This is a genomic window from Streptomyces sp. NPDC002734, assembly GCF_040295685.1.
Lineage (GTDB): Bacteria > Actinomycetota > Actinomycetes > Streptomycetales > Streptomycetaceae > Streptomyces.
This window is the reverse complement of the sequence record NZ_JBEOVU010000001.1, coordinates 1-57671: the sequence shown is the minus strand read 5'-3', so window position 1 is coordinate 57671 and position 57671 is coordinate 1. Positions and strand designations below refer to the sequence as shown.

General features: G+C 73.2%; 49 protein-coding genes and 1 riboswitch. Of the genes, 37 read left to right on the top strand and 12 right to left on the bottom strand.

The window, feature by feature from the left end; translation table 11 throughout:
- The first annotated feature begins 20 nt into the window (after positions 1 to 20).
- Positions 21 to 671 carry a phosphoribosylglycinamide formyltransferase gene (gene purN, locus ABT026_RS00245; protein WP_351110527.1) on the top strand — a complete coding sequence of 217 codons (651 nt, stop codon included), beginning with the start codon at positions 21 to 23 and terminating at the stop codon, positions 669 to 671.
- On the top strand, positions 668 to 2248 hold the full coding sequence (purH, locus tag ABT026_RS00240; RefSeq protein WP_351110525.1) for a bifunctional phosphoribosylaminoimidazolecarboxamide formyltransferase/IMP cyclohydrolase: 1581 nt from the start codon (positions 668 to 670) through the stop codon (positions 2246 to 2248). Before purN ends, purH begins: the two co-directional genes overlap by 4 nt.
- Before the next feature lie 90 nt (positions 2249 to 2338).
- Here purH and ABT026_RS00235 read toward each other — a convergent pair whose 3' ends face one another.
- Positions 2339 to 3049, bottom strand: coding sequence for an RDD family protein (locus ABT026_RS00235; protein WP_351110523.1), 711 nt, complete (start codon positions 3047 to 3049; stop codon positions 2339 to 2341).
- A 272-nt stretch (positions 3050 to 3321) separates the two neighbouring features.
- Here ABT026_RS00235 and ABT026_RS00230 point away from each other — a divergent pair, with 272 nt between their 5' ends.
- The 19 genes from ABT026_RS00230 (at position 3322) to ABT026_RS00140 (ending at position 27784) form a co-directional block, all read left to right on the top strand.
- Positions 3322 to 4176, top strand: a complete 855-nt coding sequence (locus ABT026_RS00230) for a bifunctional methylenetetrahydrofolate dehydrogenase/methenyltetrahydrofolate cyclohydrolase (protein ID WP_351110521.1) — start codon at positions 3322 to 3324, stop codon at positions 4174 to 4176.
- A gap of 157 nt (positions 4177 to 4333) precedes the next feature.
- Positions 4334 to 4972: a DUF3017 domain-containing protein gene (locus ABT026_RS00225; RefSeq protein ID WP_351110519.1), complete on the top strand. Its 639-nt coding sequence runs from the start codon at positions 4334 to 4336 to the stop codon at positions 4970 to 4972.
- Positions 4973 to 5188: 216 nt separating this feature from the next.
- Positions 5189 to 6361, top strand: a complete 1173-nt coding sequence (locus ABT026_RS00220; protein ID WP_351110517.1) for a DUF2690 domain-containing protein — start codon at positions 5189 to 5191, stop codon at positions 6359 to 6361.
- A 395-nt stretch (positions 6362 to 6756) separates the two neighbouring features.
- Positions 6757 to 7746 (top strand): malate dehydrogenase, encoded by a 990-nt coding sequence (locus tag ABT026_RS00215; RefSeq protein WP_351110515.1) that lies wholly within the window; start codon positions 6757 to 6759, stop codon positions 7744 to 7746.
- Positions 7747 to 8160: 414 nt separating this feature from the next.
- Positions 8161 to 9855: an AbeC-like domain-containing protein gene (locus ABT026_RS00210; RefSeq protein WP_351110513.1), complete on the top strand. Its 1695-nt coding sequence runs from the start codon at positions 8161 to 8163 to the stop codon at positions 9853 to 9855.
- Entirely contained in the window at positions 9845 to 10210 is a 366-nt protein-coding gene (locus tag ABT026_RS00205) for a hypothetical protein (RefSeq protein WP_351110511.1), read from the top strand. Before ABT026_RS00210 ends, ABT026_RS00205 begins: the two co-directional genes overlap by 11 nt.
- Positions 10207 to 11346: a serine/threonine kinase C-terminal domain-containing protein gene (locus tag ABT026_RS00200; RefSeq protein WP_351110509.1), complete on the top strand. Its 1140-nt coding sequence runs from the start codon at positions 10207 to 10209 to the stop codon at positions 11344 to 11346. Before ABT026_RS00205 ends, ABT026_RS00200 begins: the two co-directional genes overlap by 4 nt.
- Before the next feature lie 237 nt (positions 11347 to 11583).
- Entirely contained in the window at positions 11584 to 12954 is a 1371-nt protein-coding gene (locus ABT026_RS00195) for a thioester domain-containing protein (protein WP_351110507.1), read from the top strand.
- Between the two features lie 331 nt (positions 12955 to 13285).
- Entirely contained in the window at positions 13286 to 14818 is a 1533-nt protein-coding gene (locus tag ABT026_RS00190; RefSeq protein ID WP_351110505.1) for an aldehyde dehydrogenase family protein, read from the top strand.
- Positions 14819 to 14915: 97 nt separating this feature from the next.
- On the top strand, positions 14916 to 16481 hold the full coding sequence (locus ABT026_RS00185; protein ID WP_351110503.1) for a GMC family oxidoreductase: 1566 nt from the start codon (positions 14916 to 14918) through the stop codon (positions 16479 to 16481).
- Between the two features lie 152 nt (positions 16482 to 16633).
- Positions 16634 to 17704, top strand: coding sequence for a quaternary amine ABC transporter ATP-binding protein (locus ABT026_RS00180; protein ID WP_351110995.1), 1071 nt, complete (start codon positions 16634 to 16636; stop codon positions 17702 to 17704).
- A 94-nt stretch (positions 17705 to 17798) separates the two neighbouring features.
- Positions 17799 to 19904 carry an ABC transporter permease gene (locus tag ABT026_RS00175; protein ID WP_351110501.1) on the top strand — a complete coding sequence of 702 codons (2106 nt, stop codon included), beginning with the start codon at positions 17799 to 17801 and terminating at the stop codon, positions 19902 to 19904.
- A gap of 79 nt (positions 19905 to 19983) precedes the next feature.
- On the top strand, positions 19984 to 20961 hold the full coding sequence (locus ABT026_RS00170; RefSeq protein ID WP_351110499.1) for an ABC transporter substrate-binding protein: 978 nt from the start codon (positions 19984 to 19986) through the stop codon (positions 20959 to 20961).
- A gap of 358 nt (positions 20962 to 21319) precedes the next feature.
- Complete coding sequence (locus ABT026_RS00165; RefSeq protein WP_351110497.1) at positions 21320 to 21625, top strand: hypothetical protein; 306 nt, start codon at positions 21320 to 21322, stop codon at positions 21623 to 21625.
- Between the two features lie 9 nt (positions 21626 to 21634).
- On the top strand, positions 21635 to 22819 hold the full coding sequence (locus ABT026_RS00160; RefSeq protein WP_351110495.1) for a glutathionylspermidine synthase family protein: 1185 nt from the start codon (positions 21635 to 21637) through the stop codon (positions 22817 to 22819).
- 132 nt (positions 22820 to 22951) lie between these two features.
- Positions 22952 to 24211 (top strand): acyltransferase family protein, encoded by a 1260-nt coding sequence (locus tag ABT026_RS00155; protein ID WP_351110493.1) that lies wholly within the window; start codon positions 22952 to 22954, stop codon positions 24209 to 24211.
- Between the two features lie 60 nt (positions 24212 to 24271).
- Positions 24272 to 24362, top strand: a riboswitch (ZMP/ZTP riboswitch).
- 25 nt (positions 24363 to 24387) lie between these two features.
- Positions 24388 to 25830: a glycine hydroxymethyltransferase gene (locus tag ABT026_RS00150; protein ID WP_351110491.1), complete on the top strand. Its 1443-nt coding sequence runs from the start codon at positions 24388 to 24390 to the stop codon at positions 25828 to 25830.
- 136 nt (positions 25831 to 25966) lie between these two features.
- Positions 25967 to 26980: a tryptophan--tRNA ligase gene (trpS, locus tag ABT026_RS00145; protein ID WP_351110490.1), complete on the top strand. Its 1014-nt coding sequence runs from the start codon at positions 25967 to 25969 to the stop codon at positions 26978 to 26980.
- Positions 26981 to 27211: 231 nt separating this feature from the next.
- Positions 27212 to 27784 carry a 2'-5' RNA ligase family protein gene (locus ABT026_RS00140; RefSeq protein ID WP_351110488.1) on the top strand — a complete coding sequence of 191 codons (573 nt, stop codon included), beginning with the start codon at positions 27212 to 27214 and terminating at the stop codon, positions 27782 to 27784.
- 85 nt (positions 27785 to 27869) lie between these two features.
- On the opposite strand, the gene dprE2 is transcribed toward ABT026_RS00140, so the two are convergent.
- The gene (gene dprE2, locus ABT026_RS00135; RefSeq protein WP_351110486.1) at positions 27870 to 28631 is read right to left on the bottom strand and encodes a decaprenylphospho-beta-D-erythro-pentofuranosid-2-ulose 2-reductase; all 762 of its coding nucleotides are present in this window, start codon (positions 28629 to 28631) and stop codon (positions 27870 to 27872) included.
- 36 nt (positions 28632 to 28667) lie between these two features.
- Positions 28668 to 30059, bottom strand: coding sequence for a decaprenylphosphoryl-beta-D-ribose oxidase (dprE1, locus tag ABT026_RS00130; RefSeq protein WP_351110484.1), 1392 nt, complete (start codon positions 30057 to 30059; stop codon positions 28668 to 28670).
- A gap of 140 nt (positions 30060 to 30199) precedes the next feature.
- Between dprE1 and ABT026_RS00125 the strand changes: the two genes are divergently transcribed.
- The 4 genes from ABT026_RS00125 to ABT026_RS00110 are packed head-to-tail and all read left to right on the top strand — an operon-like array spanning position 30200 to position 33195.
- A complete protein-coding gene (locus tag ABT026_RS00125; RefSeq protein WP_351110482.1) occupies positions 30200 to 30808 on the top strand; it encodes a phosphatase PAP2 family protein in 609 nt (202 codons plus the stop codon).
- Between the two features lie 25 nt (positions 30809 to 30833).
- Complete coding sequence (locus tag ABT026_RS00120; RefSeq protein WP_502967877.1) at positions 30834 to 31781, top strand: decaprenyl-phosphate phosphoribosyltransferase; 948 nt, start codon at positions 30834 to 30836, stop codon at positions 31779 to 31781.
- A complete protein-coding gene (locus ABT026_RS00115; protein WP_351110480.1) occupies positions 31778 to 32296 on the top strand; it encodes a GtrA family protein in 519 nt (172 codons plus the stop codon). Before ABT026_RS00120 ends, ABT026_RS00115 begins: the two co-directional genes overlap by 4 nt.
- Complete coding sequence (locus ABT026_RS00110; RefSeq protein ID WP_351110478.1) at positions 32284 to 33195, top strand: YihY/virulence factor BrkB family protein; 912 nt, start codon at positions 32284 to 32286, stop codon at positions 33193 to 33195. The genes ABT026_RS00115 and ABT026_RS00110 overlap by 13 nt, the downstream gene beginning before the upstream one ends.
- Positions 33196 to 33213: 18 nt before the next feature.
- Here the strand turns inward: ABT026_RS00110 and ABT026_RS00105 are convergent, their stop codons facing one another.
- Positions 33214 to 34974, bottom strand: coding sequence for a D-alanyl-D-alanine carboxypeptidase family protein (locus tag ABT026_RS00105; RefSeq protein WP_351110476.1), 1761 nt, complete (start codon positions 34972 to 34974; stop codon positions 33214 to 33216).
- Positions 34975 to 35113: 139 nt separating this feature from the next.
- Here ABT026_RS00105 and ABT026_RS00100 point away from each other — a divergent pair, with 139 nt between their 5' ends.
- The 3 genes from ABT026_RS00100 to ABT026_RS00090 all read left to right on the top strand — a co-directional run bounded on the left by ABT026_RS00100 (position 35114) and on the right by ABT026_RS00090 (position 38609).
- Complete coding sequence (locus ABT026_RS00100) at positions 35114 to 35356, top strand: SCO4848 family membrane protein (protein WP_108955046.1); 243 nt, start codon at positions 35114 to 35116, stop codon at positions 35354 to 35356.
- 64 nt (positions 35357 to 35420) lie between these two features.
- The gene (locus tag ABT026_RS00095) at positions 35421 to 36902 is read left to right on the top strand and encodes a metallophosphoesterase (RefSeq protein WP_351110473.1); all 1482 of its coding nucleotides are present in this window, start codon (positions 35421 to 35423) and stop codon (positions 36900 to 36902) included.
- Positions 36903 to 37055: 153 nt separating this feature from the next.
- Positions 37056 to 38609 (top strand): ABC transporter substrate-binding protein, encoded by a 1554-nt coding sequence (locus ABT026_RS00090; RefSeq protein ID WP_351110471.1) that lies wholly within the window; start codon positions 37056 to 37058, stop codon positions 38607 to 38609.
- A 108-nt stretch (positions 38610 to 38717) separates the two neighbouring features.
- Here ABT026_RS00090 and ABT026_RS00085 read toward each other — a convergent pair whose 3' ends face one another.
- Genes ABT026_RS00085 through ABT026_RS00075 form a run of 3 tightly spaced genes read right to left on the bottom strand, consistent with a single transcriptional unit; the run spans position 38718 to position 40571 of the window.
- The gene (locus ABT026_RS00085; RefSeq protein ID WP_502967866.1) at positions 38718 to 39626 is read right to left on the bottom strand and encodes a TetR family transcriptional regulator; all 909 of its coding nucleotides are present in this window, start codon (positions 39624 to 39626) and stop codon (positions 38718 to 38720) included.
- Between the two features lie 22 nt (positions 39627 to 39648).
- Complete coding sequence (locus ABT026_RS00080; RefSeq protein WP_351110469.1) at positions 39649 to 40161, bottom strand: thiol-disulfide oxidoreductase DCC family protein; 513 nt, start codon at positions 40159 to 40161, stop codon at positions 39649 to 39651.
- Positions 40158 to 40571 carry a hypothetical protein gene (locus ABT026_RS00075; RefSeq protein ID WP_351110467.1) on the bottom strand — a complete coding sequence of 138 codons (414 nt, stop codon included), beginning with the start codon at positions 40569 to 40571 and terminating at the stop codon, positions 40158 to 40160. Before ABT026_RS00075 ends, ABT026_RS00080 begins: the two co-directional genes overlap by 4 nt.
- A 112-nt stretch (positions 40572 to 40683) precedes the next feature.
- On the opposite strand from ABT026_RS00075, the gene ABT026_RS00070 reads away from it, so the two are divergent.
- Entirely contained in the window at positions 40684 to 41148 is a 465-nt protein-coding gene (locus tag ABT026_RS00070; protein ID WP_351110465.1) for an NUDIX domain-containing protein, read from the top strand.
- A 31-nt stretch (positions 41149 to 41179) separates the two neighbouring features.
- Here the strand turns inward: ABT026_RS00070 and ABT026_RS00065 are convergent, their stop codons facing one another.
- From ABT026_RS00065 to ABT026_RS00050, 4 genes are all read right to left on the bottom strand, one after another.
- Positions 41180 to 42316: a hypothetical protein gene (locus tag ABT026_RS00065; RefSeq protein WP_351110463.1), complete on the bottom strand. Its 1137-nt coding sequence runs from the start codon at positions 42314 to 42316 to the stop codon at positions 41180 to 41182.
- The gene (locus ABT026_RS00060; RefSeq protein ID WP_351110461.1) at positions 42316 to 43053 is read right to left on the bottom strand and encodes an RNA polymerase sigma factor; all 738 of its coding nucleotides are present in this window, start codon (positions 43051 to 43053) and stop codon (positions 42316 to 42318) included. The genes ABT026_RS00065 and ABT026_RS00060 overlap by 1 nt, the downstream gene beginning before the upstream one ends.
- A 256-nt stretch (positions 43054 to 43309) precedes the next feature.
- A complete protein-coding gene (locus tag ABT026_RS00055) occupies positions 43310 to 44098 on the bottom strand; it encodes a DUF4328 domain-containing protein (RefSeq protein ID WP_351110459.1) in 789 nt (262 codons plus the stop codon).
- A 168-nt stretch (positions 44099 to 44266) separates the two neighbouring features.
- Complete coding sequence (locus ABT026_RS00050) at positions 44267 to 45841, bottom strand: beta-N-acetylhexosaminidase (RefSeq protein WP_351110457.1); 1575 nt, start codon at positions 45839 to 45841, stop codon at positions 44267 to 44269.
- A gap of 299 nt (positions 45842 to 46140) precedes the next feature.
- Here ABT026_RS00050 and ABT026_RS00045 point away from each other — a divergent pair, with 299 nt between their 5' ends.
- The 5 genes from ABT026_RS00045 (at position 46141) to ABT026_RS00025 (ending at position 50393) form a co-directional block, all read left to right on the top strand.
- A complete protein-coding gene (locus ABT026_RS00045; RefSeq protein WP_502967876.1) occupies positions 46141 to 46821 on the top strand; it encodes a 2-oxo-4-hydroxy-4-carboxy-5-ureidoimidazoline decarboxylase in 681 nt (226 codons plus the stop codon).
- A gap of 137 nt (positions 46822 to 46958) precedes the next feature.
- Positions 46959 to 47339 (top strand): succinate dehydrogenase, cytochrome b556 subunit, encoded by a 381-nt coding sequence (gene sdhC / locus ABT026_RS00040; protein ID WP_108954701.1) that lies wholly within the window; start codon positions 46959 to 46961, stop codon positions 47337 to 47339.
- A gap of 8 nt (positions 47340 to 47347) precedes the next feature.
- Entirely contained in the window at positions 47348 to 47845 is a 498-nt protein-coding gene (sdhD, locus tag ABT026_RS00035) for a succinate dehydrogenase, hydrophobic membrane anchor protein (protein ID WP_351110454.1), read from the top strand.
- Positions 47846 to 47865: 20 nt separating this feature from the next.
- Positions 47866 to 49620, top strand: coding sequence for a succinate dehydrogenase flavoprotein subunit (gene sdhA / locus ABT026_RS00030; RefSeq protein WP_351110452.1), 1755 nt, complete (start codon positions 47866 to 47868; stop codon positions 49618 to 49620).
- On the top strand, positions 49620 to 50393 hold the full coding sequence (locus tag ABT026_RS00025; RefSeq protein ID WP_351110450.1) for a succinate dehydrogenase iron-sulfur subunit: 774 nt from the start codon (positions 49620 to 49622) through the stop codon (positions 50391 to 50393). The genes sdhA and ABT026_RS00025 overlap by 1 nt, the downstream gene beginning before the upstream one ends.
- A gap of 278 nt (positions 50394 to 50671) precedes the next feature.
- On the opposite strand, the gene ABT026_RS00020 is transcribed toward ABT026_RS00025, so the two are convergent.
- Positions 50672 to 51547 carry a L,D-transpeptidase family protein gene (locus ABT026_RS00020; protein WP_351110448.1) on the bottom strand — a complete coding sequence of 292 codons (876 nt, stop codon included), beginning with the start codon at positions 51545 to 51547 and terminating at the stop codon, positions 50672 to 50674.
- 273 nt (positions 51548 to 51820) lie between these two features.
- Between ABT026_RS00020 and ABT026_RS00015 the strand changes: the two genes are divergently transcribed.
- From ABT026_RS00015 to ABT026_RS00005, 3 genes are all read left to right on the top strand, one after another.
- Positions 51821 to 53401, top strand: a complete 1581-nt coding sequence (locus ABT026_RS00015; RefSeq protein WP_351110446.1) for an acyl-CoA mutase large subunit family protein — start codon at positions 51821 to 51823, stop codon at positions 53399 to 53401.
- 315 nt (positions 53402 to 53716) lie between these two features.
- Complete coding sequence (locus tag ABT026_RS00010; RefSeq protein WP_351110444.1) at positions 53717 to 55201, top strand: glycosyltransferase family 29 protein; 1485 nt, start codon at positions 53717 to 53719, stop codon at positions 55199 to 55201.
- Positions 55198 to 57570 carry a glycosyltransferase gene (locus ABT026_RS00005; RefSeq protein WP_351110442.1) on the top strand — a complete coding sequence of 791 codons (2373 nt, stop codon included), beginning with the start codon at positions 55198 to 55200 and terminating at the stop codon, positions 57568 to 57570. Before ABT026_RS00010 ends, ABT026_RS00005 begins: the two co-directional genes overlap by 4 nt.
- Positions 57571 to 57671: the final 101 nt, after the last annotated feature.

The following is a 57671-nucleotide window of genomic DNA, read 5'->3' as shown; positions in this document are numbered from 1 at the left end:
TCCCGAGAAAGGCCCCCGCCGTGGCCGCCGCCCAGCCGCCCGCGCCCGAGTCCACCGGCGTCAAGCGCCTCGTCGTGCTGGTGTCCGGATCCGGTACGAACCTCCAGGCACTCCTCGACGCGATCGAGGAGACCGGCACCGAGGAGTACGGCGCCGAGATCGTCGCCGTCGGCGCCGACCGTGACGGGATCGAGGGACTGGCCCGTGCCGAGCGCGCCGGGCTGCCGACCTTCGTCGTCCGGGTGAAGGACCACGCCACCCGCGACGAGTGGGACGCGGCGCTCGCCGGGGCCGTCGCGGCCCACCGGCCCGACCTCGTGGTCTCGGCCGGCTTCATGAAGATCGTGGGCAAGGAGTTCCTGGCCCGTTTCGGCGGGCGGTTCGTCAACACGCACCCTGCCCTGCTGCCCAGTTTTCCCGGAGCCCATGGCGTGCGCGACGCGCTCGCGTACGGCGCCAAGGTCACCGGATGCACCGTCCACTTCGTCGACGACGGCGTCGACACCGGCCCGATCATCGCCCAGGGCGTGGTCGAGATCCGGGACGAGGACGACGAAGGCGCTCTGCACGAGCGCATCAAGGAAGTCGAGCGAAGGCTGCTCGTCGATGTCGTGGGGCGTATCGCCCGCAACGGCCACCGCATTGAGGGACGAAAGGTAGTTATCCCGTGACCGCCGACAGCACTGTCACGACCCAGCGGCCCATCCGTCGCGCACTGGTCAGCGTCTACGACAAGACCGGTCTCGAGGAGCTCGCCCAGGGCCTCCACGAGGCGGGCGTCGAGCTGGTCTCCACCGGCTCCACCGCCGGCCGGATCGCCGCCGCAGGCGTCCCCGTCACCAAGGTCGAGGAGCTCACCGGCTTCCCGGAGTGCCTGGACGGGCGCGTGAAGACGCTGCACCCGAAGGTCCACGCCGGCATCCTGGCCGACCTGCGGCTGGAGAGCCACCGTCAGCAGCTGGACGAGCTGGGCGTCGCCCCGTTCGACCTGGTGGTCGTCAACCTCTACCCGTTCCGCGAGACCGTCGCCTCGGGCGCCTCGGCCGACGAGTGCGTCGAGCAGATCGACATCGGCGGCCCCTCCATGGTGCGCGCCGCCGCCAAGAACCACCCCTCGGTCGCCGTGGTCACCAGCCCGGCCCGCTACGCCGACGTGCTCTCCGCGGTGAAGGGCGGCGGGTTCGACCTGGCCGCGCGCAAGCGGCTGGCCGCCGAGGCGTTCCAGCACACCGCCTCCTACGACGTGGCCGTCGCCTCCTGGTTCGCCTCCGACTACGCCCCGGCGGACGCCGACTCGCAGTTCCCGGACTTCCTGGGCGCGACCTGGCAGCGCAGCCACACCCTGCGCTACGGCGAGAACCCGCACCAGCCCGCCGCCCTCTACCTCTCCGAGGGCGCCGAGGGCGGCCTGGCCGGCGCGGAGCAGCTGCACGGCAAGGAGATGTCGTACAACAACTACACGGACACGGATGCCGCGCGCCGTGCCGCGTACGACCACGACGAGCCCTGCGTCGCGATCATCAAGCACGCCAACCCCTGCGGCATCGCGGTGGGCGCCGACGTCGCCGAGGCGCACCGCAAGGCGCACGCCTGCGACCCGCTCTCCGCGTTCGGCGGCGTCATCGCGGTCAACCGGCCGGTCTCGAAGGAGATGGCCGAGCAGGTCGCCGAGATCTTCACCGAGGTCGTCGTCGCGCCGGACTACGAGGACGGCGCCGTCGAGATCCTCGCCCGGAAGAAGAACATCCGCGTGCTGCGGGCTCCTGAGGCCCCGTCCGCGCCGGTCGAGGTGAAGCCGATCGACGGCGGCGCGCTGCTGCAGGTCACCGACCGGCTCCAGGCCGACGGCGACGACCCGGCCAACTGGACCCTGGCCACCGGCGAGGCGCTGTCCGAGGCGGAGCTCGCCGAGCTGGCGTTCGCCTGGAAGGCCTGCCGCGCGGTGAAGTCCAACGCGATCCTGCTCGCCAAGGACGGCGCCTCGGTCGGCGTCGGCATGGGCCAGGTCAACCGCGTCGACTCCGCCAAGCTGGCCGTCGAGCGGGCCGGCGAGGAGCGCGCGCGTGGCTCCTACGCCGCTTCCGACGCCTTCTTCCCGTTCCCCGACGGGCTGGAGATCCTCACCGCGGCGGGCGTCAAGGCCGTGGTGCAGCCGGGCGGTTCGGTCCGTGACGAGCTGGTGGTGGAGGCCGCGCAGAAGGCGGGCGTCACCATGTACTTCACCGGTACCCGGCACTTCTTCCACTGACGGATCCACCGGCCGCCGCGAGGCGGAACGAACGACGGCGGCGCACCCCGGAGCTCCGGGGTGCGCCGCCGTCGTACGGGCGGGGATCCGTCAGTGCTTGCCGAGGACCATGGTCGACGCGGCCTTGTCGTGCCAGCCCTGCTGGCGGCCGGAGTTGTCCCAGAAGGGGGACAGGTACACCAGCAGCTGGCCGATGCCGCAGAGGAAGGCGCCGACCGTCGGGATGATCCAGCGGATGAAGGAGGAGCCCAGGCCGGGCTTCTGGCCGGTGTCGGCCTTCACCACGCGCAGGCCGAGCGCCAGCTTGCCGACGGTGGCGCCGACCAGACCGATCATCAGCCACTCGTAGAGCAGGGTGAAGATGACGAAGAAGCCCATGACCGCGAAGATCGGGCCCATCATGTCGCTCGCGGCATCGTCGATGCAGGACTGGTAGGACGGCGTGCCCATGAGGCTCTCGCACTCCGAGAGCGAGTCGCTCGCGCCCAGGACCCCGACGCCCAGCAGGATGCCGTAGATGACGCCGATGATCACGCCGTCGATCAGACGGGCCAGGAAGCGCATGCCCATCGACGCGGGCGGGGGACCCTGCTGGTAGCCGCCCTGGCCGCCCGCCGGGTAGCCGTAGCCGGACTGCGGCGGGATGCCGGGCTGCTGACCCTGCTGCGGGTAGCCGTACCCGGGCTGCGGCTGCTGCGGCTGGCCGTACGGGCTGCCCGCCGGCTGCTGGGGCTGGCCGTAGGGGCCGCCCGACGGCTGCTGCGGCGCGCCGTAGGGGTTGTTGGGATCGCCATAGCTCATGGGTGTTGCCTTTCTCCGGGTACTCGACGCTCGACAGGGCGACGACGGGCGAACGTCTGCGGAGGAAGGTGCACGTGGCGGTGGCCCCCCGGTACTGCCCGCTGCACTGCCGTTTCATCGTTCTGCACCCGTTCTGTGCTGTCCACCCGCAGGCGTGACCTGTTGCGGAAGCGCAACCTGGGGATGACGGGGGGCCGGCGGGCCGGCGGCGCGCCCCGGCCGGCCGTGGACCTGTTTTGAACAGGGCCGGGTCCATCCGGGAGGATGGAGGCATGAGCGCCCAGATTCTCGATGGCAAGGCCACCGCGGCCGAGATCAAGTCCGAGCTTGCCGCCCGTGTGGCGAAGCTGAAGGAGAAGGGCGTCACGCCCGGTCTCGGCACCCTGCTGGTGGGGGACGACCCCGGCAGCCACAAGTACGTCGCCGGCAAGCACCGTGACTGTGCCCAGGTCGGCATCGCGTCCATCCAGCGCGAGCTGCCCGCCACGGCCACCCAGGAGGAGATCGAGGCGGTCGTCCGCGAGCTGAACGAGGACCCGGACTGCACGGGCTACATCGTCCAGCTCCCGCTGCCCAAGGGCATCGACGAGAACCGCATCCTCGAGCTGATGGACCCGGACAAGGACGCCGACGGCCTCCACCCGATGAACCTGGGCCGCCTGGTGCTCAACGAGCCCGCCCCGCTGCCCTGCACCCCCAACGGCATCCTCACGCTGCTGCGCCGCTACGGCGTGGAGACCAAGGGCGCCGAGGTGGTCGTGGTCGGCCGCGGCGTCACCATCGGCCGTCCGATGCCGCTGCTGCTGACCCGCCGCTCGGAGAACGCCACGGTCACCCAGTGCCACACCGGCACCAAGGACCTGGCCGCCCACCTCCGGCGCGCGGACATCGTCGTCGCGGCGGCCGGTTCGCCGCACCTGATCCGCGCCGAGGACATCAAGCCCGGCGCGGCGGTGCTGGACGTCGGCGTGTCGCGCAACGACGAGGGCAAGATCGTCGGCGACGTCCACCCGGACGTGGCCGAGGTGGCCGGCTTCCTGTCCCCCAACCCGGGCGGCGTGGGCCCCATGACCCGGGCGCTGCTGCTGGTCAACGTGGTCGAGGCGGCGGAGCGCCGTGCCGGCTGAGTCGCGGGGCGGGCACGGGGCGACGGACGCGGACCGAGTGCCGGACGGTTCGCCCTCCCCGGACACCCGGCAGACGCGGGACACCCCGAGGGCTTCGGCCTCGACCGCGGCCTCCGCGGGGGCGCCTGGCGCCCCGGCGGCGCCTGACGCCGCGAAGGTGTCCGACGCCACCGAAGCCGCGGACGCCACCGAAGCCGCGGACGCCGCGGAGGCGCGGGACTCCGGCGCCGCGGAGGCGCGGGGCTCCGGGGATGTCCCCGACGCCGCCGAGCCGGGGGAGTCCGCCGAGGCCTCCGACGGCGCCGGGCCGCGGGACGACGCCGAAGGGCCCCGTGCAGGGGACCCCGCCGGGCCTCCCGTGGTGCGGGACGCGGTCAGCGCGCCCGACGCGCAGGGGCGTCCGCGGCGGGTCACCCGCCGGTTCCCGCTGTTCACCCGGGACACGGCGCGACCCGAGGGCGGCGGCCGCGCCGCGCCCAAGGACGCGCCGGCGCCGGCCCGGCAGTGGCCGATCCTGCTGGTCAGCACGGTGGCCGCGATCGGGCTGCTGATCACCGCCTTCGGCCTGTTCCGGGCCGGGACCGTGGTGATCGGCTGCGGGCTCCTGCTGGGCGCGGCGCTGCGCTGGACGGTGCCGAACGTCGGCATCCTGGCGGTGCGTTCGCGGTTCACCGACGTGGTGACGTACGGGCTGCTGGGCGTCGTCATCGTGCTGCTCGCGCTGATGGTCGAGCCGGAGGGGCTGGAGATTCCCTTCCTGAAGGACCTGCTGCACTTCACCGTCGACGAGGGCTGACCGCGGGGGGCCGCCCGCCCGGCTCCCCGCCCCTCGCGCCCCTCGCGCCCCTCCGCTCCCGCCCCACCCCGCGCGCTCCCGCGCGCCGGTGCCGGGTACGGGAGGTGTTCTCCCACAACGCCTCGTATCGGGCTAACGTGGTCGGGACGTCCGGAAATGCCGTGTGCGGGGGAGGCACGCGGCAGGGGGCCGGACGCTCGGGCAGAGGGGGGAACCATGCCGCGTTGGAAGGCGTTGCCGGAGGAGCTCGATCCCGAGGTCAGGGAGCTCACGGCCGCGTTGCGCATGCTGGTGGACCGCGGCGGACCGGGTATCGCGGCGGTCGCCGACAGCACCGGGTACAGCAGGACGTCCTGGGAGCGCTACCTCAACGGACGGCTGCTGCCGCCGAAGGGTGCGGTGATCGCCCTCGCCGAGGTCACCGGCGTCAACCCGCTGCACCTCACCACGCTGTGGGAACTGGCGGAGCGGTCGTGGAGCCGCGCGGAGATGCGGCACGACCTGACCATCGAGGCGATGCGGATCGCCCAGGCCCGCGAGGGGCTGGACCAGTTCGCGGGCCCGGCCGCGCGGCCTCCCGCGACCGCCTCCGCCGGCCCGGTCACCACGCCGGACTCCGCCGCCGCCCCGCCGTCCACGGGGGCCCCCGCGCCGAGCGCCGCCTCGCACGAGCTGTACGACGCCCCGGGCGCCGCGGCGCCCGACCTCCCGGGCGCCGCGGCCGCCCAGGCGCGGACGTCCACCCCGGCATCCGCGGGCACCCCGGCAGCCGTGGGCACCACCACCCCCGTCGCCGAGGCGCCGCCCCCGCCCGCGCCCGCGCCCACGTCCACCGCCGGTGCCGGCACCGGAACCGGAACCGGCGACACGGGTGCCCCCCGCGCTCCCGGCCGGGCGAACCGCGCGGTGACCTTCCTCGCCGGGACGGTCGGCGCGCTGCTGATCGTCGGGGCGGCGGTCTTCCTCACCCAGGCGGACCCCGAGGACGAGGCCAGGGCAGCCGATCACGGGAGCTCGTCCGCCCCGGCCGGCGGGGAGGCGTCGCTGCCCGACGGGGTGCGGTGCCAGGGTGCGGGATGCGCGGGTGAGGACCCGGAGGCCATGGGCTGCGGCGGGCAGCGTGCGACGACCGGCCGGAGCATCACGGTGGGCGCCGCCGTGCTGGAGGTGCGGTTCAGCGAGGTGTGCGGCGCGGCCTGGGCCCGCGTCACGGGCGCCGCGACGGGGGACGCCGTGACGATCGGCGCCGAGGGCGCCCGCGCCCGGGAGCGGAGGACGGAGGTCGGCCAGGATCCGGACGCGTACACGCCGATGGTGGCGGTGCGGCGCGCACAGGACGCGAAGGCCTGCATCACCCCCGCCAAGGGGCGTACCGCGTGCACGGGTTGACCCGTTCGGCTCACGTCGGCGCGCCGCGCGCATAACCTCGTCCGGTGGGGGAAGGCAAGCCAGATCCCCCCACGGGATGCGTGCCCGGCGAGGCGGCGCCTCGCGGATCGCCCTCGCGCCGGGCACGTACGGCCCGTGGTGCGCCCGCGCGGAGCATCGCACCGCCGGACGGCCTGTGGTCCGGGCCACAGTCACCCGTCCATAACGGGGCGGCGGAGGCGCGATAGCCTGACGCCCGGATCTCTTGACGCCAAGAGATCGATCATTTGTATGGTCGATCGATCATCATGGTGGGCAGCCGGGCCGACCGTCCGGGAGCCGCCTCGCGACAGGCGCCGGGGATCCCGCACCCCGGGGCGGACCGCCCCACCGCCTGCTGTCCTACGGAGAACGCCATGACCCGCACTCCCGTGAACGTCACCGTCACCGGCGCGGCCGGCCAGATCGGTTACGCCCTGCTCTTCCGCATCGCCTCCGGCCAGCTGCTCGGCGCGGACGTGCCGGTCAAGCTGCGCCTGCTGGAGATCACCCCCGCGCTCAAGGCCGCCGAGGGCACCGCCATGGAGCTCGACGACTGCGCCTTCCCGCTGCTCCAGGGCATCGAGATCACCGACGACCCGAACGTCGCCTTCGACGGCTCCAACGTCGCCCTGCTGGTCGGCGCCCGCCCGCGCACCAAGGGCATGGAGCGCGGTGACCTCCTCGAGGCCAACGGCGGCATCTTCAAGCCGCAGGGCAAGGCCATCAACGACAACGCGGCCGACGACATCCGCGTCCTGGTGGTCGGCAACCCGGCCAACACCAACGCCCTGATCGCCCAGGCCTCGGCCCCGGACGTCCCGGCCGAGCGCTTCACCGCGATGACCCGCCTGGACCACAACCGCGCGCTGACCCAGCTGGCGAAGAAGACCGGCACCTCGGTCTCCGACATCAAGCGCCTGACCATCTGGGGCAACCACTCCGCCACCCAGTACTCCGACATCTACCACGCCACCATCGGCGGCAAGAGCGCCGTCGAGGTCGTGAACGACGAGAAGTGGCTGGCCGAGGAGTTCATCCCGACCGTCGCCAAGCGCGGCGCCGCGATCATCGAGGCCCGTGGCGCGTCCTCCGCCGCCTCCGCGGCCAACGCCGCCATCGACCACGTCCACACCTGGGTCAACGGCACCGAGGAGGGCAACTGGACCTCCATGGCGATCCCGTCGGACGGCTCCTACGGCGTCCCGGAGGGCCTGATCTCCTCCTTCCCGGTCACCTGCAAGGACGGCAAGTACGAGATCGTCCAGGGCCTGGACATCAACGAGTTCTCCCGCGCGAAGATCGACGCCTCCGTCGCCGAGCTCTCCGAGGAGCGCGAGGCCGTGCGTTCCCTCGGCCTCATCTGAGCCCGAGCCACGCGGAGCAGCATTCCCCGACCCCCTCGCGGAGCACTCCCCGACCGCCCCGGCCGCCCTTCACGGGCCGCCGGGGCGGTCGTGCGTCCGGTGACCGGTCCTGATCGCTGCGTGACCTTTCCCGGTTGCACCTGTCACTCCCGTCGCCTAGATTTCACGCCTCAACTGCCGTGCGCTTCAACTACCGCGCGTGGCAAGCGTGTTCGCGTATCGGGGGATCCGCTTGACCGTCCCGTCAGTCCCGCAGCAGCCCACCGGGCCGGGCCTTCCTCAGCAGCCCTCCGACACGGGCCTTCCGCAGCCCCCTCCCGAACCCGTGACGCCGGTCGCGGTGCCGCCCACGCGAGCGAGGCCGGACGGCTGCTGTGCGCGGGCGCCTACCTGGACTCCCGCTACCGCGACCGGGTGATCGAGGAGCTGTGGCTCAACGAACAGCGGGTGGCCGCGCCCTCGCTCGGGTTCGACGCCGCCCGGGTGCTGGCACACGCCCTGCGTGCCCGCCGCGTCGAGCTGGCCTGGGCGCTGGGCATCACCGCCCTGTGGGCCCTGGGCATGCTCGCCACCCAGGGCATGCTCGTCGTCTTCCTCGTCCCCAGCGTGCTGCTGGCCCTGGCCGCCCGGCTGCGCGGCGAGGACCGGACCGCGCCGCTGTACCGGCGGATCCCGGCGTTCTGGATGCGCTGGTGGGGACGGCTGCTCCTGGTCCTGTTCGGCTGGAACACCCTCGGCGCGGCGTTCGGCCTCGGTGAGGAGGACAGCGGACCGGGCTACGGCGACTCCTCGTACGGGGAGTCCGGTTACGGCGGCTACGGCTACGGCTCCACGGACGCCCCGGTCGACTTCGACGGCGTGGCCGGGTTCCTCACCGGCACCGGCTCGTCGTCCGGCACCGCGGCGCAGGCCTGGCTGCTGATCGTCGTCTTCGCCGGCCTCGCGCTGTGCGCGGCGGCCCAGCGCGGCCGGTTCGCGCGCGCGGTGACCAACGAGCTCTCGCCCGCCCGGTTCCCCGACGCGGCCACCGACCCCGCCGAGCTCCCGCAAGGGCCGCGGTTCCAGCGGCTGATGGGCCGCATCCGGCGCGAACAGCACCAGAACCTGGTCATGTACAACGTGGCCCGGCCGTTCTGCGGCGCGGGCACGCCGGTCGACACCTGGATCCTCGCCGTCGAACTGCGCCCGGCCGACCGGACGAGCAAGCCCGCGCCGATCAGCAACCGGGTGGTGCTCGACCGGGTGCGGCCGCTGCTGGAGGAGCTGCGCAGGCCGCCGCAGGGCGGGCGTCCCGGCCGTGACCGGCTGCGCGGCCTGGAGGTCGACGAGTGCGTCTTCCTCCCTGCCGAAGGGCTGCGCCGCCGGGACGACGCGCCCTACGGCGACGCCTCGCTCGCCGAGCACATCGAAGGATCCGTGGAGGAGGGCGCCGAACGGCGGCGCCACTTCCTGCGGATCCGGGTCGGCGGCTGGGAGGAGGAACTGGTCGTCACCGTCTTCGTGCGGGTGCACACCCAGGGCAAGATCCTCATGCTCGAGGTCGCCCCGCACGTCCTCGCGCCGGTGCGCCAGGACTTCCAGGACGTCGACCGCGCCGCGCACCGGCTGCTGTCGAGCAACCTGTTGGCGAAGGCGGCCTGGGCGATGGCACGGGTGCCGAGCTCCCTGGTCCGTTCGCTGATCGTCGTGGGCAAGTACCTCGCCGACAGCTGGGCGCTGGCGACCGGGGGCAACGCGGCCGCCCTCGCCGAGGGGCCCGCGCGCTCGGTGCGGGAGCTGGGCGCCGCGGACGACGGTTCGCTCTTCCAGCGGATGGACGCCGCGCGGTACCTGAAGGCCGTGCAGGACCGGGTGGCCCACGGCGTGCGGCAGGCCCTGGCGGACGGCGGTTACCAGACCGACGAGTTCGTCCAGCAGATCGTCAACGTCAGCAACGGGGGCGTGCACATCGACAGCGTCGAGGGCAGCACCTTCGCCGTCGGCGAGCACGCCACCGCGTCCTCCACCACCTCGGCCGGCGCCCCCGCCTCCGCCTCCGCCTCGACCAGCGCCCCCGCCGTCTCCGGCGGGAAGGCGGCGCAGAAGGGATCCCAGGGTCATGAGCAGTGACGAGCCCACCGTCCGGTTCGGCAAGGTCACCAGAAGCACCTTCGCCGTCGGCAGCCACGCCCACGCCGAGTCCCACCACCACGCGGCGGGCCGCGAGGAGGTCCAGGACCAGGAACTCCTGGAGGCGCTGCGGGAGCTGAGGGCCGAGCTGACCGGCCGTCCCCAGTCGCCGGCGGTCACCGGGATCAACGAGGCCATCGACGAGGCCGAGGACGAGATCACCCGCACCGGCCGGGCCGGTGAGGGCCGCCGGGCCCGGCTGCGCGAGCGCCTGGAGTCGGCCGAGGGCATCACCAGCTGGATCTCGGCCGCCGCCACGGTGGCCGCGATGCTGGGGGTGGGCGGGGCGTCATGAGACCCGCAGGGACAGGCGCCGCGCAGCGCTGGAACGAGGACGCGCAACGGTGGGAGTACCCCGGCGACGGCGCGGGCCGGGCGACGGTGTCGTCCCCGCCGCTCCCCTCGCCCCACCCGTCTCCGCCGTCGACGTCTCCCCTGTCGACGACGACGCTGCTGCCGAAGCCGCCCACGCCGCCGGTGCCGCCCGCGCCACCGGCCGACGGGAACGCACCCGCGCACCCTGGCGCCCCGCCCGTGGCGCCCGGCGCGCCGGTCGCCTTCACGCGGACGCCGCCGACGCCGGCCGCCCCGCCGGACGCGCCCGGCCCGCCGTTGCCGCTGCCCTCCGCCTTCTCGCCGACCGTCGTCCTGCCGGGTCCGCCCGGCGACGGCACGCCCCATCCGCCCGCTCACGGCATGCCGGGCGCGCCCGGCGACGGGGCTCCCGGCGTCGGCGCGCCGCCCGGCGGCCGCCGGCGGATGCTGCGGGTGGCCGTCCCGGTCCTGGTCGTCGGCGCGCTGGCCGGGGCGGCGCTCGGATGGCACCTGGTCCGTGACGACGAGGCCGCCCCCGCCGCCGGGTCCGCGCGGGCGACCGGCGCGGCCGCGGAGCCGGGGAGCACCGACGGCACCGCCGCCGCACCCGAACCGGCCGCCACGCCGGAGGAGTCTCCCTCCCCGGAGGCGAGCGGGGCGCCCGACGGCTACCGCCTCGTGGAGGACCCGGCCGGCTTCGCCCTGGCGGTGCCCGAGGACTGGACGCGCGACGAGCGGGACAGCGGCGTCTTCTACACGCCGGGGAACGACGGCTCCCTGATCCAGGTCTTCGAGGTGACCGAGCCCGGGATCACGCCGCGGAGGTCGCTGGAGGCGGCCTCGGAGCACCTGGACGCCCAGCCCGGCTACCAGGAGATCTCCCTCGAGGGGACGGGCCGCCCCGAGGGCGCCTCGGACGCCGTGGGGACGGACGCCGCGGAGCTGGTCTACGCGTACGACAGCGAGGAACTCGGCTTCCGCAAGCAGGTCGTGGACTGCGTCTTCACCGCCGGGGACGGGACGATGTACGCCGTGCTGGTCGCCGGCCCGGCCGACGAGTGGCCGGTGCAGGAGGAGCAACTCGCGGTCGCCCTGGCGCACTTCGCAGTGGACTGAACCGGGCCGTACCGTGCGCAACTCGGACAACGGGCGGTCACGGCAGGGATTTTGCGTCCCGTAGGAACCACAGGTTCCGACGTGTGATTATCATGTGGCACTCGGCCGCGTTCGCGGCCGCTCACAAGCACCCCCATGTTGCGGGGAGTTGCAGATTTCGCGGGCTGGTGTGCGCCTTCCGTCAGTCTCTCGTTGCCCCGACGCGACGTGACGCCGCCATGCCCGGAGGGGAAACGTATGTTCCGTGTACGGAGACGTGCCACCGCGCGGCTGTCCGCCGCGATCCTCGTCGCAGGCCTGAGTGTCGGCGGCTCCCTGGCCACGGCCGGCCTCGCCGCCGCCGACGGCCAGACCACCGCCGGCGGCACGCTGGCGACGCTGAAGCCCGGCCTCTCGTTCAGCGGTGGCGCCACCATCGACGGCAAGAACGTCAGCGCCGGCCTGTTCACCATGGACGTGCAGGGTGGTGGCACGCTGCAGAGCTACTGCATCGACGCCCACACGCCCACCAAGACCAACGCGCAGTACCAGGAAGTCGCCTGGGCCCAGTCCTCGCTGCACGCCAACCAGGACGCGGGCAAGATCCACTGGATCCTGAAGAACTCCTTCCCGCAGGTCGGTGACGTGGCCGCGCTGGCCAAGTCCGCCGGCATCACGGGCGAGTTCACCAAGAACGACGCCGCCGTCGGCACCCAGGTCGCCATCTGGCGCTACTCGGACCACGTCAAGGCGGAGGCCAAGGACGCCGAGGCCGAGCAGCTGGCCGACTACCTGGAGAAGGCCGCCCAGTCCCTCCAGGAGCCCGGCGTCTCGCTGTCGCTCAGCTCCAACGCCGTGGCGGGCCAGGCCGGCGACAAGCTCGGCCCGGTCACCGTGGACACCAACGCGGGCAGCGCGGCCGTCAAGGTCGAGGGCGCCGGCGTCAAGGTCGTCGACGCCTCGGGCAACGCGATCACCAGCGCGTCCGACGGCACCGAGCTCTACGTCGACGTCCCGAAGGGCACCGCGGCCGGTACCGCGCAGGTGACCGTCGAGGGCTCCGCGCAGCTCTCGGTCGGCCGCGCCTTCACCGGCGTGGGCGTGAAGACCCAGACGCAGATCCTCGCGGGCTCCTCGGAGAACAAGGTCGCGTCCTCCTTCACCGCCTCCTGGGACGACAAGCAGACCGTGGGCGCCGTGCTCGCGGCCGAGGCCGTGAAGAACTGCGCCAAGGGCGGCGTCGACGTCAAGGTCACCAACACCGGTGACGAGGCGGGCGAGGTCTCCATCGGCGGCGAGAAGCACACCGTCGAGGCCGGCAAGGACGTCACCGTCACCGTTCCGGTGAAGGAGGACGCCGAGTACAGCATCGCCGTCACCGGCCCGAACGGTCTCGACCAGACCTTCACCGGTGTCCTGGACTGCCAGACCGCCAGCGAGGGCGGCTCCGCCAGCCCGGAGCCCTCGGCCGCGCCGAGCCCGGCCGGCGACAAGGGCGACTCCGCCGACAGCAACCTGGCCGAGACCGGCAGCAACAGCGCCACCCCGGTGATCGCCGGTGTCGCCGTCGCGCTGGTGGTCGTCGGTGGCGTCACCATGCTGGTGCTGCGCAAGCGCAAGACCGCCTGACCCACGGGCCGGGTGACCCGGCTCCGCCGGGGTGAGCGCAGGTCCTGACCAGCGAGCGTTCACAGCGACCACATGAAGGGGCGGTTCCCCGCAACAGGGAACCGCCCCTTTCGCGTGCCCGGAGAACCCTGCCCCCCACCCCCGGTTTGTCATGCACACCTAATAATTGCCACGGGTATGCCCGGAATGCCCACCGGATTCGGTGACTCATTCCACTTTCCCCCGCCGTTTCGCATGCGCCCCCGCCGCCCGGGCAGGCGCAGCCGGTCTCCAGGAGTCACACCGTGGTGACTCGGCGGCATGGCATAGCAACGGAAGGCAACAACGCACCATGGACGGCAGAATCGAAGGCCAGGAACAGGAACGTCGCACCATTCACGCGGGGGGAGAATGGCGCGACGCGATCACGGGGGCGATGCGGGAAGTCCTCGACCCGGCGGACGGCGAGCCCTTCGCCCAGGTAGCCGAGGGCGACGAGAAGGACGTGGACGTCGCGGTGGAGGCCGCGCGCCGCGCGTTCGACGGCGGACAGGGCGCCTGGCCGCGCACCCCGGCACGTGAGCGCGCCGACGTGCTCCGGCGCACCGCGGACCTGCTGCGGCGCGACCGCGAGGAACTCGGCCGGCTCGAGGCCCGGGACGCGGGCAAGACGCTCGAGGAAGGCCGCGTCGACATCGACTGCGTGGCCGACGCGTTCCGCTACTTCGCGGACCTGGTCGCCGCCGAGGCTCCCGGCCGGGTGGTCGACGCGGGCAGCGACGAGATCCACAGCGTGGTCGTGCACGAGCCGGTCGGCGTCTGCGCACTGATCACGCCCTGGAACTACCCGCTGCTCCAGGCCTCCTGGAAGATCGCCCCCGCCCTGGCGGCGGGCAACACCTTCGTGGTCAAGCCCAGTGAGATCACCCCGCTCTCCACCGTCGCGCTGATCCGTCTGCTCACCGAGGCCGGACTGCCCGCCGGGGTCGCCAACATCGTCACCGGCCCCGGCCACACCGTGGGCGCCCGGCTCTCCGAGCACCCGGACGTCGCCCTGGTCTCCTTCACCGGCGGAACGGTCAGCGGGACCAAGGTGGCGCGGGCCGCCGCGGAGACCGCCAAGAAGGTCGCGCTGGAACTCGGCGGCAAGAACCCGAACGTGGTCTTCGCCGACGCCTGCGCCACCGAGGAGGGCTTCGACACGGCCGTCGACCAGGCCCTCAACGCCGCGTTCATCCACAGCGGCCAGGTCTGTTCGGCCGGCGGCCGGCTGATCGTCGAGGAGACGGTCAAGGAGCGCTTCGTCGCCGAACTGGCCGCCCGCGCCGCACGGATCAGGGTCGGACGCGGCACCGCGGAGGGCGTCGAGACGGGCCCCATGGTCTCCGAGCAGCAGCGCGCGAGGACCGAGGAGTACGTGGCCTCCGCGCTCGCCGAGGGCGCCGTGCTGCGCGCGGGCGGCCGACGCCCCGAGCCCTCCGAGGAGCGCCCCGAGGGCGGCTACTACTACCTCCCGACCGTCCTCGACGACTGCCACCGCTCCATGCGCGTGGTCCGCGAGGAGGTCTTCGGCCCGGTCCTCACCGTGGAGACCTTCCGCACCGAGGACGAGGCCGTCGCGCTCGCCAACGACACCGAGTACGGGCTGGCCGGCGCCGTCTGGACCGCCGACGCGGGCCGCGCCCGGCGGGTCGCCGGGCGGCTGCGTCACGGCACCGTCTGGATCAACGACTTCCACCCCTACCTGCCGCAGGCGGAGTGGGGCGGCTTCGGCAGGAGCGGCGTCGGCCGCGAGCTGGGCCCCGCCGGGCTCGCCGAGTACCGCGAGGCCAAGCACGTCTACCAGAACCTGGCGCCCCGCCCGGTCCGCTGGTTCGCGGGCTGACCGCTCCCCTTCCCCAGTCACCCCACCCGGGGGCCGACGCACCTCGCGTCGGCGTGCCCGGCTTCGTTCACCCAAGTTTCAGGAGGACCTCCTCCCCATGACCACCTCCCGCACCACCCCGCACGATCCCGCCGCGCCGCGCCCCACCGAGTACGACTACGTGGTGGTCGGCGGCGGCACCGCCGGCTCGGTGATCGCCGCCCGGCTCACCGAGAACCCCGACGTCACCGTCGCCGTCATCGAGGGCGGACCCAGCGACCGCGACCGTGAGGACGTGCTGACGCTGCGCCGCTGGATGGGCCTGCTCGGCGGCGACCTCGACTACGACTACCCGACCGTCGAGCAGCCCCGCGGCAACTCCCACATCCGGCACAGCCGCGCCAAGGTGCTCGGCGGCTGCTCCTCGCACAACACGCTGATCTCCTTCAAGCCGCTGCCCTCCGACTGGGACGAGTGGGAGCAGGCCGGCGCCAGGGGGTGGAACGCGGTGGCCATGGAGGCCTACTTCGCCCGCCTGGAGAACAACATCGTCCCGGTCGACGAGAAGGACCGGAACGCCATCGCCCGCGACTTCGTGGACGCCGCGCAGAAGGCGACCGGCGTGCCGCGCGTCGAGGGCTTCAACCAAAAGCCGTTCGCGGACGGCGTCGGCTTCTTCGACCTGGCCTACCACCCGGAGGACAACAAGCGCTCCTCCGCCTCGGTCGCCTACCTCCACCCGGTCATGGACGAGCGGACCAACCTGCACCTGTGGCTGGAGACCTGGGCCTACCGGCTCCACCTGGAGGGCGACCGCGCCGACGGCGTCCACGTGCGCACCAAGGACGGCGAGGAGCACCTGGTGCGGGCCCGCCGTGAGGTCGTACTGTGCGCCGGCGCGGTCGACACGCCGCGGCTGCTGATGCACTCCGGCATCGGCCCGCGCGAGGACCTGGAGGCGCTGGGCATCCCGGTCGTGCGGGACCTGCCGGGCGTGGGGGAGAACCTCCTCGACCACCCCGAATCGGTGATCGTCTGGGAGACCGACGGGCCGATCCCGGAGAACTCCGCGATGGACTCCGACGCCGGGCTGTTCGTCCGCCGCGATCCCGAGCACGCGGGCCCGGACCTGATGTTCCACTTCTACCAGGTGCCGTTCACCGACAACCCCGAGCGGCTGGGCTACCGCCGGCCCGAGCACGGCGTGTCGATGACACCCAACATCCCCAAGCCGCGCAGCCGCGGCCGTCTCTACCTGACCAGCGCCGACCCCGAGGTCAAACCGGCCCTGGACTTCCGGTACTTCACCGACGAGGACGACTACGACGCCCGCACCCTGGTCGACGGCATCAAGCTGGCCCGCGAGATCGCGCGGACCGAGCCGCTGGCCGGCTGGCTGAAGCGCGAGGTCTGCCCGGGCCCGGAGGTCACCTCCGACGAGGACCTGAGCGAGTACGCCCGCAAGGTCGCCCACACCGTCTACCACCCGGCCGGCACCTGCCGGATGGGCGCCGCCGACGACCCCATGGCCGTCGTCGACCCCGAGCTGCGGGTGCGCGGCCTGCGTGGCCTGCGCGTCGCAGACGCCTCGGTCTTCCCGACCATGACCGCCGTCAACCCGATGATCGGCGTCCTCATGGTCGGCGAGAAGGCCGCCGAACTGGTCGGAGGCGGGACCCGGTGAACGCCCCGGCGAACGACCCGATGAGCGATCCGGCGAGCGACCTGACCAACGACCTGACCAACGACCTGACGAACACGGAGCGCATGAACCGCACGGAGCACCCCCACCGCACGGAACCCACGGAGCCCACAGGGCGGACGGAGTCCATCAGCATGAGCAACGACCGGTCCACGGCCGCCGCGCCCGTCTTCTCGGTCCGCAACCTGTGGAAGGTGTTCGGCCCGAAGGCCGAGCGCGTGCCGGGCGACCAGGAGCTGACCGCGCTCTCGCAGACCGAGCTGCGCGAGCGCACCGGCTGCACCGCCGCCGTCCGCGACGTCTCCTTCGACGTCCACCAGGGCGAGGTCTTCGTCGTGATGGGGCTGTCCGGCTCCGGCAAGTCCACCCTGGTGCGCTGCCTCACCCGGCTGATCGAGCCGACCTCCGGCGCCCTGGAGTTCGACGGCGACGACCTGCTCGCCATGGACAAGGACAAGCTGCGCGAACTGCGCCGCCGCCGCGCCTCCATGGTCTTCCAGCACTTCGGCCTGCTGCCGCACCGCACCGTGCTGGACAACGTCGCCTACGGCCTGGAGATCCAGGGCGTGGGCCGCGCCGAACGCCGGGCCCGTGCGCTCGAGGTGGTCGCCAAGGTCGGCCTGGAAGGGCTGGAGAACCGCCGCCCCGGGCAGCTCTCCGGCGGCCAGCAGCAGCGCGTCGGCCTGGCCCGCGCGCTCGCCGTGGACCCCGAGGTCCTGCTCTTCGACGAGCCGTTCAGCGCCCTCGACCCGCTGATCCGCCGTGACATGCAGGAGGAGGTCATCCGGCTGCACCGCGAGGAGGGCCGCACGATGGTCTTCATCACCCACGACCTCGGCGAGGCCCTGCGGATCGGCGACCGCATCGCGCTGATGCGCGACGGCGAGGTCGTGCAGATCGGCACGCCCGAGGAGATCGTCGGCTCCCCGGCCGACGACTACGTCCGCGACTTCGTCCGCGACGTGCCGCGCGAGCACGTGATGACCGTGCGGCGCGCCATGCGCCCGGTCGCCGCGGCGGAGGACGCCACCGGGCCGGTGGTCGCGCCGACCGCCACCGTCTCCGAGGCCATCGAGGCCGTCGCCCGCTCCGGGGCGCCCGCCCGGGTCGTGGAGAACGGCCGCTGCCTCGGCGTCGTCGACCAGGACGGGCTGCTCCGGGTGATCGCCGGCCTGGGCGCCGGCCGCGAGGAGGTGGCCGCCTGATGCGCCACCCCGCCCCGACCCCCACGTCCCTGACCGTCCCCCCGCCCGTGACCCGGACGCGGGGCACGGCTCCCGGCGGAAGGGGGCGACGCGCATGAGTACCGCCACCGACTCGCCCCGCGCCGAGCGGCGCGCCTCCGCGGCCGGCGCCCGACCCGGCGCCCGCGCCACCACCTGGCGGGGGACCGACTCCGCGTCGCCGCCCACCCGCACCCCGCACGGCACGGCTCGGACCTCGGCCGGCCCGGGCCGGCTGCGCGCCGCGCTCGCCGCACGGCCCGCCCTGCGCCGTCTGCTCCCGCTGCTGGCCGCCGCCCTCGTGCTCGTTCCCGTGGCCGCCGCCCTGTGGGGCAGCGGCGGCTGGCCGCAGCAGCTGGCCGTCGACGTGAAGACGCCGCTGGACGACGCCTACAACTGGGTGGTCGACCACCGCGAGACCAACCCGGTCTTCCTCTACTTCCTGCTCCACCTGAGCAACTGGGCGGAGATCTCGGTCGACGCCGTCACCGGCTTCCTGCTCCAGCTCGGCTGGCTGGGCGTCATCACCGCCGCCGTCCTGCTGGCCTGGCGGATCGGCGGGGCCGGTCTGCGCGGACTGCGCACCGCGGCCGTGGCGCTCGCCGCCTTCGCCGTCTGCGGCGTCCTCGACATGTGGGAAGCCACCATGGAGACGCTGGCGCTCATGGCGGTCGCGGTGAGCGTCTCCGTGGTGGCCGGCCTCGTCCTGGGCCTGGCCGCCGGACTCTCCGACCGCTTCGACCGCGTCCTGCGGCCGGTGCTGGACACCATGCAGATCATGCCGGCGTTCGCCTACCTGCTGCCGCTGGTGCTGCTCTTCCAGATCGGCGTGCCCGCCGCGCTGATCGCCACCGTCATCTACGCCGTCCCGCCGATGGCCCGCCTCACCTCGCTCGGGCTGCGCGGCGCCGACCAGGGCGTGCTGGAGGCCGTCCGCTCGCTGGGCGCGGGCCCGGTGCAGCGGCTGGTCACCGCCCGGCTGCCGCTGGCCCGCAAGGAGATCCTGCTCGGCCTCAACCAGACGATCATGATGGCGCTGTCCATGGTCACCATCGCCTCGGTCGTCGGGGCCGGCGGCCTCGGCGAGGAGGTCTTCAGCGCGCTGTCCACCGTGGACGTCGGCAACGCCCTGGCGGCGGGCATCCCGATCGTGCTGCTCGCCGTCTGGCTGGACCGCACCACCGCGGTCGCCGGGCAGCGGGTCGCCGAGGGCGCCGACCACGAGGCGACCGGCGCGCGCCGCCTGCTGCACGGCTGGCGCGCCTGGGCCCTGGTGGCAGCGGCCTTCGCCGTGATCGTGCCGCTGGGCCGGAAGTTCCTCGTCGAGGAGTGGCCGGAGCTCTGGGTGGTGGAGATCGCCCGCCCGGTCAACGAGGCGGTCCAGTGGTTCACCGCCCACCTCGCCACCGGCGTCCCGGTCGTCGGCGGCACCCGGGTGTGGGCCGACGGCTTCACCACCGGCGTGCTCTCCCCGCTGCGGGACGGCCTCCAGGCCATGCCGTGGTGGTCGCTGGTGCTGCTCGCCGCCGTCCTCGGCCTGCTGGCCGGCGGCTGGAAGGCGATGTGCACCGCCGCCGCCTCGCTCGCCCTGATCGGCGTCATCGGCGTGTGGGACAAGTCCCTCGACACGCTCTCCCAGGCCCTCGCTGGCGTGGTCCTCACCCTGGTGCTGGGCTTCGCGATCGGCGTCCTGGCCGCCCGGGTCGACTGGGTGGACCGCACGCTGCGGCCGGTGCTCGACGTCCTTCAGACGCTCCCGCAGTTCATCTACCTGATCCCGGTGGTCGCCCTGTTCAACGTGGGCCGGGCCGCCGCCGTCGCCGCGGCCGTGCTGTACGCGCTGCCCGCCGTCGTGCGGATCACCGTGCAGGGCATCCGGCAGGTCGACTCCGGCACCCTCGAGGCCTCCCGCTCGCTGGGCGCGAGCACGCTGCAGCAGATCCGCCAGGTGCAGCTGCCGCTGGCCCGCCCCGCGCTGATGCTCGCCCTCAACCAGGGCGTGGTGCTGGTCCTCGCGATGGTCATCGTCGGCGGCTTCGTCGGCTCCGGCGCCCTCGGCTACGACGTGGTCTTCGGCCTCCAGAAGAGCGAACTGGGCACCGGCCTCGCGGCCGGCGTCGCCATCGTCCTGCTCGGCGTCACCCTCGACCGCGCCACCCAGCGCCGCGCCGACACGGCCTGACGGGCCCGTACGGGACGCGGAACCCCGGGCCACCCGAACTCCCCCACGCACAAGCACCGAAGGAAACGAGAGACCTCCCATGAAGAAGCCCCCCGCCTTCACCTCCCGCACCTCCCGCGTCGCCGTGGCCGCCACCGCCGCGCTGGCCGCCACCGCCCTGAGCGCCTGCGGCGCGGCCGACACCGGCGCCGCCGCCTCCTCCGGCGGAGCCGGCGACAAGGTCACCATCGCCGTCCCGTCCTGGGTGGGCGCCGAGGCGAACGCCGCCGTCGCCGCGCACATCCTGGAGGAGGAGTACGACGTCCGCGTCGAGAAGACGCAGATCGACGAGTCCGTCGCCTTCGACGGCCTCGACAGCGGCAAGATCGACGCCGTCCTCGAGGATTGGGGCGGCGCCCCCGACAAGCTCGAGAAGTACGTCGACCAGAAGAAGAGCGTGGTCTCCGCCGGCGACCTGGGCGTCACCGGCAAGATCGGCTGGTTCGTCCCGGAGTACCTGGCGAAGGAGCACCCGGACATCACCGACTGGAAGAACCTCGACAAGTACGCCCACCTCTTCCGGACCGCGGAGAGCGGCGACAAGGGCCAGCTGCTGGAGGGCTCGCCGTCGTACACCACCAACGACGACGCGCTGGTGAAGAACCTGAAGCTGGACCTCAAGACGGTGTACGCCGGTTCCGAGGCCGCCCAGATCACCCAGATCCAGCAGGACTACAAGGCGAAGAAGCCGTTCCTCACCTACTGGTGGACCCCGAACTGGGTCAACGAGGACGTGAAGATGGTCGAGGTGAAGCTGCCCGAGTGGACCGAGGGCTGCGACAAGGACCCGAAGGCCGTCGACTGCGGCTACCCCGAGACCCCGCTGCAGAAGTACCTGAGCGCCGACTTCGCGAAGGACGGCGGCAAGGCGGCCGAGTTCCTCAAGCGGATGAAGTGGACCGAGGAGGACCAGAACGAGGTCGCCGCGATGATCGCCGGGAAGAAGATGAGCCCGGAGGACGCCGCGGAGAAGTGGGTCGCCGAGAACAAGGACGTCTGGAAGTCCTGGGTGGCCTGAGCAGGTATCGCACCCTGCCCCGAGGGGTAGGGAGGTGACGGGCGGTGAACCTGACACCACCGCCCGACGGGCCCCGCGGCGCGCCCCCTCCTCGCGAGGGAGGCGCCCGCGGGGCCCTCGCGATCCCGGGCCTGATCCCGGGCCTGATCCCGTGTCCGATCCCGGGCGAGGTCCCGGGTGCACGGCATCCCTATGGCATCCGACCGGTTTCTGTCATGTGGCTGACATTGCTCTCGCGAGCAGGTATTCCCTAGGCTGCCGGGCGTGGCGGGACGCCGCACGCCTGCGCGGGAACCGAACGCGCTCTCCCGGTGTCTTGGCGTCCGTCATCGCTCGCACCGATCCGGGGGGAAACACCATGGCAGACAAGCAGCGCCGACGGCTGCGCTCCAGCACCGTCGTGCTCGGCGGGATGGGCGTCGTCGCGGCGACGCTGACGTCCTGCGGGACCGAGCCGGACCGCCGCTGCGTCGACACGAACAGCTACGAGCTGGCCAACGGCTACCGCGTCGTGGCCGATTCGTCGTGCTCGTCGTACTCGTCGTCCGCCGACTGGTACTACGACGCCGACGTCGACGGCGGCTGGGCCGAGGACGGCACCTTCGACCGCGACGAGGCCGTCGACCGCAACGGGTTCGGCTGCCACGGCAGCAGCGGCGGCTGACCTCCGCACATGGAACGCCGCACCATCGAGCCCCGCCCGGACTGGCAGCGCACCGTCGAATCCCAGGGGCTGATCTACCCGCTCACCCGCCACCCCGACGGCAGCCTGCGCCCCTACTGGGACGAGAGCGCGTACTACGTCTTCTCCCTCCCCGAGGTCGAGGCGCTCGAGGAGGTCGTCGAGGAACTGCACGCGATGTGCCTGGAGGCGGCCGCCTTCATCGTCCGGGAGAACCGTTTCGCCGACCTCGGCGTCACCGACCGGCGGGTGGCCGCCGCGATCGCCGAGTCCTGGCGCCGCCGCGAGGAGGTCCCTTCCGTCTACGGCCGGTTCGACCTGCGGTACGACGGCTCGGGCCCGGCCAAGATGCTGGAGTACAACGCCGACACCCCCACCTCGCTGGTGGAGGCCGCCGGCCCGCAGTGGTTCTGGATGGAGGAGCGCTTCCCCGGCGCGGACCAGTGGAACTCCCTGCACGAGCGGCTGGTGGAGGCCTGGCGCCGCCAGGCTCCCCTGCTGCCGCCCGGCTCCCCGCTGTACTTCGCCCACACCGCGGAGGACGAGCTGGGCGAGGACCTGATGACGGTCGCCTACCTGATGGAGACCGCCGAGCAGGCCGGGCTGCCCACCGAGTGGATCTCCATGGAGGACATCGGCTGGGACCGCATCAGCCGCCGCTTCGTGGACAAGAAGCTGCGGTTCATCCGCAGCTGCTTCAAGCTCTACCCGTGGGAGTGGCTGACCACCGACCGGTTCGGCCCGCACGTGATGAACACCCTGGACCTCGGCGGCGGGACCGGCTCCACGCTGTGGATCGAGCCGATGTGGAAGATGCTGCTCAGCAACAAGGCGCTGCTCGCGATGCTCTGGGAGCTGTACCCCGGCCACCCCAACCTGCTGCCGGCCTACGTGGACGGCCCGCGCGAGATGGCCGGCACCACCGGCTACGTGGCCAAGCCGCTGCTCGGGCGCGAGGGGGCCGGCGTCACCCTGCACGAGCCCGGGGACGCCGCACCGGAGCCGCAGGAGCCCTGCTGCTACCAGGAGCTGGCGCCGCTGCCGTCGTTCGACGGGAACCGGGTGGTGCTGGGCGCCTGGGTCGTCGAGGGCGAGGCCGCGGGCCTCGGCATCCGGGAGAGCGCGGGGCTCGTCACGGACACGTACGCGCGGTTCCTGCCGCACGTCATCCTCTGAATCCTCCGAGACGCACTTCGCGGCGGCGGGCCACCCGGTGTTCATCCCGGGGACGGGCCCCCGTCGGGTTGCCCTCCTAGTCTGCCCGGGCCCGCACGACCCGCCCCGGTCCGCCCAGGAGCCCGCAGAGCGATGACCACCGTTCCCGTCCCCGTCCCCGGACCCCGGTCCGCGCCCGGCACGTCCGGCCCGGCCACCGCCGCTCCCCGTGGCGTGGCCACGGCGCGCGACCCGTGGTGGGACAACACCCGGTTCCTCGCGGCCACCCTGATCGTCGTGCTGCACACCACGGGCAGCCTGCTGGGCCGGGTGGAGGCCCTGCACGCCTTCCAGCTCGGCGCCTGGGCGTTCCGGGTCCCCGCGTTCGTCCTGCTGGCCGGGGTGTTCAGCAAGGCCGGGCCGCTCGGGGCCCGGCCGCTGCGGGCCCTGATCCGGTCCGTGGCGCTGCCCGGCCTCCTCTTCGGGCTCCTGTTCTCGCTGGAGAGCTGGGCCCTGGGCGCCGAGTTCCGGGTGCACGTCGCCCAACTGCCCTGGAACCTGTGGTTCCTGATGTCGCTGTTCTTCTGGCGGCTGCTGCACCCCCTGGTGCTCCAGCTGCGCCTCCCGCTGGCGACCACCACGGCGGTGGCGCTCGCGGTCGGTTACCTGCCCGACTTCGGCCTGCAGTTCTCGGCCTCCCGGACCCTGGTCTACCTGCCGCTCTTCCACCTCGGCTGGTGGGTCGGCCAGGGCGGCCTGCGCTCCTGGTTCGCCCGCCGGTGGACCCTGCCGGTGGCGGTCGCCGGCGTCCTGGCCTCGGTCCTCGTCGGCGTGCTGTGGCACCGGGACGTCGAGGGCCGGTGGCTGTCCATGCGGCACCCCTACTCGCCGGCCGACCCGACGGGGCTGGAGTGGGCGTGGCTGATCCGGCTGGCGGTGCTCGCCTGCGCCGCCGTGCTGGTGCTGTGCCTGCTGCGGGTGATGCCCAGGCGGCGCCTGCCGTTCGTCTCCACGCTGGGGGCGGGCGGGTTCACGATCTACCTGCTGCACCCGCTGGTGATCCTCCCGTTCCGCGAGAAGGGGTGGATCGCGAAGGCGGACCGGCCGGTGGAGGTGGCCGCTCTGGTGCTGTGCGCGGTCGCGCTGTCGGCGGTGCTCGGTTCGCCCCCGGTCCGGCGGCTGGCCCGCCCGCTGACCCACCCCCCGGTCGGCCTCCTGCTGCGCCCCGAGCCCCCGGCGCCGCCCGCGCCGCCGGCACCGCCCGAGCCCCCGGCGCCGCCCGCGCCCCCAGTACCGCCCGCGCCCCCGGCCCCGCCCCGTCCGGACGCGCCCGGAACCGCGCCCTCGCCGGTCCCCGATGCCGCCCTCGCCCCCGCCTCCCGCCGACCCTCCGCGCGCCTGCCGGGCCGCTGACCGGCGGCGTCTCACGCGACGGGCCGACTGGCGGGGGGCCCGGCGGTCCCCGGTAGGCTGGCCCAGGGCCGTGACTGGCGCGCTGGGATGGGACGGACCATCGGGGAGCGGCCCGGAGGAACCACACGTGCCGTGCGCCTGGGCCACACCGTGACCGCACCCTGCCGGAGGCCGCCATGCCCGATCTTTCCCCCGAGTCCGCCGCGTACCGCTCCGCCCTGGACGTCGTCCGCGCCGTCGAGCCCCGCGTCGCCGACGCCATCGGCCAGGAGCTCGCCGACCAGCGCGAGATGCTCAAGCTGATCGCCTCCGAGAACTACGCCTCGCCCGCGACGCTCCTCGCGATGGGCAACTGGTTCAGCGACAAGTACGCCGAGGGCACCGTCGGCCGCCGCTTCTACGCCGGCTGCCGCAACGTCGACACCGTCGAGTCCCTGGCCGCCGAGCACGCCCGCGAGCTCTTCGGCGCCCGCCACGCCTACGTCCAGCCGCACTCCGGCATCGACGCCAACCTGGTCGCCTTCTGGTCGGTGCTCGCCGACCGGGTCGAGGTCCCGCACCTGGCCAAGGCCGGCGTCCGCCAGGTCAACGAGCTCTCCGACGCCGACTGGGCCGAGCTGCGCACCGCCTTCGGCAACCAGCGGATGCTGGGCATGTCGCTGGACGCCGGCGGTCACCTCACCCACGGCTTCCGCCCCAACATCTCCGGCAAGATGTTCGACCAGCGCTCCTACGGCACCGACCCGGAGACGGGCCTGGTCGACTACGAGGCGCTGCGCGCCACCGCCCGCGACTTCAAGCCGCTGATCATCGTCGCCGGCTACTCCGCGTACCCCCGCCTGGTGAACTTCCGGATCATGCGGGAGATCGCCGACGAGGTCGGCGCGACCCTGATGGTCGACATGGCGCACTTCGCGGGCCTGGTGGCCGGCAAGGTGCTGACCGGCGACTTCGACCCGGTGCCGCACGCGCAGATCGTCACCACCACCACCCACAAGTCGCTGCGCGGCCCGCGCGGCGGCATGGTGCTGTGCGACGACTCGCTCAAGGACCAGGTCGACCGCGGCTGCCCGATGGTGCTCGGCGGCCCGCTGCCGCACGTGATGGCCGCCAAGGCCGTCGCCCTGGCCGAGGCGCGTCAGCCCTCCTTCCAGGACTACGCGCAGCGCATCGTCGACAACGCCAAGGCGCTCGCCGAGGGCCTGATGCGCCGCGGCGCGACGCTGGTCACCGGCGGCACGGACAACCACCTCAACCTGATCGACGTGGCCTCCTCCTACGGCCTCACCGGCCGCCAGGCGGAGCAGGCGCTGCTGGACTCCGGCATCGTCACCAACCGCAACGCGATCCCCGCCGACCCGAACGGCGCCTGGTACACCTCCGGCATCCGCATCGGCACCCCCGCGCTGACCACCCGCGGGCTCGGCACGGCGGAGATGGACGAGATCGCGGCGCTGATCGACCGCGTGCTCACCGAGGCCGTCCCCGGCACCACCGCCAAGGGCGCCCCGTCCAAGGCGCAGCACGTGCTGGACGAGAAGGTCTCCGACGAGGTCTCCCGCCGCGCCACCGAGCTGGTCTCCGGCTTCCCGCTGTACCCGACGATCGACCTGGGCTGACGCCCGCGGACCGGGGGCGGCCGTTCGTCCGCCCCCGGGTCCCTCCGTCCGCGTCCGCGCACAGGCCGTCCGCGTCCGGCAAAGGGTTGCGCGACCCGTTCCCTTGATCCGGGGACCACCTGAGAGAATGAGAGGCATGGCCTCTGATCGTCCTCGCGTGCTCTCCGGTATCCAGCCGACCTCCGGCTCGTTCCACCTCGGCAACTACCTCGGCGCCGTCCGCCAGTGGGTGGACCTGCAGACGTCCCACGACGCCTTCTACATGGTCGTCGACCTGCACGCCATCACCGTGCCGCAGGACCCGGAGCAGCTCCGCCGGAACACCCGGCTGTCCGTCGCCCAGCTGCTGGCGGCCGGCCTGGACCCGGAGCACTGCACCCTCTTCGTGCAGAGCCACGTCCCGGAGCACGCCCAGCTCGGCTGGGTGATGAACTGCATCACGGGCTTCGGCGAGGCCTCCCGGATGACGCAGTTCAAGGACAAGTCCGCCAAGCAGGGCAGCGACCGCACCACGGTCGGCCTGTTCACGTACCCGATGCTGATGGTCGCGGACATCCTGCTCTACCAGGCCGACCAGGTCCCGGTCGGCGAGGACCAGCGCCAGCACCTGGAGCTCACCCGCGACCTGGCCGAGCGGTTCAACACGACGTACGGTCCGACCTTCACCGTCCCGAGCGCCTACATCCTCAAGGAGACGGCGAAGATCTACGACCTGCAGGACCCGTCCGCCAAGATGAGCAAGTCGACGGCCAACCCCAAGGGCCTGATCAACCTCATGGACGACCCGAAGGTCACCGCGAAGAAGGTGAAGAGCGCGGTCACCGACACGGAGACCGTGATCCGCTTCGACCGCGAGAACAAGCCGGGCGTCTCCAACCTCCTGACCATCCTCTCCACGCTCACCGGGAAGACGGTCCCGCAGCTGGAGGCGGAGTACGAGGGCAAGATGTACGGCGCCCTGAAGACCGACCTGGCCGAGATCATGGTCGACTTCGTGACGCCGTTCCGCGACCGGACGCAGGAATACCTGGACGACCCGGAGACGCTGGACCAGATCCTCGCCAAGGGCGCGGAGAAGGCGCGCGCGGTGGCCGCCGAGACGCTGGCGACGACCTACGCGCGGATGGGCCTGGTCCCGGCCAAGCACTGACCCGGCCGCCGCCGACGCACGGGCGGCACGGGCGGCGCGCCGAAGGCGGCGGGCAGGATACTCCCCGCGCCCGAGCGCCCCTCGCGCCACCGGTGATCCAGGCGCGATCCTCCCGGTTCGGCGGTGCGCCGCCGTACAGTCGATGGGGACGGCTGACCCCGGCGCGCGGCCGGGGGCAGCACCCGTCGGGCGCGGCCCGGCGTGACGGAAGACGACACGACAGGAGACGACGTGGGGACCGTAACGATCGGCGTGTCGATCTCGGTCCCGGAGCCGCACGGCACCCTGCTCCAGCAGCGGCGCACGGGCTTCGGCGACGCCGCTGCCTTCGGCATTCCCACGCATGTCACCCTGCTCCCGCCGACCGAGGTGGACGCCTCCGCGCTGCCCAAGATCGAGGCGCACCTCGCCGAGGTGGCGGCCGCCGGGCGGCCCTTCCCGATGCGCCTGGCGGGCACCGGAACGTTCCGTCCGCTCTCGCCGGTGGTGTACGTGCGGGTGGTGGCCGGCGCGGACGAGTGCGCCGGGCTGCAGGCCCGCATCCGGGACGAGGCCGGTCCGGTGGCCCGGGAGCTCCAGTTCCCGTACCACCCGCACGTGACGGTGGCGCACGGCATCGACGAGGAGGCCATGGACCGCGCCTACGCGGAGCTGGCCGACTACGCGGCGGAGTGGCCCTGCACCGGCTTCGCCCTCTACGAGCAGGGCGCCGACGGCGTGTGGCGCCGCCTGCGCGACTTCCCCTTCGGCGGCGCCCTGGTCCCGCCCCAGGCCACCGTGGAGAGACACCCCACCCTGCACTGAGCGCGACCGGCACCTTCCGGGTGCGGCGGGCGCCCCGTAGGGTGCCGGGACGCCTGGTGCCGGCCCGACCCCGAACGGCCGCGGGTCAGAGCGGGAGGCGGCGGAAGAGGGGGCGGGGGAGACGGCGCAGGACGGCCATCGCGGGGTGCAGGGTGCCGGGGACCCAGACCGTCGCGGCCCGGCGCCGCAGGCCCGACTCCACGGCCGCCGCGACCGCCCCCGGAGTGGTGGCGAGCGGAGCCTCCCGCAGGCCCGCCGTCATCCGGGTCCGCACGAAGCCGGGCCGCACCACCATCACGTGCACCCCCGTCCCGCACAGTGAGTCGCCCAGTCCCTGCGCGAAGGCGTCCAGGCCGGCCTTGCTGGAGCCGTAGATGAAGTTGCTGCGGCGGGCCCGCTCGGCGGCCACCGAGGAGAGGACCACCAGCGACCCGTGGCCCTGCCCGCGCAGTGCCGACGCGGCCACCAGGCCCGCGGAGACGGCCCCCGTGTAGTTGGTCTGCGCGACCCGCACCGCGCCGGCCGGCTCCCGCTCGTCGCGGGCCTGGTCGCCGAGGACGCCGAAGGCCAGCAGCACCAGGTCGACGTCGCCCTCCGCGAAGACCTTGCCCAGCGTCTCCTCGTGCGTCCCGGTCTCCAGCGCGTCGAACTCCACGGTGCGCACCTCGGCCCCGGGCCGCAGGGCCCGCAGCGAGGCGGCGGCCGCGTCCAGGGCGGGGGAGGGGCGCCCCGCCAGCCACACGGTGCGGCAGCGGCGGGCGAGCATGCGGCGGGCGACCGCGAGGCCGATCTCCGAGGCGCCGCCGAGCACCAGCATCGACTGGGGTGCGCCGAACGCGTCCTTCACATGAGCTCCTTCACGTAGGGGAGACGGCCGTGGCGGTCAGAGACCGAGCCGGCGGGACAGGTCGGAGGTGAACACCCCGCGCGGGTCGAGCTCGGCGCGCAGCGCGCGGAACTCGTCGAGGCGCGGGTACATGGCCGGCAGCAGCTCGGGCCGCAGCCGGGAGTCCTTGGCGAGGTACACCCGCCCTCCGGCGGCCGCGACCTCCTCGTCCAGCTCGTCCAGGAAGGCGTCGAGCCCGGGCAGGCCGGCCGGGACGTCCAGGGCGAGCGTCCAGCCCGCGGTGGGGAACGACAGCCAGCCCGGGTCGCCGTCGCCGAACCGCTTGAGCACGGCCAGGAAGGACGGGCAGCGCCGCTCGGAGACCCGGCGCACGATCCGCCGCAGCGCCTCCTCCTCGCCGTACCCGACGACGAACTGGTACTGCACGAACCCGCGCCGCCCGTAGATCCGGTTCCAGTGCGGCACGCCGTCCAGCGGGTGGAAGAAGGCCGGCAGGCGCTGGAGCTCGCCGGTGCGGCGCCGGGGCGCCTTGCGGTACCAGAACTCGTTGAAGGCGCCCACCGAGGCGCGGCCGAGCAGGCCGTCGGGCAGGAAGGACGGCGCCGCGGGCAGCCGGGAGGGGCGGAAGGCCAGCGGGTCGCGCCGGGTGCGGTCCGGGAGGGCGTCGAGCGGGGCGTGGTCGCCGCGGGTGAGGACGGCGCGGCCGGTGGCGCGGCCGCGGGCCAGCAGGTCGATCCAGGCCACCGAGTAGCGGTAGCGGTGGTCGTTGGCGGTGAGGCGGGCCATCAGGTCGTCGAGGTCGCCGGCCCGCTCGGTGTCCACCGTCATCCAGGACGTTTCCACCGGCTGGAGCGAGACCGAGGCGGTGAGTACGACCCCGGTCAGGCCCATCCCTCCGCAGGTCGCCTCGAACAGCGGGTCGCCGGGCGCCACCGTGCGCACGACGCCGTCGGCGGTGAGCAGCTCCATGGACAGCACGTGGCGGGAGAACGAGCCGGAGACGTGGTGGTTCTTGCCGTGGATGTCGGCCCCGATCGCCCCGCCGACCGTGACGTACCGGGTGCCGGGGGTGACCGGCACGAACCAGCCGAGCGGCAGCAGCACCTGCATCAGCCGGTGCAGCGAGACGCCCGCGTCGCACAGCACCACGCCCGCCGCGACGTCCACGGCGTGGACGCGGTCCAGCGCGGTCATGTCCAGCACGGCGCCGCCCGCGTTCTGCGCCGCGTCGCCGTAGGCCCGGCCCAGCCCCCGGGGGATGCCGCCGCGCGCCCCGCAGCCGCGGACGGCGGCCACCGCCTCGTCGTAGCTCCGCGGCCGGACCACCCGCGCGACGGTCGGAGCGGTGCGGCCCCACCCGGTGACCGGGACGGCGCGGGCGGCGGGCGGCGGGGACGGATCCAGCGGGGAGGGCTGCGTGGGCGGCATGGGCGCGACGCTAGCGGCGACGCGTCCCCTGTGCGGCGACTGCTGCGGATATCGCGCGATTCTCGCCGGAACGGGTGATTGATGACGGTTGGTGCGGCAATGGCCGGGTTCGGGAGCCGTCCCGGTGAACAGTGGGCCGTATGCACGGTGTCCCCTTCCTCGCCCCCTGCCCGCCCCTCTCCCCGCCCGCCTTCCTCCTCCGCCCGCCGGCCCTGCGGCAGCCGCCCGCGCTCCGGCGGCTCGACGCCCGCCTGCTGACCGCCCTGCACGCCCGGGGCGCCCACCCCCGCGCCACCGCCGCCGTCCGCGTCCTGTCGACCGCCGGGGAGCACGGCGCGCTCTGGCTGGCCGCGGGGCTCGCGGCGGCCGCCGTGGACCGGCCCCGCCGATCCGCCTGGCTGCGCGGCACCGCGCTCACCGCCGCCGCCCAGGCCGCCAGCGTGGGCGTCAAGCGTCTGGTGCGCCGCCCCCGGCCCACCGCCGTTCGGGCCCGGGTGCCGGTGCTGGCCAACCACTCCTTCCCCAGCTCGCACGCCGCCTCCAGCGCCGCCGCGGCCGTGGCGGCCGGGGTGCTGCTCCCGGCGGCCGGGGCGGTGGCCGCACCGGTGGCCGTCGCGATGTGCCTGTCCCGGGTGGTGGCCGGCGTGCACTACCCGAGCGACGTCGCCGCCGGCGCCCTGCTGGGCGCGGCCGTCGGCGGCCTGGGGGCGCGCGGGCTGCGGGGACCGCGGGGGAGGGGCCGTGGCTGAACGCGTCGCGGCCACCGGCCCCCGGCTGGTCGGACCCCGCGGCCGCCCGGCCGGGACCCCGCGCCCCGCGCCGCCCCGCCGCCCCCGCCCCGGGGTGCTGCTCGCCGGGCTGGTGCGTACCGCACGTCCCCGCCAGTGGGTGAAGAACGTCCTGGTGGTGGCCGCGCCCGCCGCCGCCGGGCAGCTCTTCACCGGCGCGGCCCTGACCCGGCTGCCGCTGGTCCTCGTCCTCTTCACGGCCTGCTCCGCCGCCGTCTACCTGGTCAACGACGCCCGGGACGCCGAGGCCGACCGGGCCCACCCCGTCAAACGCCGGCGCCCGGTCGCCGCGGGACAGGTGCCGGTGCCGGTCGCCTACGCGGTGGGCGGCGCCCTGGCCGTGCTGGCCCCGCTCACCGCCGTGCTGCTGTGCCCTCCGCTGACCGCCGGGGTGCTGGCCGCCTACGTCGTGATGCAGCTGGCGTACTGCCTGCGGCTCAAGCAGGTGCTGGTGGTCGACCTCGCGGTGGTCGCCGCCGGCTTCCTGATGCGGGCCATGACCGGCGGCATCGCCATGGACATCCCGCTCTCCCGCTGGTTCCTGATCACCACCGGGTTCGGCGCGCTGTTCATGGTCGCCGCCAAGCGCTACTCGGAGGCCGTCGAGATGGCGGGCACGGGCGGGGCCACCCGCGCGCTGCTCACCGAGTACACCACCGGCTACCTGCGCTTCGTCTGGCAGCTCGCGGCGGGCGGCGCGGTCCTCGGCTACTGCCTGTGGGCCCTGGAGGGCGGCGGCGTCCCGCAGAGCGGACTGCTGCCGTGGCGGCAGCTGTCCATGGTCGCCTTCATCCTGGGCGTCCTGCGCTACGCCGTCTTCGCCGACCGCGGCACGGCCGGCGAACCGGAGGACGTCGTCCTGCGGGACCGCCCGCTGGCCGTCGTCGCGGCGGTCTGGGCGGTGCTCTACGGCCTGGCGGTGACCGGCTGGTGACGGCGCCCCCGGTGACCCGGCGGGAGCTGGCCGGGTTCGCGGCGGCCGGGCTGGCGGCCTACCTGGTGGACCTCGCCGTGTTCACCGCGCTCCTCGGCCCGGCCGGAGTGCCGCCGGTGCCGGCGAAGGGGCTGGCCTTCCTCGCCGCCTGCGCGGTCGCCTACACCGGCAACGCGCTGGGCACCTACGGGAGCCGGGGTCAGGACGCGGCAACCGGAGCCGCCTCGGCCCCACTTCGCCCGGTGCGGCGCGAACGGCTGCGCCAAGCGGTCGTGTTCACCGCCGTCAACGCGGCGGGGGCCGTCGTCCAGCTGAGCTGTCTCGCCGTCAGCCACTACGGCCTGGGGTGGACCTCGCACCGCGCCGACCTGATCGCCGGGGCGGGGGTGGGCATGCTGCTGGGCACGGCGGTCCGATTCTGGGGTACCAGAACCCTCGTATTCCGCGACCGGCGCGAAGACGCGGGCGCGGTCGGGGACGGTAACCGGAACGGGGTCGTCGGATGGACTGGCTGAAGAACCTGCCCGTCGTCGGTCCCTGGGCCGCGCGGCTGATGAAGACCCACGCCTGGCGCGCCTTCGAGCGGCTGGACGAGGTGAAGTGGACGCGTCTCGCCGCGGCCATGACCTTCACCAGCTTCGTCGCCCTCTTCCCGCTGCTCACCGTCGCCGCCGCGGCCGGGGCGGCGACCCTCTCCACCGCGCAGCAGCGGACCCTCCAGGACAAGGTGGCCGAACAGGTCCCCGGCATCTCCGACCAGCTCGACGTCGAGAAGCTGGTCGCCAACGCGGGCACGGTCGGGCTGATCGCCGGCGCGCTGCTCCTCTTCACCGGTCTGAGCTGGGTCGACTCCATGCGGGGCTGCCTGCGGGCGGTCTGGGAGATGCCGGACCCCGACGAGAACATCCTGCTTACCAAGGCCAAGGACCTGGGCGTGCTGTTCGGGCTCGGCGGGGCGGTGCTGGCGACGCTGGTGATCTCCACCGTCGCCAGCGGGATGGTGGGACGGCTGACCCGGGCGATGGGGCTCGACGAGGGCGGCGTCGGCGGCGTCCTGCTGTGGATCGCCGCGTTCGTCGTCGCCGTCCTCGCCGACTTCCTGCTGCTGACGTACGTGCTGCGGATGGTGCCGGGGGCGCACCCGTCGAAGCGGCGCCTGGTCGAGGCGGCGCTGATCGGGGCGGTGGGCTTCGAGCTGCTGAAACTGCTGCTCAGCGGCTACATCCAGGGGGTCGCGGCGAAGAGCATGTACGGGGCCTTCGGGGTGCCGATCGCGTTGCTGCTGTGGATCAACTTCACCTGCAAGCTGCTCCTGTACTGCGCCGCGTGGACCGCCACCCCGAAGTCGTCCTCCGAGGCCCGGGCGTCCGGCACCGCGGGGCCCGCCGCCCCGGACTCCGCCGTCCCCGCCTGACCGGGCCGCGGGGCGGGATCAGGCGGGCTGGTCCTCGTCCTTGGTGGTGCGAGGGGCGGTGGCCTGCTGGGGCATCCTGGCCTCGGCGGCGTCGTCGTCCTCGGCGGGCTCGTCCTTCCCGGTCCCGGCCGCCGCGGAGGACGTGTCGGTGTCGGTTTCGGCGTCGGTCCCGGTCGCCTCGGCCTCGGCCTCCGTCGCGTCGGCCTTGCCGGAATCCGCGGCCGGAGCCGTGTCCTCGCCGTCCTTCGGCTCCTCCGCGGTGTCCGCCGCCTTGTCGGCGCCCTCGGAAGCCTCGGAACCCGAACCCTCGGAACCGTCGGTCGGCGAGCCGTTCGCGGTGGGTGCCTCCTGCCGCGCCCCGGTCCCCGGCAGGGGCCAGCGGCGGTGGAGGAGGAAGCCTCCCCCCGCGAGGAGGACCAGCACGCCGCCGACGATGGCCAGCGGGATCCACAGCGGACCCGCCTCGCCCTGCTTCGCGGCCGCGACGTCCCCCGCACCCGCGTGGTCACCCGCCGGCACCGCGGCCGAGGAGGCGCCCGGGTCGGCCGAGGCGGAGGCCGCGGCCTGGGAGGCCGGCGGCACCAGCTCACCCACCGGCGTCACCTTCCCCGACGCCGCGAAGCCCCAGTCCAGCAGCGCCGCGGTCTCCTTGTAGACCCGGTTGAGCTCCTTCTTCTTCGGGTTCATGACGGTGACCAGCAGCACCTTGCCGTCCCGCTCGGCGACCCCCGTGAAGGTCGCCCCCGCGTTGGTGGTGTTGCCGTTCTTGACGCCGGCGATGCCCGGGTACTGGTCGACCCCGGCGCCGGTGAGCAGCCGGTTGGTGTTCTGGATCTCGAAGGTGCCGCGGGTCTTCTTGCCGCCCTTCCCCTTCGTCGTCGCCCCGGGGAACTGCGCCCGCACCGTCGACGCGTACTCGCGGAAGTCCGGATCCTGCAGGCCCGACCGGGCGATCAGCGTGAGGTCGTAGGCCGAGGAGACCTGCCCCTTCGCGTCGTAGCCGTCGGGGCTGACCACGTGGGTGTCCAGCGCCTGGAGTTCCTCGGCGCGGGCGTTCATGTCGGCGACCGTCTTGTCGACGCCGCCGTTCATCGCGGACAGCACGTGCACGGCGTCGTTGCCCGACCGCAGGAACACGCCGAGCCACAGGTCGCGGACGGTGTACTCCTCCTTCTCCTTGACGCCGACCAGGCTGGAGCCGGCGCCGATCCCGGCGAGGTCCTCGTTCGTCACCGTGTGGGTCTGGGTGCCGGGCCAGCGGCCCAGCAGCGTGTCCGCGAAGAGCATCTTCAGCGTGCTCGCCGGGGCCAGTTCCTTGTGCGCGTTGTACGAGGCGAGCACCTCGCCGCTCTCGGCGTCGGCGACGATCCACGAGTTCGCCGACAGTTCGGCCTCGGGCAGCTTCGGGGCGCCCACCCCGGGCTGGACCTGGATGCCGGGGGCGCCCAGCCGGAGACCGCCCACCTTGGAGAGGGACTTCCCGCTCGTGCCGCTCCCGGTCTTGCCGGTGCCGGAGGAGGCCGGGGAGTCGTCCGCGTCGTCCACGTCGTCCGCGTCGTCCAGGGAGTCGGCCGGGGTGGAGGTGGCCCGGGGGGTGCCCGTCGCCTTGGAGGGGGAGCCGGAGTCCGTCGTCCCGGTGCCGGTCCTGGAGCCCGGCCGGATCGGCTTCGCCTCGGCCGTACCGGCCGTCAGGGGCAGGACCAGGCCGAGGGCGAGCGACAGCAGTGTGGCGGAAGCGAGCAGAGCGGGTCGCCTGGTGGTCTTCTTCGGAGCGGGCACGGACGAGAACGTACATGCCAAGGCGTCGGCGGACGTACTCCCGTGAAGCTTTCGTGCCCCGCCGTGATTCCCGTCGCACTCCGCCGCCGGAGCGCCACCCCGGGCACGGTCACGGTCGCCCGGCGGCGATACTGGCCGTATGAAGCTCAGCCGACCCGTCTCCTGGTTCCTTCTCGCCTTCGGGGTGTGGAGCTGGGTCATCTGGATCACTTTCGTCAAGAACCTCTACAAGGACGGCAGCGGTCTCGCGTTCGACGACGCGGGGAACCCGACCGGGTACTTCTGGGTCCACCTGCTGCTCGCGGTGGTCTCCTTCGTACTGGGGACGGTCGTGGGGGTCATCGGGTTGCGCTCCGTCCGCGCATTGCGGCGCACTTCATAGTCGCCGACGCCAAGGGGCGCGCGACAGAACGCAACTGGACATCGGGACAGGGGAACTACCGGACGTGGTCGTCGTATTCGTGCTCGTCGCACTGCTCGTTCTGGCCGCGCTGGTGGCGGTGCACTGGTACATGTGGCGGCGGCTGGTGCGGGACACCACCGTCCCCGGCGGCCTGGGCCGGCGGCTGGGCACCGCGGCGTTCCTGCTCGGCGCGCTGCTGCTCGTCGGCGCGCTGACCAGCCGCGGCGAGTTCCTCCCGTTCGCCGTGCGCCGCGCGGTCTCCTGGCCGGGGTACCTGTGGATGGCGGGGCTGCTCTACGTCCCCATGGCCCTGGCCCTCACCGAGCCGCTGCGGCCCCTGCTGCGCCGCGCGCTGGCCCGCCGCGACGCCCGCCGCGCGGGCGCCGCCGCCCCTGCCGCGTCCACCGCCCCCGCCGCCGCGTCCTCCGCCGCCGCCCCGGCTGCCGCCTCCGCCGCCTCGGGGACCACCGCGGCCGCCCCGGGCACCACCGCCGCCGCCCCCGGCACCGCTTCGGCCCCCGCTGCCGGGTCCGTGGCCGTCGACCAGGCATCCGCCTCCGCCCCCGTTCCCGCCCCGGCGAAGGACGCGGAGGACGCGGAGGACGCGGAGGACACCGACGGAACTCCGGCCGAGGGGGCCGCGGGCGCCCAGGCGGCGGAGGCCACCGACGCCACCGATGCCGGCACGCCCCCGCGGACCCTCAGCCGCCGTCTCTTCGTGGCCCGTACCGTCGGCTCGGTCGCCGCCGTGGCGGGTCTCGGCACCGTCGGCGCCGGCACCTACGGCGTGCTGAACGGACCGGGCGTCAAGCGGGTCACCGTGCCGCTGGCCCGGCTGCCCCGCGCCGCGCACGGCTTCCGGATAGCCGTCGTCAGCGACGTCCACCTCAGCCCCGTGCTGGGACGCTCCTTCGCCCAGCGCGTCGTGGACATCGTCAACTCCACCCAGCCCGACCTGATCGCCGTGGTCGGCGACCTGGTCGACGGCTCCGTCCGCGACCTGGGTCCGGCCGCCGCGCCGCTGGCCGGTCTGCGCGCCCGGCACGGCGCGTACTTCGTGACCGGCAACCACGAGTACTTCTCCGGCGCCGAGGAGTGGGTGGACGAGGTCCGCGACCTCGGGCTGCGCCCGATGGAGAACATCCGCACCGAGTTCGCCCACTTCGACCTGGCCGGCGTCAACGACATCGCGGGCGAGGACCACGGCCAGGGCCCGGACTTCGCGAAGGCGCTGGGCGACCGGGACCCCTCCCGCCCGGTCGTGCTTCTCTCCCACCAGCCCGTCACGATCGACGAGGCGGTGAAGTACGGCGTCGACCTCCAGCTGTCCGGGCACACCCACGGCGGGCAGCTGTGGCCCGGTCCGTACCTGGCGGAGCTCGCGAACCCGACGGTGGCCGGTCTGGAGAAGTACGGCGACACGCAGCTCTACGTGAGCCGCGGCGCCGGCGCCTGGGGCCCTCCGACCAGGGTCGGAGCCCCGTCGGACGTCACCGTGGTGGAGCTCGCCTCACTGCGGGCCTGACCTCACCCGCCACAGGCGTGACCACAACGGAATCCTTGGTTCTGGTCAATTCCTTCCCCCGGGGGTCACTCCTGTGGTTCAGTGTGGCCGCCGATGTGAAGGTTCTGCGGACGATCGGCGGCAGGTTAGGTTTCGGGCCCTGGGGAGGGACCTGTGCGCTCGATTCGAGTGCGGATTCTCGCAACAATTCTTGTTCTCGCGGTCGTCGGCGTCGGCGCCTGGCAGTTGATGCCGGACGAGGTCGTCGACACCGACCCGATCGTGGTCGGCACGACCGACGTGGTGACGTCGCTCGACCCGGCCGGCGCCTACGACGCCGGTTCCTGGGCCGTGTTCTCCAACGTGTACCAGACGTTGATGACGTACCAGCCCGGCAGCACCACGCCGGTGCCGGACGCCGCGGAGGAGTGCTCGTTCGACGGTGACGACGCGATGGTCTTCGTCTGCAAGCTCCGGGACGGACTGAAGTTCCCGAGCGGCCGCGAGATGACCGCGAAGGACGTGAAGTTCTCCTTCGAGCGCGTCCTGAAGATCAACTCGGACGTCGGTCCCGCCTCCCTCTTCTCCACGCTGAAGTCGGTGAAGGCCGACGGCATGGAGGTGACGTTCCGCCTCAACAGCCCGGACGCCACCTTCCCCTTCAAGGTCGCCACCGGCGCGGGCGCGATCGTCGACAGCGAGGTCTACCCGGCGGACGAGCTCCGCGGCGGGGGCAAGGCCGACGGCACCGGCCCGTACCGGCTCGCCTCCTTCAAGGAGGGCAAGGAGGTCGTCCTCGAGCCCAACACGCGCTACCGGGGAGCCGTCGAGGAGAAGCCCACCCCGGTGACCCTGCGGTACTTCTACGACTCCGAGGCGCTGGACAAGGCGTGGCAGGCCCGCAAGGTCGACGTCGCCTCCCGGCAGCTTCCGCCGGACACGCTCGCCGGCCTGTCGGCCACCGACCCGGAGTACCGGGTGTCGGAGAGCTCCGGGTCCACCACCAACAACCTCGTCCTGAACGTCAAGTCGGGATCGCCGCTCGCCGACGTCTCGGTGCGCCGGGCGATGGCCTGGCTGGTCGACCGCGAGAAGATCGCCGCTACGGTGATGCAGGACTCCGTCGAGCCGCTGTACTCCCTGATCCCGGCGGGCTTCACCGGCCACAACACCGCCTTCTTCGACGCCTTCCCCGACCGCGACCCGGACAAGGCCCGCGCGCTGCTGCGCGAGGCGGGGATCCAGACGCCGGTCGTCATCGAGCTCGGCTTCCCGAGGACCGGCGCCCGCGAGCAGGAGGCCTACGAGCTGAAGAACCAGCTCGAGGAGGGCGGCCTGTTCCTGGTCAAGCTGGAGGGCCGTGAGTGGGGCGACTTCCAGAAGGACTACGCGAAGGGCAAGTTCGACGCGTACACGGTCGGCTGGATCGCGGACTACCCGGACCCTGACAACTTCTCCGCCGTGCTGATCGGCACCGGCAACGGCATGAAGAACGGTTTCAGCGACAAGCGGGTCGACGAGCTGATCCTCCAGAGCCAGGCCTTCGGCGACCGCGTGCGGGCGGTGCGGACCTTCGAGGAGCTCCAGCGGCTGACGGCCGACGAGGTCCCGATGATCCCGCTCTGGCAGCGCAAGGAGTACACGGTCACCGACAAGGACGTCGGCGGCGGCCAGTACCTCAACGACGGCACGGGCGTGTACCGCCTGTGGCGCCTCGGGTGGCTCTGACTCCTCCCGCCACCGCGCGTCCCGCCACCAGGTGACGCGAACGCCCGGTCGCCCCGGCTCCACAGCCGGGGCGACCGGGCGTTCGGCGTACCGGCCCGTGCCCCTCGGTCAGGATCCGGAGTCCGTCTCCTGCTCCGCCGAGGCGGCCCGCTTCGTGGCGCGGCGCTTCCCGGTGGCCGCCGGCCCGGACCTCGGTGCGGCCGCGGCCTTCCCCCCGTCCCCGGCCTTCCCCCCGGCCCCGGTCTCCCCGTCGGTCCCGGTCTCCCCGTCGGTCCCGGTCTCCCCGTCGGCCCCGGTCCTGCCCTCGGCCCGTTCCGGGGTCTCGTCGCCCATCCCCGGGAGGAAGTCCGTGAACAGTTCGTGGACCTCGCGGACCAGCGGCCGCAGCACCCGGAAGCGGGCCAGCGTGACGCCCAGCGTGGTGAGCCGGGCGCCCCGCTCGGCCAGCCGGTAGCTGCGTTCGCGGCCCGGGGTGCGGTCGAAGACCCAGTAGACGACCAGCCCCATCAGGGAGAGCCACATCAGCTCCGGCAGCGTGTCCTTCAGCTCGGCCGGGACCTTCGCCTTCGACCCCGCCAGCACCTCGCGGAATATCCCGATGGACTCCTCGCGCGGCGCCTTGGAGTCGGCGGAGAAGGGGCTCAGCGGCGAGTCCGGGTCGGCGGCGTTCTTGAAGAACTGCGCCGCGAACTCGTGGTACGGCTCCGCCACGTCCAGCCAGGCCTTGAGCACCCCCGCCAGACGGGCCTGAAGGTCCGTCTCCCGGTCCAGGACCGCCCGGGCGGCCACCTTGTGCTCCGCGCCGATCCGGTCGTAGAAGCCCTGGATCAGGTGTTCCTTGCCGGAGAAGTAGTAGTAGGCGTTGCCCACCGACACCCCGGCCTCCTGGGCGACGGCCCGCATCGTGGTGCGGTCGTAGCCCTTTTCCTGGAAGAGGCGCATGGCCGTCTCCAGGATGAGCGTGCGGGTCTGCTCGCTCTTGGGCTTCGGGGTCCTGGGTTCCTTCGGTTCGGGCACGCCTTGAGCCTAACCAGTGCCGTCAGCCGGTGGGACATGCCCCGTCGGGGCACCCCGGGGCGTCGAGGGTCCACCCGGCGTCGGGGTGGTACACCCAGCCGTCCTCCCGCCGGTACACCCCGCCGCCCCAGCGGCCCGGCGCGCCGGCGGGGGAACGGGGCCACAGATGCCCCCGCCACCTGGCCGCCGTGAGCACCGCGGCCCGGGCCACCCGCTCGCCCGTCGGCGTGCTGAGCCGGTGGGCGAGCGGACGGTGCTCGCGCAGCGCCCACAGGCAGACGATCCAGGCGGCCGGACCCCGGTAGACCTGGCCGGCGTCGCCGACCACCGTGATCTCGTCCAGGGTGGCCCCGTGGTCCAGGCCGGGGAAGCGGCGCCGGGCCTCCTCGGAGGCCGCGGGCACCAGCTCCAGCCGGACCAGCTGCGGCTGCCGCCGCAGCCAGCCGCTCAGGTGCCGGCACAGCGGGCACTCGGCGTCGTAGAGCACCGTCAGACCGGTGACCGGCACCCGGCTCGCCGCGGTCACCGCTCTCACGCCCCGGTCGGCGCGGCGGGAGCCGCCCACGCCTGCGGGTCCACCGGCGGCACCTGCTCCCGCTCCATCCGCCCGCGGCGGCGGATCCGGCTGAGCACCCACACGTTGCCCAGGTGCAGCACGCCGAGGACCAGCAGCACCACGCCGAGCTTGGTGGAGAGCGCCTCGAAGATCCCCCGGGCGTCCGCGACGGCCTCGTCGCGGTTGAGGTACAGGGCGACGAAGCCGAAGTTGACCAGGTAGAAGCCGACCACCAGCAGGTGGTTGACCGCCCCGGCCAGCTTCTCGTCGCCCTTCATCACGTCGGCGAGGAAGATCCGCCCGTTGCTGCTGAGGGTGCGCGCCACCCAGACCGTGAGCCCGATGCTGACGACCAGGTAGACGACGTACGTGATCACCGTGAGGTCCATGCCCCCACCTTCCTTGAACGCGTTCAAAAAACGCTGACGAGATGAAGGTAGACCTCTTTTTGAACATGTTCAAGTTCGTTGCGCGGTCCGGGGCGCGCCTACGCTGGGGTGTGTGACGACTCCTCATCGGTTCATCGCCGCCGTCTGGAAACGGCTCCGCGGCTCCTGGCAGTGGCGGATCCTCCACCTCGCCAACGCCACCTTCATGGTGGGCGTGACGGGGGTGGTCCGGGACGACGCCGGGCGCGTGCTGGTGCTCCGTCACCGGCTGTGGAACCCGGCGCTGCCGTGGGGCCTGCCGACGGGATTCGCCAAGCGGGGCGAGGAGTTCGGGCAGACGGTGGTCCGCGAGGTCAAGGAGGAGACCGGCCTCGACGTCCGGCCCGGCCGGCTGCTCCGGCTGCGCAGCGGCTTCCGGCTACGGCTGGAGGTGGCCTACGAGGCGGAGCTGGTCGGCGGGGAGCTGGCCGTCGACGACTTCGAGATCCTCGAGGCGAGGTGGTGCGATCCGGGGGACCTCCCGGAGGGCCTGCAGCCGTCCCACCACGAACTCCTCACGGACCTTCCGCAGGCGTGACGCCCTGAGGCGCCCGCGCGGCGCCCGGGTCTCAGCGGCGGCGGCCGGCGGTCGCGGGCTCCGCGGCGCGCTCGCGCCGGGAGCCCCGCTCGGCGGCGGAGCCGGCGGGGGAGCCGGCCGTCGGACGGGAGGCACGGTCGTCGGCGGAGGCGCCGCGGGCGCGGGCGACGTCGCCCCTGCCGGCGCCGCGGCCGCGCTCGCCGGCGGCCGCACCGCCCACCGTGCGCCGCCCGTTCTCCGCCGAGTCGTCCCGACCCCTCTGACGGCCCTTGTCCCGGTCGTCCCCGTCGTCGCGCTTCAGGGTGCCGTCGGCCGGCGCCTCGCCGCCGTCGCCGACCAGACCGGCGCAGTACGCGGACACCCCGGCGCTCCCCGCCGCGGCGTCCAGCTTGCGGCGCTGTTCCGCCGTCAGGGACCGTCCCGCCAGGTGGTCGCGGCACGCGTCGCGCAGCGACTCGCGGGACCCGCGGCCCCGGTCCCCGGACTGCCCGCCGGACGCGCCGCCGGAGCCCTTGTCGTCCTTGCCGCCGTGCGCGTCACCGGACCCGGGCGCGTCCGACGCGTCACCATGCCCGGCCGCGCCGGACGTCCCGCGGCCCTCCCCGCCGGCCGACGTGCCGCCGCCGGGTGAGGGCAGGACGCCGGAGCCGTCGGTGACACCCGACAGGGCGCCCCCGGGCAGCGGGGCCGCCGGCGACTCCGAGCCCAGCGGCACCGGCGTGGACGTCCCGGAGGGCGCCGGGATCCCGGTGGCCACCGACCCGGCCGGGGCCCGGTCCCCGGAGACGAAGCCGTGCAACCCGCCGCCGATCGCCGCGCCGCCGCCGACCACGCCGGTCACCAGCACCGCCGCCAGCACGAACCGGCGCCGGGCCGCGCCGCGACCGCGCCGCGCGCGCGGCGGGAGTGCCGCGCCCGGGGTGTCGGGCCTGTGCGCCCCGGCCGCGCCGCGCGCGGTCCGGGCCGCCCGGAAGGCGGCCAGCGCGGCGTCCTCGCCGGCCGCGAAGTCCGCGGCACGTTCCGCGGGGTCCACCGGAGCCGCCGAAAGGCTGTCCAGCATCCGCGCGAGGTCCCGGGCCGCCCCGGGGTCGTCCGCGCCCAGGCGCTCACCGCGCAGCAGACGCTCCGCCGTCTCGCGGTCCAGCCACCTGTCGTGCTCCTCGGGCATCACATGTCCTTCTGCGTCCGCGTCGGCGCGTACGTCACTCCGGCGGACGTCACCAGTTTCTGGCGCGGCCACCGGGACGACGGCGGCACCAGCCCGAGTATGCCGAGCCGCTCCGCCACCGCCTCCACCGAGGAGGCCGTCAGCGGTTCGGGGCCCGGTCCGCGGCCGGCGCCGCGCCCGGCCCCGGGTGCGGGTTCGGCGAGGAGCTCGGCCAGTTTCCGCAGTCCGCGGTGCGCCGCCTGCCGGACGGCGCCGGGCCGCTTGCCGAGCGTCGCGGCGGCCGACTTGGCGTCCAGCCCCATCACCACGCGCAGCACCACCGCCTCGGCCTGGTCGGCCGGCAGACGGGAGATCAGCGCGAACGCGCGGTCGGTGGCCAGGGCGTCGATCGCCTCCGCCGCGGTGTCCGCGGTGGCCGGCCGGTCGGCGAGTTCGGTCTCGTCGCCCGCGGTCGCCGGACGGCGGCCGCGCATGCGGATGTGGTCCAGCGCCCGGTTACGGGCGATGCGCGCCGCCCAGCCGCGGAAGCGGTCGGCGTCGCCGGTGAAGCGGTCGAGGTCTCGGGCGATCTGCAGCCAGGCCTCCGAGGTCACGTCCTCGGCGTCCGGGTCGCCCACCAATGTCCGTACATATCCGAGCAGCCGAGGGTGCACCGTGCGGTACACAGTCCGGAACGCGGTCTCGTCCCCGTCCTGTGCCGCGTGCACCGCGGCGGTCAGCTCCGCGTCGTCCCCCACGCCACGCGTGCCTTTCTCGCGCCCAGACCGGCACCGCGCCCGCGGTCCGGTTCGTCTCCGTCGCCCCTGGAACGGTACGGGGCCGGAACGCCCACGTCCATGTGTGCGAGGAGGCCACGGCACTTTTTGTGTGCGTGGTGTGACAAATCTGCGGGCGGCGGCGCTGACACGAGTGCGGGCCGGTGACGGCCCGCACTGCGACGGTCGGGGCCTCTCCTGTGGGGGGTGGCGGCCCCGGCCGTCGCCCGTCACCGCGTCAGCTCCCGTGCGGCGGCACGGGCGACGCGGGCGGAACCGGCACCCCGGCGGCGGGCACGGTGGCCGCCAGATCCATGGCCTTGTCGTGCTGCGTCGCCGAGAGCCGCAGCACGAACATCGCCGCCACCACCGCGGCCACGGCGTCGAACCCGTCCGAGGCCATCATCCAGAGCAGGCCGTCGCTCGCCGCGTCGACCGGGGCGGCGTCCCCCTCGAAAGCGCTGTCGTAGGCGCGCGAGGCGATCCGGCCCAGCGCCCAGCTCCCCAGCCACAACGTCCACCACAGGTTGAGCAGGACCTCGGAGGACGGAACTCCTGGCCGCTCCGAGGCCCGCCAGATGTCGCCGGCGATCTGCCGGGGGAACCACAGGTTCGCCACCGGGACGAACCAGCCTCCGATCGCCCAGCCCGGCGACTTCTCGAGCCCGCCGGGGGAGAACCCCTCGGCGTTCCCCCGGACCCGGCGGAACCAGATCAGGAACACGGCGCCGGCGGCGACGAAGGCGAGGGCCTGTGCCAAGCCCGCCGCCGCGATCAGCAGGCTCGTGTCGTTCGTGGTGTAGACGTCGATCACGGTCGCCCCGGCGGCCGCGCGCTCGTCCACCAGGGCGTACATGCGGTGGTCCGTCCACACCGCGAACAGGTCGGTCAGCGCCACCAGTGCGAGCAGTGCGGCGGCCCAGCGGCCGAGGGTCAGCGGCGGGCGCAGCCAGGCGCCCGGCGCGGCGGGCGCCACGACGGGCGGCCACGACCCGACGCAGCGCGCGCAGTGCGGCCCGTCGGACAAGGCCTCGGACCTCTGGCATTTGAGGCAGCGCACAACGGACTCCCGGAAAGCGACGACGCACGACGACGGTGCGGGTGGACACAGCGGTGCGGGCGGGTGGCGTCGCCGCCACCCGCCCGCACCGGAGGGGGAACATACGTCCGACGGCGCCGCGCCGTCCAGGGGAATTCAGTCGAGGCTGCCCGCCAGCTGCTGGAACTCCGCCCAGCTGAGAGAGGGTTCACGCCGGTCCCACAGCTTCTGCGAGGTCGCCCGCAGCGGCATCCGCAACCCTGCCGCGACCTGCTCCTGGGTCTGCGCGTTCGGCCGGTCGCCCCAGACGGCGAACGAGCCGCCGAGGATCTGGGCGTCGTACCGCTCGGGCACCGCGGTCGAGCCGCGCACGACCAGCGGGGTCCACTCCTCGTAGATCCGCTGCCCGGTGGGGTACACGAAGGTCTGCGGCTCGCCGAGCACGTAGTAGAGGTACTCGTCGTTGTAGTTGATGAGCTTGCGCCCGTTCTTCAGGAACTCGACGGGCTCCCGCGCGCCGATCTCCTTGCCGGTCCAGTACGCCACCTGGATGTCCTGCGAGGGCTCCACCGCGCCCCCGTCGAAGAACCCGTCGTTCCAGGCGCGCGGGGTGCGGTTCAGCTTCTTCACGGTGGCGGCCCGGTCGTTGAGCCATCCGGTGGTCAGGTCCTCGACCGTGCCGTCGGGGCCGTACTTCTCGCGGGCCGCGGCGGCCAGGCCCGGGTAGGTGGCCTCCGGATCACTCGCGAGGAGCGCCACGTACTCGTCGGACCCCAGGTGCCACTCGGTGCCGGGGAAGACCTCGGCGTACTCCTGGATCAGCTCGTCCACGATCTTCCCGGCGGCCGGCTTGGCGATGTCGATCGCACCCGCGGCCGGCCGGCCGTTCGCCTTGTACAGCTGGAGGTCCGGGTGGGCGTCGAGCACCGCGCCGAGGTGCCCGGGCGAGTCGATCTCCGGGACGATCCGCACGTGCAGGCTGCGGGCCAGGGCGACGATCCGGCTCACCTCGGCCTTGGTGAGGTGCGGGTCCGTCACCACCTCGGAGTGGTTGTCCGACTCGACGCGGAATCCTTGGTCGTCGGAGAAGTGCAGCCCCAGCTCGTTGTACTTGAGGTCGGCGATCTCCCGGACGCGGGCCTCGATCCAGTCGGCCGAGTAGAACTTCCGCGCGATGTCGAGCATCAGGCCCCGCTTGGGCTCGGCCGGCTCGTCGCGGATCACGCCCTCGGGTACGCCGCCGCTCCCGGCCACCGCCTGCTTGAGCGTGCGCGTGCCGTAGAAGACGCCGGCCTCGGTCGGCCCGCTGATCACCGCGCGGCCGCCGTCGACGGTCAGCCGGTACGACTCCGGGTTCGCGCCCTGGTCGCCGCCGGCCTCCAGGCGCAGGTCCCCGGGCTTGCGGTCGCGGGCGCTCTTCTCCCCGGAGTAGGTCATCCCGAGCTCACGGGCGACCAGCCGGCCCTCGTCGGCGAGGCCGGCGTCGTTGACCACCACCCGGGCGGTCTTCGCCGGCCGCCAGCCGGGCCCGTCCGCCGCGGTGTACTCCGTGACGGCGGGGATGGTCCGCGGCGGCCCGGACACCGGTGTCGGGGAGGCGGGCGCCGCCCGGGTGCCGGCGGGCGTGCGGCTGCCGGGCGACCCGTCGTGGCCGGCCGGCCAGAGGTTGTAGGCCAGGACGGCCGAGCCGGCGACGACCACGGCCGCCGCGCCCCAGCGGGCCTGCCTCATCCGTCTCACCCGGTCGGCCGAGCGGCGGTGACTGCCGTGCTGCGGACTGTTCGCGGAATGACGACTGTGCTGGCTCACCGTGCCAACGTAAGAGCGATTCGTCCGGATCGCCCGCCGACGCGCGGCGTCCACCCGTGGGACGTTCGTCTCCCCTGCGGGTGAAAGACGCGTATTCGGCTACCGCCTCCGTGGTCGCACCGCTACCGTGTGTCCACAACTCCCACATCGTCCGCGCATCGTTCCCGCCGACCACATCCGGCGCCCCGACCCGGCGCCCCGGAACCCGCCGAGGACTCCCGCTGCCTTCGCCACGCATCCCGGAACAGGGCCGTGCCGCGCCCGACGGCCTGGAGCGGTTCAACCGGGCACCCGCGACGACCGCCCGGCACCTTCTGGCCCGCTGCCTGCGCAACCGCCGCTGGGCCGGCCGGATGGCCTCCCACCGGCCGTACCCGGATCTCGCGTCCCTGCTCGCCGCCTCCGACGAGGCGGCCTACGACCTCTCGCCCGACGATCTGCTGGAAGCCGTCCGCGAGGAGTGCCGGATGCTCCGGACGGACGAACTCGCCCGGACCTTCCTCGCGGCGGACGACCCGCTCGCGGCGGCGGCCATGCCCGCCACGCCGGGCGGCGGCGGCCTGTGGTCCGAACAGCAGCTGAGGGTGGTGCGCTCGATGCCGCGCGCCGCCCGCACGGCGGTGCGCGCCGCCTGGGTGGCCTACGAGCAGCGGTTCGGGCACGGCTTCGTGCTCTCGCTGGACGGCGTGGACCCGGAGGACGCCCTGAACCACCTGCTCACCACCGTCCGTAGCAGGCTGGCCCTGGCCCCGGAGGACGAGCGGGTGGTCGCCGCCGAGGAACTGCGGCAACTGGCACGCGAACGACTCACCCGACTGATTCGTTCCGATCGCCCGGATGATTTCGATCCGACTTGTGCCGAATTCCCCCCGTTCGCACCCCCGCTGGGACTACCGGTTTGATCACATCGGCAGGGCTGCGCTAAAGGTTCCGACAGCACGTCGCTACGATGGCCGGGGCCGGTGGACCGTACCCGGCCGGGCCCGTCCGACAGACAAAGCCGGCGAGGCCCCAATCCCCGCTCCCGGAGGGTTCTTCCGTGCCGGCTGGAACGCTTTACCGCGGACGGGAAGGAATGTGGTCGTGGGTGGCTCACCGAGTCACCGGCGTGCTGATCTTCTTCTTCCTGTTCGTCCATGTGCTCGACACCTCTCTCGTGCGTGTCTCCCCGGAGGCCTACGACGAGGTCGTGGCCACCTACAAGACGCCGCTCGTCGCGCTGCTGGAGTACGGCCTCGTCGCCGCGATCCTCTTCCACGCGCTGAACGGCCTGCGCGTCATCGCCGTCGACTTCTGGTCGAAGGGCACCCGCTACCAGAAGCAGATGCTCTGGGCCGTCGTCGGCGTCTGGGTCGTGCTGATGATCGGCGCGCTGTACCCCGTCCTCGGTCACGCCGCTCGTGAACTCTTCGGGAGCTGACGCGAAGCATGTCGAACAACACCGTCAACACTGACACCGCTTCGGGCATCGGCCCGGTCGAGGAGGCGGGCGCCTCCCTGTACTCCGCCGACAACCCGGCCCCCGTGATCGAGCCCCCGCGCAAGCGCACCAAGAAGACCGGCAGGGCCACCCGGGGCAACTTCGAGCTGTACGCCTGGCTCTTCATGCGCCTGTCCGGCGTCGTCCTCGTCGTCCTGGTCATCGGCCACCTGCTGGTGCAGCTGGTCCTGGACGGCGGCGTGCAGAAGGTCGGCTTCGCCTTCGTGGCGGGTCGCTGGGCATCGCCGTTCTGGCAGGTCTGGGACCTGCTGATGCTGTGGCTCGCCATGCTCCACGGCACCATCGGCCTGCGCACGATCATCAACGACTACGCGGAGCGCGCGAACACCCGTATGTGGCTCAAGGGCCTCCTCTACACCGCCACGGTGTTCACCATCCTGCTGGGCACGCTGGTGATCTTCACCTTCGACCCGAACATCCGCTAGATCCGGGGCTGCAGACTTCCATGAAGATCCACAAGTACGACACCGTCATCGTCGGCGCCGGCGGCGCCGGCATGCGCGCCGCCATCGAGGCGACGAAGCGCAGCCGCACCGCCGTGCTGACGAAGCTCTACCCCACCCGCTCCCACACGGGCGCCGCGCAGGGCGGCATGGCCGCCGCGCTGGCGAACGTGGAGGAGGACAACTGGGAGTGGCACACCTTCGACACGGTCAAGGGCGGTGACTACCTGGTCGACCAGGACGCCGCGGAGATCCTGGCGAAGGAGGCCATCGACTCGGTCCTCGACCTCGAGAAGATGGGTCTGCCGTTCAACCGGACCCCCGAGGGCCGCATCGACCAGCGCCGCTTCGGCGGTCACTCCCGCAACCACGGCGAGGCCCCGGTCCGCCGGTCCTGCTACGCCGCGGACCGCACCGGCCACATGATCCTCCAGACGCTGTACCAGAACTGCGTCAAGGAGGGCGTGGAGTTCTTCAACGAGTTCTACGTCCTGGACCAGCTGCTCACCGAGGTCGACGGCAAGCAGGTCTCGGCCGGCGTCGTCGCCTACGAGCTGGCCACCGGCGAGATCCACGTCTTCCACGCCAAGTCGGTCATCTACGCCTCCGGCGGCACCGGCAAGTTCTTCCGCGTGACCTCCAACGCGCACACCCTCACCGGTGACGGCCAGGCCGCCGTCTACCGCCGGGGCATCCCGCTGGAGGACATGGAGTTCTTCCAGTTCCACCCGACCGGCATCTGGCGCATGGGCATCCTCCTCACCGAGGGCGCCCGCGGCGAGGGCGGCATCCTCCGCAACAAGCACGGCGAGCGCTTCATGGAGAAGTACGCGCCGGTGATGAAGGACCTCGCCTCGCGGGACGTAGTCTCGCGCTCCATCTACACGGAGATCCGCGAGGGCCGCGGCTGCGGTCCCGAGGGCGACCACGTCTACCTCGACCTCACCCACCTGCCGCCGGAGCAGCTGGACGCCAAGCTGCCGGACATCACCGAGTTCGCGCGCACCTACCTCGGCATCGAGCCCTACACGGACCCGATCCCGATCCAGCCCACCGCGCACTACGCCATGGGCGGCATCCCCACCAACGTGATGGGCGAGGTCCTCGCCGACAACACCACGGTGGTCCCCGGCCTGTACGCGGCCGGCGAGGTCGCCTGCGTCTCGGTGCACGGCGCCAACCGCCTGGGCACCAACTCGCTGCTGGACATCAACGTCTTCGGCAAGCGGTCCGGCATCGCCGCCGCGGAGTACGCGCACAGCGCCGACTACGCGCCGCTTCCGGAGAACCCGGCCGAGTTCGTGATCTCCGAGGTCGAGCGCCTGCGCAACGCCACGGGCAGCGAGCGGGTGGCCGACATCCGCCGCGAGCTCCAGGACACCATGGACGCCAACGTCATGGTGTTCCGCACCGAGCAGACGATCAAGGCCGCCGTGGACAAGATCGGCGAGCTGCGCGAGCGCTTCAGGAACGTCTCGATCCAGGACAAGGGCAAGCGGTTCAACACCGACCTGCTGGAGGCCGTCGAGCTGGGCAACCTGCTGGAGCTGGCCGAGGTCATGGCCGTCTCCGCGCTCGCCCGCAAGGAGTCCCGCGGCGGTCACTACCGCGAGGACTACCCGAACCGCGACGACGTCAACTTCATGCGCCACACGATGGCGTACCGCGAGGTGGCCGAGGACGGCTCGACGAGCATCCGTCTCGACTACAAGCCGGTCGTTACGACCCGCTACCAGCCGATGGAGCGTAAGTACTGATGGCAACCCCGACCCTGGAGAAGACCGACGGCGGCGCCGAGCCCGGTTTCGCCGACTCCCCGTACATCACGGTCACCTTCCGCGTCCGCCGCTTCAACCCCGAGGTGTCCGCCGAGGCCCAGTGGCAGGACTTCACGCTGGAGATGGACCCGAAGGAGCGCGTGCTCGACGGTCTCCACAAGATCAAGTGGGACCTGGACGGCACGCTCACCTTCCGCCGTTCCTGCGCGCACGGCATCTGCGGCTCCGACGCGATGCGGATCAACGGCAAGAACCGCCTCGCGTGCAAGACGCTGATCAAGGACATCAGCCCCGAGAAGCCGATCACCATCGAGGCCATAAAGGGCCTGACGGTGCTCAAGGACCTCGTGGTCGACATGGAGCCGTTCTTCCAGGCCTACCGTGACGTGATGCCCTTCCTCATCACGAAGGACACCAACGAGCCGACGCGCGAGCGTCTGCAGTCCGCCGAGGACCGCGAGCGGTTCGACGACACCACCAAGTGCATCCTGTGCGCCGCGTGCACGTCGTCCTGCCCGGTGTTCTGGAACGACGGCCAGTACTTCGGTCCGGCCGCCATCGTGAACGCCCACCGCTTCATCTTCGACAGCCGTGACGAGGCGGGCGAGCAGCGCCTGGAGATCCTCAACGACCGTGACGGCGTGTGGCGCTGCCGCACCACCTTCAACTGCACGGACGCCTGCCCGCGTGGCATCGAGATCACCAAGGCGATCCAGGAGGTCAAGCGCGCGCTGATCACGCGTCGCATCTGACCCCGGCTGCCGCCCGGCAGAGCCGACGACGAGGGCCCCGCACGCACCGTGCGGGGCCCTCGTCGTCGTGGCGTGCGGGGCGGGGGTGACATTTTTCGACCGGGCGGCGCTGAGTGAGGTGGGCCGACTGGTCATCGGCCGTCGCGGGAGCCAGGAGTTTCCCCCCGTACATCTGGCTCTCGCACCCCGCGCGGGCGGGGCACGTTCCCCCTGCCCCGCCCGCGCACCCCTCTCTCCGCACGCCCGTCCCCGCACCGCCCGGTGACCGGTGTCCGTGACTAACGGTGGACGACCACCTTGTCGCCCTCGCGGACCGCCGCGAACAGCTGCGCGATCAGCCTCTCGTCCCGCACGTTGACGCAGCCGTGCGAGGCGCCCGCGTAACCGCGGGCGGCGAAGTCGGGCGAGTAGTGGACCGCCTGGCCGCCGCTGAAGAACATCGCGTACGGCATCGGCGAGTCGTACAGCGTCGAGACGTGGTGCCGGGACTTCCAGTAGACGGTGAACTCGCCCTCCCGGGTGGGGGTGGCGACGGAGCCGAAGCGGACCGCCATGTGGGAGACCGTCTTCCCGTCCACCATCCAGCGCAGGGTGCGGGTCGTCTTGTCGACGCACAGCACCCGGCCCTTCAGGCAGCGCGCGTCCGGCAGGCCGGGCTCCTGGCCGCCCATCAGGAACAGGTCCCACTGCCCCGGTTCGACGGTCATGTCCAGCAGGCGCTGCCAGCTGACGGAGTCCATCCGGCCGGTGCGGGGCAGGCCGCGCTTGTCCTGGAAGCCCTCCACCGCCTTCTCGGTGGCCTTGTCGTACACGCCTGTCGGCCCCTGGAACAGCCAGGCGATCTGCCGCAGCCGGGCCTGGAGCTCCCGGACGTCGCGCCCCTCGTCGCCCGGCTTCCACAGCACCTTCGCCGGGGCGGGGGAGGGCGAGGCGGTCTCCCCCGAGGACGCGGAGGGCGAGGGCGAACGGGACGGCGCCGGGGATCGGGTGGCGGGCGCCGCGGACGCGGCGTCGGCGGGCGCCGGGGCGGCGGAGGCGCGGGGTGCCGCGTTCCCGTCGTCGCCGGTGGCCCCGGTCCACGCCGGTTCGCTGCCCGGCTCCACGGAGCAGCCCGCCACGGCGACCGCCATCGCGGCCACCGCCGCGGCCGCCATCGGCCACCGGGCCTTCCCTCGTCCCGTCGTTCCTGTTGTGCGTGTCATCGCGCCGACCCCCGTCGTGTGTGCGCCGTGCTGTCCCGTTGTCGTCATGCTCCCCGCCGCGGCGGCCGGCCGAACCAGGGCTCACCCAGGCGTGTTGTGAGCAAGGTCCCAGCGTGTGCCCCTCCACCGACCGCGCGCCCGCCGCTACAGTCCGTGGCAGGAGCCGCATTTACCGGCGAGTAACCCCAGTGGTCAACCCCCAGCAAGAACGCGGAGGCACATTCCATGGCGCGCGAGTCGGAGTCCGGACTGCCCATCGAGCCGGTCTACGGGCCGGGCGCCCTGGAGGGCTGGGATCCCGCCGCCAAACTGGGCGAGCCCGGATCGTATCCCTTCACCCGCGGCGTGTACCCCTCGATGTACACGGGCCGCCCGTGGACCATGCGGCAGTACGCGGGCTTCGGCACCGCCGTCGAGTCCAACCAGCGCTACAAGCAGCTGATCGCCAACGGCACCATGGGGCTGTCGGTCGCCTTCGACCTGCCCACCCAGATGGGCCACGACTCGGACGCCCCGATCGCCTCCGGCGAGGTCGGCAAGGTCGGCGTGGCGATCGACTCCATCGACGACATGCGCATCCTCTTCGGCGGCATCCCGCTGGACAAGGTGTCCACGTCGATGACGATCAACGCCCCCGCCTCGCTGCTGCTCCTGCTCTACCAACTCGTCGCCGAGGAGCAGGGTGTGAGCGCGGACAAGCTCACCGGCACCATCCAGAACGACGTGCTCAAGGAGTACATCGCCCGCGGGACGTACATCTTCCCGCCCAAGCCCTCGCTGCGGCTGATCGCGGACATCTTCAAGTACTGCAAGGCCGAGATCCCGAAGTGGAACACCATTTCGATCTCCGGCTACCACATGGCCGAGGCCGGCGCCTCGCCCGCGCAGGAGATCGCCTTCACCCTGGCCGACGGCATCGAGTACGTCCGCACCGCGGTCGCCGCCGGCATGGACGTCGACGACTTCGCGCCCCGCCTGTCGTTCTTCTTCGTCTCCCGCACGACGATCCTCGAGGAGGTCGCCAAGTTCCGCGCGGCCCGCCGCATCTGGGCCCGGATCATGCGGGACGAGTTCGGCGCGAAGAACCCGAAGTCGATGATGCTGCGCTTCCACACGCAGACCGCCGGCGTCCAGCTCACCGCCCAGCAGCCCGAGGTCAACCTGGTGCGCGTCGCCGTGCAGGGCCTGGCGGCGGTGCTCGGCGGCACGCAGTCGCTGCACACCAACTCCTTCGACGAGGCCATCGCGCTGCCCACCGACAAGTCGGCCCGCCTGGCGCTGCGCACCCAGCAGGTGCTGGCCTACGAGACCGACGTGACGGCGACCGTCGACCCGTTCGCGGGTTCCTACGTCGTCGAGCGGATGACCGACGAGCTGGAGGAGCTGGCCGTCGGGCTGATGGAGAAGGTCGAGGAGATGGGCGGCGCGGTCTCCGCCATCGAGCGCGGCTTCCAGAAGTCCGAGATCGAGCGCAGCGCCTACCGGATCTCGCAGGAGACCGACGCGGGCGAGCGGGTCGTGGTGGGCGTCAACCGCTTCCAGCTCGACGAGGAGGAGCCCTACGAGCCGCTGCGGGTCGACCCGGCGATCGAGGCCCAGCAGGCGGAGCGGCTGGCCCGGCTGCGGGCCGAGCGCGACCAGGGGGCGGTGGACGCGGCCCTCGCCGCGCTGAAGAAGGCGGCGGAGGGAGAGGACAACGTCCTCTACCCGATGAAGGACGCGCTGCGGGCCCGCGCGACGGTCGGCGAGGTCTGCAACGCCCTCCGCGACGTCTGGGGCACGTACATCCCCTCCGACGCGTTCTGATCCCCCCGGGGGGCGGGCCCCACGGGCCCGCCCCCGCCGGGCAGGGCTGACGCGGCGTGGAGCGAACCGTCCCGTGCGCCCGCGCCGCCTGCGCCCGCCTGGGCCGCCCCCTGGGCGGCCCAGCCGCCCGCAGCGGGAGTACGGGCACCGCACGCCCCCGGCAGGGGGAGTTGGCCGTGCCGTCACCCGGTCGTCGGCCCCGGTTCCCACCATTCGCCCCCGCGTCCGCGCGCATTCACCCGTCCGACGTTTTCCCTTCCTAGCGTGCTCGCAGAACCCGACAGGTGACAGCGAGCGGCAGCGAGCAGGAGTGGCATGACGGCGGTCGAGGAGAGACGTCCGGGCACCAGAGGCGCGGGGCAGCTGGAGGACTGCCTCGCCGCCTGCGCGGTGCACAGCGGCAAGTTGGTCGGCAGCGTCGACCGTCGGCGCGGTGAGCTCGCCGAGGAACTGCGCAAGCTGCTCGCGCTGTGGAGCATGCGCCCGGCCGGCCAGGCCGCCCCGCAGGGCGCCTCCGGCGCGGCGGCGGTGCTGAAGCGGGTGGTGAAGGGCGGCTCCGCCGGGTCCCGGCTCACCAACGACGTGCTGGACGCGCTGATCGCCGTCGCCGGCAAGGCGCTGCGCTGCGACTACGACGACGAGCGCCGTCTCGCCGAGCTGATCGCCGACACCGTGCTGGGGCTGCGCGAGAACTCCCGGGCCGGCTGGCGGCTGCGCGCCCGCGTGATGGAGGCGAAGGGCGACGAGCCGGCCGCCGTCAGGGCGTACACCCGCTTCCTGGAGCTCACCAGCGACGACGGCACCGGCATCGCCGCCAAGGTGACCGGCCTGCGCACCGCGGCCGACCGCGAACGCGACCTGCTGGACCTGCTGGGCCGCACCCGCCCCGGCGCGCAGGCGCTCGCCGCCCGGCGTCCCGCGACCGAACTGTGGGCCGAGGGCCTGGAGCTGCGCGCCCGCGGCGCCCGGGAGGAGGCGGAGGACCTGCTGGTCGCCGCCCTGCTGGCGCACGCCCGCTCCGGCGCCCCGGTCCCCGACCGGCAGCGGCTGCTGTCCGGTTACGTCGACCTGCGCGTCGAGGACGCCCGCGCCGGCGGTGACCCGCGGGGGACCGGCGCGCTCACGGAGCTGGCCGCCCTGTGGTCCGAGCAGCACCGCACCCGGCGGCGCGGCCCGGTCGCCGACCCCGCCATGGGCGGCGTCACCTGGCTGAGCCTCGGCGAGTTCCGCAACACGATCGCGGGCCGCTCGGTGTGCCTGGTCGCCAACTCCGGCCGGGTCGGCGCCGGCGGCCTGGGCCGGGAGATCGACGACTACGACCTGGTCGTCCGGTTCAACTCCTACCGGATCGACCCGGCCCACACCGGCAGCCGGACCGACATCCACGCCACCATCCACAAGCACGGCTTCAACTGGGACAAGCCGGTGACCACCCGCCTGGTCTTCGGCGGTCTCTCCCACGAGTGGAAGTACTCGCTGCGCAACCGCCTGGTGCCCGGCGCCCAGGAGTACCTGGGCGACGAGTCGCTGCGCTGGCCGCTGCGGAACATCGGCAAGGTCGGTTCCGAGGAGTGGCCGGCCATCCCCACCACCGGCTTCAACATGCTGTGGCTGCTGGACTTCCTGGACGTCAACCCGGTGATCGACCTGATCGGCTTCGACTTCTACGAGAGCGGCGCCTACCGCGTCGACGCGGCGATGAAGCTGCCCATCACCACCGTCCACGAGTACACCAGCGAGAAGGACTGGGTCCTCGCCCGGGCCCGCCACGTGACCGACACGAGGATCAGCCTGCGATGACCGCCACCTTCCCCGACCTGACCGCCGGCGCCCGGCAGACCTCCCCGCGGGCCGGCGCCGTGCCCGACACCGCCGCGCACGCGCTCACCGGCCGCCGCCGGATCGCCTTCGCCGCCTACGTCGACGAGAACTACCTGCCCGGCTTCCTGACCCTGCTGCGCAGCCTCGCCCTGACCAACCCGGGCCTGTGCGAAGACTTCGTCGTCCTGTACGACGACCTGCGGCCCTCCTCCGTCGCCCGCATCCGCGCCCTGCACCCGCGGATCGTGCTGCGCCCGGTGGACGCGGAGCACTACGACTCCTACGCCAAGGGCGACCAGCACAACTACCTGGTCCGCAAGGCCTACTTCATCCTCGACGTCTTCCGCATCCGGGACTACGACACGGTGATCACCCTGGACACCGACATGGTGGTCCTCGGCGACCTGGGCGAGCTGCTGCGGCTGCGCGAGGGGCTCGCGGCCGTCCCGCAGTTCTTCCACGGCCGGCACAAGCTGAACTCCGGGCTCCTGGTCATCCAGCGCGAGTACCTGTCCGACGCGTTCTGCGCCCGGATCGACGAGATCGGCCGCACCGGCGCGTACGAGCTGGACAAGCACGACCAGGGCATCCTGAACGCCGTCCTGGACGGGGAGTTCACCCGCCTCGACGCGCGCTACAACTTCGTCAAGCGGCGGCTCTCCGGCGACCTGGAGGTCCCCGACGACGTCGCGATCCTCCACTTCACCGGCCGCCACAAGCCCTGGCAGGGCGGCGAGGCCGGCTACACCCGGGCGGAGGAGCGCTGGCACGAGTACGCGATGACGGACGACGAGTTCCGGGCCGCCTTCGCCGCGCTGCCCGCCGGGGCCGGCGTCCACCACGACCTGCTCGTCCACCTCGGCACCGCGCACGTGGAGCGCACCGGAGACCCGGAGACCGCCCGCCGGGTGGCGTCCGCGCACCTCGCGGCGGGGGAGTACCAGGAGGCCGTGGACGTCCTGGGCCGGGTCCGGCTCACCGTGGGCGACTCCGCGGGCCACGAGGTGCTCGGCCACGCCCTGATGAGCGTCTCCCGGTACGAGGAGGCCCGCACCCACCTGCTGCTGGCCGCCGCCGACCCCGGCCGGGCCGCCGTCGCCTGCGCCCGCCTCGCGCAGATCGCCTGGGTGCACGGCCGCGACGACGAGGCCAGGCGGCACGCGAACACCGGCCTGTCCGTCGACCCGACGCACCGGCCCAGCCGCATCTGGGCCGAGCGCACCCGCCCCGGCGCCGCGCTGCCCGGGCAGCAGCAGGGCGCCCCGGAGGACCAGCTCGCCCACGTCGCCTTCTACATGGAGCGGCAGGGCAACGCGGGCGACAAGCTGCTCCCGGAGAGCGTGCGGCAGGCCTTCGGCGCCGACACCACCTCCCGGCGCTGGCACCCCGTCCACGCCCACCGGCTCTTCGACAAGGCCGCCCTGGAGCGGGTCAACGCGCGCCGCGGCCTGGTGATCGGCGGCGGCGGCCTGTTCATCCCCGACACCATGCCCAACGGGGCCAGCGGCTGGCAGTGGAACGTCTCCGACGAGGCGCTCCGCGCGATCGACGTGCCGATCGTGGTGTACGCGGTCGGGTTCAACGCCTTCGACGGGCAGTCCTACCGGGCCCGCCGGTTCGCCGAGAGCCTGCGCCTGCTGGTGGAGCGTTCGGCCTTCTTCGGGCTGCGCAACCACGGCTCCATCGAGAAGGTCCGCGCGATGCTGCCGGAAGCGCTGCGGGACAAGGTGCGCTTCCAGCCCTGCCCCACCACCGTCGCCCGGCACATCGTCCCCGGCTGGACCGACCCGGTGCGCCGCCAGGACACCGTTCTGCTGAACGCCGCCTACGACCGCGCGGGCCTGCGCTTCGGCCACGACTACGACCACTTCCTCGCCGAGACGGCCAAGGCGGTGCGGGCGATCGGCGAGCGCGCCGAGGTCCGCTGCGTGGCGCACGCGCTGGAGGACGAGCGGATCGCCTTCGACCTGCGGCGCGAGCACGGCATCTCGCTGCCGGTGATCCCGATGTACGACTACGACAACGACCGGATACGGGAGACCTACGCGGACACCCGGCTGGTCGTCGGGATGCGCGGCCACGCGGGGATGATCCCGTTCGGCCTCGGCACACCGATCGTCAGCCTGATCTCCCACCCGAAGATGGCGTACTTCCTGCGGGACATCGGCCGGCCCGAGTGGGGCGTGTCGGTCCACGACCGAGACCTCGGCGCGGTCCTCACCGAGCGGGCGCTGGGCATCCTCGACGACCACGACGCCACCGTCGCGGACGTCCACGCCCGCCAGGCCGAGCTGTGGGAGGTCACCCGGGAGAACGCCGAGCGGATCAAGGCCCTCCTGGACCGTTGAGGTCCGGCGTACGACGGCGCGAGGGGCCGCCCCCCCGGCCCGGGGCGGCCCCCCCCCCCCGCGCCGGGGGGGCCCCCCCCGGCGGCGACGCCGCCCCCCCC

Coding starts and splice junctions, on each gene's coding strand:
- ABT026_RS00110 (WP_351110478.1), top strand. CDS start 32,284: ATGGACTGGCTGAAGAACCTGCCCGTCGTCGGTCCCTGGGCCGCGCGG.
- sdhD (WP_351110454.1), top strand. CDS start 47,348: ATGTCGAACAACACCGTCAACACTGACACCGCTTCGGGCATCGGCCCG.
- ABT026_RS00025 (WP_351110450.1), top strand. CDS start 49,620: ATGGCAACCCCGACCCTGGAGAAGACCGACGGCGGCGCCGAGCCCGGT.
- ABT026_RS00050 (WP_351110457.1), bottom strand. CDS start 45,841: ATGAGGCAGGCCCGCTGGGGCGCGGCGGCCGTGGTCGTCGCCGGCTCG.
- ABT026_RS00155 (WP_351110493.1), top strand. CDS start 22,952: ATGACCACCGTTCCCGTCCCCGTCCCCGGACCCCGGTCCGCGCCCGGC.
- ABT026_RS00010 (WP_351110444.1), top strand. CDS start 53,717: ATGACGGCGGTCGAGGAGAGACGTCCGGGCACCAGAGGCGCGGGGCAG.
- ABT026_RS00020 (WP_351110448.1), bottom strand. CDS start 51,547: ATGGCGGCCGCGGCGGTGGCCGCGATGGCGGTCGCCGTGGCGGGCTGC.
- ABT026_RS00150 (WP_351110491.1), top strand. CDS start 24,388: ATGCCCGATCTTTCCCCCGAGTCCGCCGCGTACCGCTCCGCCCTGGAC.
- ABT026_RS00180 (WP_351110995.1), top strand. CDS start 16,634: ATGAGCAACGACCGGTCCACGGCCGCCGCGCCCGTCTTCTCGGTCCGC.
- ABT026_RS00160 (WP_351110495.1), top strand. CDS start 21,635: ATGGAACGCCGCACCATCGAGCCCCGCCCGGACTGGCAGCGCACCGTC.
- ABT026_RS00165 (WP_351110497.1), top strand. CDS start 21,320: ATGGCAGACAAGCAGCGCCGACGGCTGCGCTCCAGCACCGTCGTGCTC.
- ABT026_RS00230 (WP_351110521.1), top strand. CDS start 3,322: ATGAGCGCCCAGATTCTCGATGGCAAGGCCACCGCGGCCGAGATCAAG.
- ABT026_RS00075 (WP_351110467.1), bottom strand. CDS start 40,571: ATGGACCTCACGGTGATCACGTACGTCGTCTACCTGGTCGTCAGCATC.
- ABT026_RS00200 (WP_351110509.1), top strand. CDS start 10,207: ATGAGACCCGCAGGGACAGGCGCCGCGCAGCGCTGGAACGAGGACGCG.
- dprE1 (WP_351110484.1), bottom strand. CDS start 30,059: ATGCCGCCCACGCAGCCCTCCCCGCTGGATCCGTCCCCGCCGCCCGCC.
- ABT026_RS00220 (WP_351110517.1), top strand. CDS start 5,189: ATGCCGCGTTGGAAGGCGTTGCCGGAGGAGCTCGATCCCGAGGTCAGG.
- ABT026_RS00205 (WP_351110511.1), top strand. CDS start 9,845: ATGAGCAGTGACGAGCCCACCGTCCGGTTCGGCAAGGTCACCAGAAGC.
- ABT026_RS00175 (WP_351110501.1), top strand. CDS start 17,799: ATGAGTACCGCCACCGACTCGCCCCGCGCCGAGCGGCGCGCCTCCGCG.
- ABT026_RS00190 (WP_351110505.1), top strand. CDS start 13,286: ATGGACGGCAGAATCGAAGGCCAGGAACAGGAACGTCGCACCATTCAC.
- ABT026_RS00215 (WP_351110515.1), top strand. CDS start 6,757: ATGACCCGCACTCCCGTGAACGTCACCGTCACCGGCGCGGCCGGCCAG.
- ABT026_RS00100 (WP_108955046.1), top strand. CDS start 35,114: ATGAAGCTCAGCCGACCCGTCTCCTGGTTCCTTCTCGCCTTCGGGGTG.
- ABT026_RS00015 (WP_351110446.1), top strand. CDS start 51,821: ATGGCGCGCGAGTCGGAGTCCGGACTGCCCATCGAGCCGGTCTACGGG.
- trpS (WP_351110490.1), top strand. CDS start 25,967: ATGGCCTCTGATCGTCCTCGCGTGCTCTCCGGTATCCAGCCGACCTCC.
- ABT026_RS00005 (WP_351110442.1), top strand. CDS start 55,198: ATGACCGCCACCTTCCCCGACCTGACCGCCGGCGCCCGGCAGACCTCC.
- ABT026_RS00185 (WP_351110503.1), top strand. CDS start 14,916: ATGACCACCTCCCGCACCACCCCGCACGATCCCGCCGCGCCGCGCCCC.
- sdhA (WP_351110452.1), top strand. CDS start 47,866: ATGAAGATCCACAAGTACGACACCGTCATCGTCGGCGCCGGCGGCGCC.
- ABT026_RS00170 (WP_351110499.1), top strand. CDS start 19,984: ATGAAGAAGCCCCCCGCCTTCACCTCCCGCACCTCCCGCGTCGCCGTG.
- ABT026_RS00195 (WP_351110507.1), top strand. CDS start 11,584: ATGTTCCGTGTACGGAGACGTGCCACCGCGCGGCTGTCCGCCGCGATC.
- ABT026_RS00125 (WP_351110482.1), top strand. CDS start 30,200: ATGCACGGTGTCCCCTTCCTCGCCCCCTGCCCGCCCCTCTCCCCGCCC.
- ABT026_RS00235 (WP_351110523.1), bottom strand. CDS start 3,049: ATGAGCTATGGCGATCCCAACAACCCCTACGGCGCGCCGCAGCAGCCG.
- ABT026_RS00065 (WP_351110463.1), bottom strand. CDS start 42,316: ATGCCCGAGGAGCACGACAGGTGGCTGGACCGCGAGACGGCGGAGCGT.